Source organism: Mesorhizobium sp. B2-6-4 (assembly GCF_006441495.1).
GTDB lineage: Bacteria > Pseudomonadota > Alphaproteobacteria > Rhizobiales > Rhizobiaceae > Mesorhizobium.
The window spans coordinates 1-53,870 of the sequence record NZ_VFUE01000031.1 but is presented as its reverse complement, the minus strand read 5'-3'; the positions used below and the strand labels follow the sequence as shown (position 1 = coordinate 53,870).

Annotated in this window: 66 protein-coding genes (1 of these 66 running past the window's edge); 9 read left to right on the top strand and 57 right to left on the bottom strand. The window is 62.2% G+C overall.

Annotation, left to right across the window (positions count from 1 at the left end; genetic code table 11):
* The 4 genes from FJ426_RS29430 to eno form a co-directional block, all read right to left on the bottom strand.
* Positions 1–41, bottom strand: the start of a protein-coding gene (locus tag FJ426_RS29430) for a pyruvate dehydrogenase complex E1 component subunit beta (protein ID WP_140561160.1). Its footprint begins 1,351 nt before the window's first position; 41 of the gene's 1,392 nt are visible here — the first part of the coding sequence; it begins with the start codon at positions 39–41; its stop codon lies beyond the left edge, outside the window.
* A gap of 15 nt (positions 42–56) precedes the next feature.
* Complete coding sequence (gene pdhA, locus FJ426_RS29425) at positions 57–1,094, bottom strand: pyruvate dehydrogenase (acetyl-transferring) E1 component subunit alpha (RefSeq protein ID WP_140561158.1); 1,038 nt, start codon at positions 1,092–1,094, stop codon at positions 57–59.
* Positions 1,095–1,308: 214 nt separating this feature from the next.
* Positions 1,309–1,632: a septum formation initiator family protein gene (locus tag FJ426_RS29420; protein WP_140501344.1), complete on the bottom strand. Its 324-nt coding sequence runs from the start codon at positions 1,630–1,632 to the stop codon at positions 1,309–1,311.
* A 157-nt stretch (positions 1,633–1,789) separates the two neighbouring features.
* A complete protein-coding gene (gene eno, locus FJ426_RS29415) occupies positions 1,790–3,064 on the bottom strand; it encodes a phosphopyruvate hydratase (protein ID WP_140561157.1) in 1,275 nt (424 codons plus the stop codon).
* Positions 3,065–3,263: 199 nt separating this feature from the next.
* On the opposite strand from eno, the gene FJ426_RS32110 reads away from it, so the two are divergent.
* Positions 3,264–3,386, top strand: coding sequence for a hypothetical protein (locus FJ426_RS32110; RefSeq protein WP_263483006.1), 123 nt, complete (start codon positions 3,264–3,266; stop codon positions 3,384–3,386).
* Positions 3,387–3,454: 68 nt separating this feature from the next.
* Here FJ426_RS32110 and FJ426_RS29410 read toward each other — a convergent pair whose 3' ends face one another.
* The 7 genes from FJ426_RS29410 to FJ426_RS29385 form a co-directional block, all read right to left on the bottom strand.
* On the bottom strand, positions 3,455–3,820 hold the full coding sequence (locus tag FJ426_RS29410; protein WP_140501340.1) for a PRC-barrel domain-containing protein: 366 nt from the start codon (positions 3,818–3,820) through the stop codon (positions 3,455–3,457).
* 173 nt (positions 3,821–3,993) lie between these two features.
* Positions 3,994–4,839, bottom strand: a complete 846-nt coding sequence (gene kdsA / locus FJ426_RS29405) for a 3-deoxy-8-phosphooctulonate synthase (RefSeq protein WP_140501337.1) — start codon at positions 4,837–4,839, stop codon at positions 3,994–3,996.
* Entirely contained in the window at positions 4,836–5,726 is an 891-nt protein-coding gene (locus FJ426_RS29400; protein ID WP_140561262.1) for a VOC family protein, read from the bottom strand. The genes kdsA and FJ426_RS29400 overlap by 4 nt, the downstream gene beginning before the upstream one ends.
* A 48-nt stretch (positions 5,727–5,774) precedes the next feature.
* On the bottom strand, positions 5,775–6,065 hold the full coding sequence (locus FJ426_RS29395; protein ID WP_140501335.1) for a Dabb family protein: 291 nt from the start codon (positions 6,063–6,065) through the stop codon (positions 5,775–5,777).
* A 118-nt stretch (positions 6,066–6,183) separates the two neighbouring features.
* A complete protein-coding gene (locus tag FJ426_RS32105; protein ID WP_263486323.1) occupies positions 6,184–6,318 on the bottom strand; it encodes a hypothetical protein in 135 nt (44 codons plus the stop codon).
* Between the two features lie 201 nt (positions 6,319–6,519).
* Positions 6,520–8,496, bottom strand: coding sequence for a bifunctional 2',3'-cyclic-nucleotide 2'-phosphodiesterase/3'-nucleotidase (locus FJ426_RS29390; RefSeq protein WP_140561155.1), 1,977 nt, complete (start codon positions 8,494–8,496; stop codon positions 6,520–6,522).
* Positions 8,497–8,648: 152 nt separating this feature from the next.
* Positions 8,649–9,914: an NAD(P)/FAD-dependent oxidoreductase gene (locus FJ426_RS29385; RefSeq protein WP_140525508.1), complete on the bottom strand. Its 1,266-nt coding sequence runs from the start codon at positions 9,912–9,914 to the stop codon at positions 8,649–8,651.
* 165 nt (positions 9,915–10,079) lie between these two features.
* Here FJ426_RS29385 and FJ426_RS29380 point away from each other — a divergent pair, with 165 nt between their 5' ends.
* Complete coding sequence (locus tag FJ426_RS29380; RefSeq protein WP_140501329.1) at positions 10,080–10,739, top strand: 5-formyltetrahydrofolate cyclo-ligase; 660 nt, start codon at positions 10,080–10,082, stop codon at positions 10,737–10,739.
* A 30-nt stretch (positions 10,740–10,769) separates the two neighbouring features.
* Here FJ426_RS29380 and FJ426_RS29375 read toward each other — a convergent pair whose 3' ends face one another.
* Entirely contained in the window at positions 10,770–11,243 is a 474-nt protein-coding gene (locus FJ426_RS29375; protein ID WP_140501327.1) for an Lrp/AsnC family transcriptional regulator, read from the bottom strand.
* Positions 11,244–11,401: 158 nt separating this feature from the next.
* On the opposite strand from FJ426_RS29375, the gene ald reads away from it, so the two are divergent.
* Positions 11,402–12,517 (top strand): alanine dehydrogenase, encoded by a 1,116-nt coding sequence (gene ald / locus FJ426_RS29370; protein ID WP_140501325.1) that lies wholly within the window; start codon positions 11,402–11,404, stop codon positions 12,515–12,517.
* Between the two features lie 376 nt (positions 12,518–12,893).
* Here ald and FJ426_RS29365 read toward each other — a convergent pair whose 3' ends face one another.
* The 6 genes from FJ426_RS29365 to FJ426_RS29340 all read right to left on the bottom strand — a co-directional run bounded on the left by FJ426_RS29365 (position 12,894) and on the right by FJ426_RS29340 (position 17,435).
* A complete protein-coding gene (locus tag FJ426_RS29365; RefSeq protein WP_140525509.1) occupies positions 12,894–13,361 on the bottom strand; it encodes a DUF1203 domain-containing protein in 468 nt (155 codons plus the stop codon).
* Between the two features lie 143 nt (positions 13,362–13,504).
* On the bottom strand, positions 13,505–14,062 hold the full coding sequence (locus FJ426_RS29360) for an OmpA family protein (protein WP_140501321.1): 558 nt from the start codon (positions 14,060–14,062) through the stop codon (positions 13,505–13,507).
* A 96-nt stretch (positions 14,063–14,158) separates the two neighbouring features.
* On the bottom strand, positions 14,159–14,722 hold the full coding sequence (locus FJ426_RS29355; protein ID WP_140501320.1) for a GNAT family N-acetyltransferase: 564 nt from the start codon (positions 14,720–14,722) through the stop codon (positions 14,159–14,161).
* 2 nt (positions 14,723–14,724) lie between these two features.
* Positions 14,725–15,576 carry a 3-mercaptopyruvate sulfurtransferase gene (gene sseA / locus FJ426_RS29350; protein WP_140561153.1) on the bottom strand — a complete coding sequence of 284 codons (852 nt, stop codon included), beginning with the start codon at positions 15,574–15,576 and terminating at the stop codon, positions 14,725–14,727.
* A gap of 81 nt (positions 15,577–15,657) precedes the next feature.
* Positions 15,658–16,401, bottom strand: a complete 744-nt coding sequence (locus FJ426_RS29345) for an alanyl-tRNA editing protein (RefSeq protein ID WP_140515436.1) — start codon at positions 16,399–16,401, stop codon at positions 15,658–15,660.
* Positions 16,401–17,435: a cysteine synthase A gene (locus tag FJ426_RS29340; RefSeq protein ID WP_140501314.1), complete on the bottom strand. Its 1,035-nt coding sequence runs from the start codon at positions 17,433–17,435 to the stop codon at positions 16,401–16,403. Before FJ426_RS29340 ends, FJ426_RS29345 begins: the two co-directional genes overlap by 1 nt.
* A gap of 229 nt (positions 17,436–17,664) precedes the next feature.
* Between FJ426_RS29340 and FJ426_RS29335 the strand changes: the two genes are divergently transcribed.
* On the top strand, positions 17,665–18,486 hold the full coding sequence (locus FJ426_RS29335; protein ID WP_140501312.1) for an SDR family oxidoreductase: 822 nt from the start codon (positions 17,665–17,667) through the stop codon (positions 18,484–18,486).
* A 92-nt stretch (positions 18,487–18,578) separates the two neighbouring features.
* Positions 18,579–19,553, top strand: coding sequence for an alpha/beta fold hydrolase (locus tag FJ426_RS29330; RefSeq protein WP_140561152.1), 975 nt, complete (start codon positions 18,579–18,581; stop codon positions 19,551–19,553).
* Positions 19,554–19,659: 106 nt separating this feature from the next.
* Here the strand turns inward: FJ426_RS29330 and FJ426_RS29325 are convergent, their stop codons facing one another.
* Positions 19,660–21,075, bottom strand: a complete 1,416-nt coding sequence (locus tag FJ426_RS29325) for a DEAD/DEAH box helicase (RefSeq protein ID WP_140561150.1) — start codon at positions 21,073–21,075, stop codon at positions 19,660–19,662.
* Between the two features lie 398 nt (positions 21,076–21,473).
* Between FJ426_RS29325 and FJ426_RS29320 the strand changes: the two genes are divergently transcribed.
* Entirely contained in the window at positions 21,474–23,006 is a 1,533-nt protein-coding gene (locus FJ426_RS29320) for an acyl-CoA carboxylase subunit beta (protein WP_140561148.1), read from the top strand.
* 17 nt (positions 23,007–23,023) lie between these two features.
* Here the strand turns inward: FJ426_RS29320 and FJ426_RS29315 are convergent, their stop codons facing one another.
* Positions 23,024–24,553 (bottom strand): NAD(P)H-hydrate dehydratase, encoded by a 1,530-nt coding sequence (locus tag FJ426_RS29315; protein ID WP_140561146.1) that lies wholly within the window; start codon positions 24,551–24,553, stop codon positions 23,024–23,026.
* Between the two features lie 334 nt (positions 24,554–24,887).
* Between FJ426_RS29315 and FJ426_RS29310 the strand changes: the two genes are divergently transcribed.
* Positions 24,888–25,226, top strand: coding sequence for a P-II family nitrogen regulator (locus FJ426_RS29310; protein ID WP_006205430.1), 339 nt, complete (start codon positions 24,888–24,890; stop codon positions 25,224–25,226).
* A 58-nt stretch (positions 25,227–25,284) separates the two neighbouring features.
* Positions 25,285–26,694 (top strand): type I glutamate--ammonia ligase, encoded by a 1,410-nt coding sequence (gene glnA / locus FJ426_RS29305; RefSeq protein ID WP_140527990.1) that lies wholly within the window; start codon positions 25,285–25,287, stop codon positions 26,692–26,694.
* Positions 26,695–27,545: 851 nt separating this feature from the next.
* On the opposite strand, the gene FJ426_RS29300 is transcribed toward glnA, so the two are convergent.
* On the bottom strand, positions 27,546–28,586 hold the full coding sequence (locus tag FJ426_RS29300) for a glutamine synthetase beta-grasp domain-containing protein (protein ID WP_140501300.1): 1,041 nt from the start codon (positions 28,584–28,586) through the stop codon (positions 27,546–27,548).
* A 311-nt stretch (positions 28,587–28,897) separates the two neighbouring features.
* Here FJ426_RS29300 and FJ426_RS29295 point away from each other — a divergent pair, with 311 nt between their 5' ends.
* Positions 28,898–29,092, top strand: coding sequence for a DUF2735 domain-containing protein (locus FJ426_RS29295; RefSeq protein WP_140501298.1), 195 nt, complete (start codon positions 28,898–28,900; stop codon positions 29,090–29,092).
* A 77-nt stretch (positions 29,093–29,169) separates the two neighbouring features.
* On the opposite strand, the gene FJ426_RS29290 is transcribed toward FJ426_RS29295, so the two are convergent.
* From FJ426_RS29290 to FJ426_RS29115, 36 genes are all read right to left on the bottom strand, one after another.
* Complete coding sequence (locus FJ426_RS29290) at positions 29,170–31,059, bottom strand: MFS transporter (RefSeq protein WP_140525514.1); 1,890 nt, start codon at positions 31,057–31,059, stop codon at positions 29,170–29,172.
* Positions 31,060–31,231: 172 nt separating this feature from the next.
* Entirely contained in the window at positions 31,232–32,023 is a 792-nt protein-coding gene (locus FJ426_RS29285; RefSeq protein WP_140561145.1) for an ATP12 family chaperone protein, read from the bottom strand.
* 1 nt (position 32,024) lies between these two features.
* Complete coding sequence (locus FJ426_RS29280; RefSeq protein WP_140561143.1) at positions 32,025–32,948, bottom strand: DMT family transporter; 924 nt, start codon at positions 32,946–32,948, stop codon at positions 32,025–32,027.
* Positions 32,949–32,950: 2 nt separating this feature from the next.
* A complete protein-coding gene (locus FJ426_RS29275; protein ID WP_140515445.1) occupies positions 32,951–33,931 on the bottom strand; it encodes an RluA family pseudouridine synthase in 981 nt (326 codons plus the stop codon).
* Positions 33,932–33,991: 60 nt separating this feature from the next.
* Positions 33,992–34,366, bottom strand: coding sequence for a fluoride efflux transporter CrcB (gene crcB / locus FJ426_RS29270; RefSeq protein ID WP_140561136.1), 375 nt, complete (start codon positions 34,364–34,366; stop codon positions 33,992–33,994).
* A 67-nt stretch (positions 34,367–34,433) separates the two neighbouring features.
* A complete protein-coding gene (locus tag FJ426_RS29265; protein ID WP_140501286.1) occupies positions 34,434–35,264 on the bottom strand; it encodes an aspartyl/asparaginyl beta-hydroxylase domain-containing protein in 831 nt (276 codons plus the stop codon).
* Positions 35,265–35,597: 333 nt separating this feature from the next.
* Complete coding sequence (locus FJ426_RS29260; RefSeq protein ID WP_140525518.1) at positions 35,598–36,905, bottom strand: replication-associated recombination protein A; 1,308 nt, start codon at positions 36,903–36,905, stop codon at positions 35,598–35,600.
* Positions 36,906–36,950: 45 nt separating this feature from the next.
* Entirely contained in the window at positions 36,951–38,441 is a 1,491-nt protein-coding gene (locus FJ426_RS29255) for a DegQ family serine endoprotease (protein WP_140525519.1), read from the bottom strand.
* Positions 38,442–38,603: 162 nt separating this feature from the next.
* Positions 38,604–39,035 (bottom strand): 50S ribosomal protein L17, encoded by a 432-nt coding sequence (gene rplQ, locus FJ426_RS29250; protein ID WP_140501279.1) that lies wholly within the window; start codon positions 39,033–39,035, stop codon positions 38,604–38,606.
* Positions 39,036–39,078: 43 nt separating this feature from the next.
* Positions 39,079–40,089: a DNA-directed RNA polymerase subunit alpha gene (locus tag FJ426_RS29245; RefSeq protein ID WP_023682599.1), complete on the bottom strand. Its 1,011-nt coding sequence runs from the start codon at positions 40,087–40,089 to the stop codon at positions 39,079–39,081.
* A 101-nt stretch (positions 40,090–40,190) separates the two neighbouring features.
* A complete protein-coding gene (gene rpsK, locus FJ426_RS29240) occupies positions 40,191–40,580 on the bottom strand; it encodes a 30S ribosomal protein S11 (RefSeq protein ID WP_006205444.1) in 390 nt (129 codons plus the stop codon).
* A 156-nt stretch (positions 40,581–40,736) separates the two neighbouring features.
* Positions 40,737–41,105: a 30S ribosomal protein S13 gene (gene rpsM, locus FJ426_RS29235; RefSeq protein WP_006205445.1), complete on the bottom strand. Its 369-nt coding sequence runs from the start codon at positions 41,103–41,105 to the stop codon at positions 40,737–40,739.
* A gap of 208 nt (positions 41,106–41,313) precedes the next feature.
* Entirely contained in the window at positions 41,314–41,922 is a 609-nt protein-coding gene (locus FJ426_RS29230; protein ID WP_140561135.1) for an adenylate kinase, read from the bottom strand.
* Positions 41,919–43,259, bottom strand: a complete 1,341-nt coding sequence (gene secY, locus FJ426_RS29225) for a preprotein translocase subunit SecY (protein WP_140501275.1) — start codon at positions 43,257–43,259, stop codon at positions 41,919–41,921. The genes FJ426_RS29230 and secY overlap by 4 nt, the downstream gene beginning before the upstream one ends.
* Before the next feature lie 190 nt (positions 43,260–43,449).
* On the bottom strand, positions 43,450–43,923 hold the full coding sequence (gene rplO / locus FJ426_RS29220; RefSeq protein WP_140501273.1) for a 50S ribosomal protein L15: 474 nt from the start codon (positions 43,921–43,923) through the stop codon (positions 43,450–43,452).
* Between the two features lie 22 nt (positions 43,924–43,945).
* Positions 43,946–44,143: a 50S ribosomal protein L30 gene (gene rpmD / locus FJ426_RS29215; RefSeq protein ID WP_006205449.1), complete on the bottom strand. Its 198-nt coding sequence runs from the start codon at positions 44,141–44,143 to the stop codon at positions 43,946–43,948.
* A 24-nt stretch (positions 44,144–44,167) separates the two neighbouring features.
* On the bottom strand, positions 44,168–44,731 hold the full coding sequence (rpsE, locus tag FJ426_RS29210) for a 30S ribosomal protein S5 (protein ID WP_006333394.1): 564 nt from the start codon (positions 44,729–44,731) through the stop codon (positions 44,168–44,170).
* 147 nt (positions 44,732–44,878) lie between these two features.
* A complete protein-coding gene (rplR, locus tag FJ426_RS29205; protein WP_140501271.1) occupies positions 44,879–45,238 on the bottom strand; it encodes a 50S ribosomal protein L18 in 360 nt (119 codons plus the stop codon).
* 139 nt (positions 45,239–45,377) lie between these two features.
* Positions 45,378–45,911, bottom strand: coding sequence for a 50S ribosomal protein L6 (gene rplF, locus FJ426_RS29200; RefSeq protein WP_140501269.1), 534 nt, complete (start codon positions 45,909–45,911; stop codon positions 45,378–45,380).
* Between the two features lie 92 nt (positions 45,912–46,003).
* The gene (rpsH, locus tag FJ426_RS29195) at positions 46,004–46,402 is read right to left on the bottom strand and encodes a 30S ribosomal protein S8 (RefSeq protein WP_006205453.1); all 399 of its coding nucleotides are present in this window, start codon (positions 46,400–46,402) and stop codon (positions 46,004–46,006) included.
* Positions 46,403–46,414: 12 nt separating this feature from the next.
* A complete protein-coding gene (gene rpsN / locus FJ426_RS29190; protein WP_013895695.1) occupies positions 46,415–46,720 on the bottom strand; it encodes a 30S ribosomal protein S14 in 306 nt (101 codons plus the stop codon).
* A gap of 27 nt (positions 46,721–46,747) precedes the next feature.
* Complete coding sequence (rplE, locus tag FJ426_RS29185; protein ID WP_023717521.1) at positions 46,748–47,326, bottom strand: 50S ribosomal protein L5; 579 nt, start codon at positions 47,324–47,326, stop codon at positions 46,748–46,750.
* Complete coding sequence (rplX, locus tag FJ426_RS29180) at positions 47,319–47,633, bottom strand: 50S ribosomal protein L24 (RefSeq protein WP_006205456.1); 315 nt, start codon at positions 47,631–47,633, stop codon at positions 47,319–47,321. Before rplX ends, rplE begins: the two co-directional genes overlap by 8 nt.
* 12 nt (positions 47,634–47,645) lie before the next feature.
* On the bottom strand, positions 47,646–48,014 hold the full coding sequence (gene rplN, locus FJ426_RS29175) for a 50S ribosomal protein L14 (protein WP_006205457.1): 369 nt from the start codon (positions 48,012–48,014) through the stop codon (positions 47,646–47,648).
* An 85-nt stretch (positions 48,015–48,099) separates the two neighbouring features.
* On the bottom strand, positions 48,100–48,339 hold the full coding sequence (rpsQ, locus tag FJ426_RS29170) for a 30S ribosomal protein S17 (protein WP_010909280.1): 240 nt from the start codon (positions 48,337–48,339) through the stop codon (positions 48,100–48,102).
* 11 nt (positions 48,340–48,350) lie between these two features.
* The gene (gene rpmC / locus FJ426_RS29165; RefSeq protein WP_006205459.1) at positions 48,351–48,551 is read right to left on the bottom strand and encodes a 50S ribosomal protein L29; all 201 of its coding nucleotides are present in this window, start codon (positions 48,549–48,551) and stop codon (positions 48,351–48,353) included.
* Positions 48,552–48,564: 13 nt separating this feature from the next.
* Positions 48,565–48,978: a 50S ribosomal protein L16 gene (gene rplP / locus FJ426_RS29160; RefSeq protein ID WP_027026963.1), complete on the bottom strand. Its 414-nt coding sequence runs from the start codon at positions 48,976–48,978 to the stop codon at positions 48,565–48,567.
* A 27-nt stretch (positions 48,979–49,005) separates the two neighbouring features.
* Positions 49,006–49,734 carry a 30S ribosomal protein S3 gene (gene rpsC / locus FJ426_RS29155; protein WP_140501263.1) on the bottom strand — a complete coding sequence of 243 codons (729 nt, stop codon included), beginning with the start codon at positions 49,732–49,734 and terminating at the stop codon, positions 49,006–49,008.
* Complete coding sequence (rplV, locus tag FJ426_RS29150) at positions 49,734–50,123, bottom strand: 50S ribosomal protein L22 (RefSeq protein ID WP_006205462.1); 390 nt, start codon at positions 50,121–50,123, stop codon at positions 49,734–49,736. The genes rpsC and rplV overlap by 1 nt, the downstream gene beginning before the upstream one ends.
* A gap of 2 nt (positions 50,124–50,125) precedes the next feature.
* Positions 50,126–50,404, bottom strand: coding sequence for a 30S ribosomal protein S19 (gene rpsS / locus FJ426_RS29145; protein WP_006205463.1), 279 nt, complete (start codon positions 50,402–50,404; stop codon positions 50,126–50,128).
* Positions 50,405–50,420: 16 nt separating this feature from the next.
* The gene (gene rplB / locus FJ426_RS29140) at positions 50,421–51,254 is read right to left on the bottom strand and encodes a 50S ribosomal protein L2 (RefSeq protein ID WP_140501261.1); all 834 of its coding nucleotides are present in this window, start codon (positions 51,252–51,254) and stop codon (positions 50,421–50,423) included.
* 22 nt (positions 51,255–51,276) lie between these two features.
* Positions 51,277–51,570, bottom strand: a complete 294-nt coding sequence (locus FJ426_RS29135) for a 50S ribosomal protein L23 (protein WP_006205465.1) — start codon at positions 51,568–51,570, stop codon at positions 51,277–51,279.
* Positions 51,567–52,187 carry a 50S ribosomal protein L4 gene (gene rplD, locus FJ426_RS29130; RefSeq protein ID WP_140501259.1) on the bottom strand — a complete coding sequence of 207 codons (621 nt, stop codon included), beginning with the start codon at positions 52,185–52,187 and terminating at the stop codon, positions 51,567–51,569. The genes FJ426_RS29135 and rplD overlap by 4 nt, the downstream gene beginning before the upstream one ends.
* A complete protein-coding gene (gene rplC / locus FJ426_RS29125; protein ID WP_140501257.1) occupies positions 52,187–52,915 on the bottom strand; it encodes a 50S ribosomal protein L3 in 729 nt (242 codons plus the stop codon). Before rplC ends, rplD begins: the two co-directional genes overlap by 1 nt.
* Before the next feature lie 61 nt (positions 52,916–52,976).
* Complete coding sequence (gene rpsJ / locus FJ426_RS29120; protein WP_006205468.1) at positions 52,977–53,285, bottom strand: 30S ribosomal protein S10; 309 nt, start codon at positions 53,283–53,285, stop codon at positions 52,977–52,979.
* A gap of 66 nt (positions 53,286–53,351) precedes the next feature.
* Positions 53,352–53,870, bottom strand: a 519-nt coding sequence (locus FJ426_RS29115) for an EF-Tu/IF-2/RF-3 family GTPase (protein WP_246675628.1), incomplete at its 5' end; no start/stop codon positions are given.

Here is a 53,870-nt window from a genome sequence, read left to right as displayed (position 1 = left end):
ATGGTCGGCGAAAGGGCGGGCATGAGAATTTCGATCGGCATGTCCTTGCCCTCCCGTTACAATACGATGTCGGTCCAGAGCTCGGACGGATCCGGCTCGGCGTCGTGCTGGGCAAACTCGGCGGCATCGGCGACGACGTCGCGAACCTCCTTGTCGATGGTCTTCAATTCGTCCTCGCTTGCCCACTTCTTCTGGATCAGCCGCGCTTTGACCTGCTCGATCGGGTCATGCTCGGAGCGCATCTTCTGCACTTCTTCCTTGGAGCGGTATTTCGCCGGGTCAGACATCGAATGGCCCCGATAGCGGTAGGTCTGCATTTCGAGGATCAGCGGCCCATTGCCGGCACGGCACCATTCGGTGGCGAGATCGCCGGCGGCCTTGACAGCACGCACGTCCATGCCGTCGACCTGGATGCCGGGAATCTTGAACGAGGCGCCGCGATTCGAGAAGTCGGTCTCCGCCGAGGAGCGCGATACCGAGGTGCCCATGGCATAGCGGTTGTTCTCGATGATGTAGATCACCGGCAGCTTCCACAGCGAAGCCATGTTGAAGCTTTCGTAGACCTGGCCCTGGTTGGCGGCCCCGTCGCCGAAATAGGTCAGCGTGACATTGTTGTTGCCGCGATAGCGGTTGGCAAAGGCCAGGCCCGTGCCGAGCGACACCTGCGCGCCGACGATGCCGTGACCGCCGTAGAAATGCTTCTCCTTGGAGAACATGTGCATGGAGCCGCCCTTGCCCTTCGACAGGCCGCCTCGGCGGCCGGTCAGTTCGGCCATGACGCCACGCGGCGAGAGTTCCATCGCCAACATATGACCGTGGTCGCGGTAGGCCGTGATCATCTGGTCACCGTCGATCAGCGCCATCTTCATACCGGTGACGACCGCTTCCTGGCCGATGTAGAGATGGCAGAAGCCGCCGATGAAGCCCATCCCGTAAAGCTGGCCGGCCTTTTCCTCGAAGCGGCGAATAAGCAGCATGTGCCGGTAGGCGGCAAGCTCCTCGTCCCTGGTGAATTCCACTGGTTTGGGCGCGGAAAGGCCCGATTTGCCGTCGGATTTCGATTTGGCAGGCGCTTTCCTGGCTGCGGTTGCCATGCATCACTCCCTGTTGGCGTCTCTTCGCGGACATTTCGAGCAAGATGAAATCTGCTCGAGCGAGATGAAATCTGCTCAGGGAAGATCAGCTCTCCCCACTGATTTTGGGGAGGCTAACACGTGAGAACGTGTTCCGCCATGTCGAAATTGCATAGCTGGCATGCGACTAAGCAATTAGAATCATTGAAAATATTGGTGATTAACCTGATATCGGTTACTTTGCCGAGACCGGCAACATGATGGTGATTTCGTCGGCCTGGGACAAATTCAGCGCCTTACGCGCCTGCTCGTCGAGCATGTCCTTCTCCAGCGTGCCGTCGTGCATCAGCTTGACGCGCCGTTCCAGCTCCATCCTGCGCGCCTTGATCGCATCGAGTTGGGCCTGCAGGGCAACAGTCTCGGCCTCCAGCTGGTATTTCGAATTGATGCCGAACTCGCCGTGATAGGCATGAAAGCCGAAATAGGCCAGGAACACCGCGCAGAGCGAGGGGATGATCAGCCGGCCGGTGTTTCTCTGTTTGTGCTGACGCGTCCACATCGTCCGTTCCCTCGCAGTCGCGAACTCGGGCGACCACGGTCTTTTTCGCTCCATTGTGCTTAACGGACGGTTACGGATGGCGCGTCCACAGGCGCTCCAACGAAAAAGGGCGGGAATTCCCGCCCCTCACCGCCATCCCTGTGTCCGATGCTCCGGCTCAGCCCTTCAACATCGACTTGCCGGCGTAGCGCGCCTGCTTGCCGAGTTCTTCCTCGATGCGGATGAGCTGGTTGTATTTGGCCATGCGGTCGGAACGCGACAGCGATCCGGTCTTGATCTGCCCGCAATTGGTGGCGACGGCGAGATCGGCGATGGTCGAATCCTCGGTCTCGCCCGAGCGATGCGACATGACGGCGGTATAGCCGGCCTTGTGCGCGGTCTCTACGGCATCGAGCGTCTCGGTCAGCGAGCCGATCTGGTTGACCTTGACCAGGATCGAATTGGCGACCCCCATGCGGATGCCGTCGCGCAGGCGCGCCGTATTGGTGACGAAGAGATCATCGCCGACGAGCTGCGTCTCCTTGCCGATCAGGTCGGTCAGATATTTCCAGCCTTCCCAGTCATCCTCGGCAAGGCCGTCCTCGATCGAAATGATCGGATAATCGGCGGCGAGCTTGGCCAGGTATTTCGCCTGCGCCTTCGGATCGCGTGTCTTCTTCTCGCCTTCATAGACGTAGTTGCCGTCCTTGAAGAACTCCGTCGCGGCGCAATCGAGGCCGAGCGCAATCTCCTCGCCCGGCTTGAAGCCGGCCTGCTCGATCGACTCCACGATGAAATCGAGCGCCACCGGCGCGCTCTTCAGGTTCGGGGCAAAGCCGCCTTCATCGCCGACATTGGTGTTGTGGCCGGCGTCCTTCAGCTTCTTCCTCAGCGTGTGGAAGACCTCAGAACCCCAGCGCACGCCTTCGCGCAGCGTTGGCGCACCGACCGGCAGGATCATGAATTCCTGGAAATCGATCGGGTTGTCGGCATGGGCGCCGCCATTGATGATGTTCATCATGGGTACCGGCAGCAGATGCGCCTTGGTGCCGCCGACATAACGATAGAGCGGCAGGCCGGCGGCTTCGGCCGCGGCCTTGGCCACCGCCAGCGACACACCGAGAATAGCGTTGGCGCCGAGCCGGCTCTTGTTGGGCGTGCCGTCGAGTTCGATCATGGTCTGGTCGATGTGGATCTGGTTTTCGGCTTCCATGCCGCCGATTGCCTCGAACAGTTCGCCGTTGACCGCCTCGACGGCCCGCAGCACGCCCTTGCCGAGATAGCGGGCGCCGCCGTCGCGCAGTTCGACGGCTTCATGCGCGCCGGTGGAAGCTCCAGACGGCACGGCCGCGCGGCCCATCGAACCGTCTTCGAGCACGACATCGACCTCGACGGTCGGATTTCCACGGCTGTCCAGGATTTCACGCCCGACAATGTCGATGATGGCGGTCATTGCGATGTCCCCGATTGATCTGACGAAACGTCGCGCCCGTCTTAGCCAAAGCGGCGCAAAAGGCAATCGGGCCACCGGCAATTATTGCCGCCGGCGCGATTCACGAAGCGCAAATTCCTGTCATCATAAGTCATGCGCCATAGGATGGCCGCCGGTCTATGATGGCGGCTGCGCGGGGCGAAACAGGAGGAGTTTCGCCATGTCCGAGTTAAGCGGTATCGTGAGTTTGTTCCTGATCGCGGCGGCGTTCCTGACGTCCTGCGACAACCAGCAGCCTCCACAGGGCGCGGTGCAACTGTCGACCCTCCGCAGCGCGGAGTAAGCACGGCAGGCGATCATGTAAAAGGCCCCCGCTGGTTTGCGGGGGCCTTTTCACGTCAGGCTGGCCGGTCAATGCCAGTAAGGCTCGACCTTGTAGTAATTGTAGGAGGCGTCACGTGCGGCCTCGCCATCGGCGCCCGTCAGCTCGTTGATCGAATAGGCGGGAGCGGCTTTCAGCTGGTCCTTCGAGAATGGCACGACATAGCCGCCCCTATCCTCATCGTAATCCAAACTCGCCCACGGGATGGCGTGATATTTTTCACCCATGCCGAGAAAGCCGCCAAAACCGATCACAGCGAACATGATGCCGTTGGACAGCTTGTCGAGCATGACGTCCTCGATGCTGCCGATCTTCGTGCCTTCGGTGTTATAGACGGATGTGCCGATGACCCGCGAAGCAGCGATAGCCTCTGTGTGTCCTGCCTGGGTTGTCATGATGTGCTCCTCATTGTCGTTGCTCTGGACTTTCACAATGAGGGGCGAGATCGAAGGTTCCCGACTTTTCCGCCGGTCTGTTCGACTTTTTCCACCTGTATAAAGGTGACTTCTTACTGACGTGGCAGGCCGATATATGCCCTCCGCGGCGACGACCTTCAGCTGCGCCGGGGTCAGCGGGCCTTCGCTACCCGATCGAACGCCATCAACCTTTCCAGAAGTGCCGGCATGTCCTTCAGCGGCACCATGTTCGGTCCGTCGGACGAGGTCGAATTATCCGGATCCTGGTGGGTCTCGATGAAGACGCCGGCAACGCCGACGGCGACAGCCGCGCGGGCCAAGGTCTCGACAAAGCGGCGTTCGCCGCCGGACGAACCGCCCTGCCCGCCCGGCTGCTGGACCGAATGGGTGGCGTCGAAAATCACAGGCGCGCCGATGTCGGCCATAATGGGCAGGGCCCGCATGTCGGAGACGAGCGTGTTGTAGCCGAACGAGGCGCCGCGCTCGGTGGTCAAGACATTGGCGTTGCCGGAGCCAGTGACCTTGGCCACCACGTTCTTCATGTCCCAGGGCGCGAGGAACTGTCCCTTCTTGACGTTGATCACCTTGCCCGTCCTTGCGGCGGCAACCAGCATGTCGGTCTGGCGCGACAGGAAGGCCGGGATCTGCAGCACGTCCACATGCGGCGCAACGATGGCGCACTGTTCCTCGGTGTGGACGTCGGTCAGTACCGGCAAGGAGAATTCCTTGCGCAACTCGTCGAAGACCGGGAGCGCCGCCTCCATGCCGGCACCGCGCGTTGCCGACAGGGAGGTGCGGTTGGCTTTGTCGTAGCTGGTCTTATAGACGAGGCCGATGCCCAACCTGCCTGTCAATTCCTTCAGCGCGCCGGCCATGTCGAAGGCATGCTGGCGTGATTCGAACTGGCAAGGGCCGGCGATCAGCGACAGCGGCGCTGCGTTGTCGAAGACGACATTGCCGACGGTTACCGATGAATTGGGCGCCAAGGCGTTGCTCATTGTATCTCCCGAAAGATGAAGGCCGCGCCCTGCCCGGATGTCGGCTGCACGACGATATCACTGCCCGACATATCGTATCTGATGGAATTGGCTGCAAGCAGACCTGCCGCGACGGCGGCACGCCGAACCGAAAAGACGACTGCCGCGAAGCGGAGTTGCGTCGGCTTACCGGCGGGCACGCCAAAGCGTGCCGTGAAAGAGGCCGGGTCGAGTACAGTCAAGATAGCGTTAGGTAGACGAAAAATGGAGGCGCGCGCGTCAGCAGTTGGATCGTTTACTGCCACGGAAATCAGCCGGCGCTGCTCGGCGGGCTCGTCGCTGATCGCCACGATCTCGACAATTCCCGTGGCACCGTTGGCGTGAGCCTGCAGCGCCGTGCGGTCCACTTCCGGCACGTTGACACGCTGGCAGGCGAACAGGAACGCATCGGTTGAACCCCCGGCCGACGCGAAGGCCAGTTTGAATGACGCCATGTCGCTTTTACCGGCACCGTCGGTGAACGCCCGCGAAAAGCCTAGCATGTCCCCGCCCGACAGGCTCGCATCGACAAAGCGTGCATGGTCCGCATCGGCGTCGTCCGTGGTCAGGACCACGGCGGAAAAACCTTCATTGCCATTGCGGTCACGATAGAGCCGGTCGCGCGCGACGAAGACATTGCCCTGGCCGGCGGCCTTCATCGCGGCCTGATCATCGCCGACAGCCAGCGGTTCCAGATAGGTGCCGTCCGCGAGGAAGACGCAGCAATTTTCCGTGCCGAATGGATGGATGCCTGTCGGCGCGACGATGAAGCCGAGGGCCGTCAGCCGCGCCCGCGCCACATCCAGGCTCGAGGTCGGCAGCACGAGGTGATCGAGCGGATGAGTGCCTGTGGGTGGTGTTTGGATCATGCCAGCGCGGTGTGCATCATTGCGCAAAAGGGTTCAAGGGCGCCCGAATCAGCTTCCGGCCACCACATCGGCGGAATAACGCAGTTCGCGCAATGGCTTGACCCTGCTGGTGGTCTGCGCATAGAGCGGATGCGCCTTGTAGGCGGCCAATGCGGCGGCATCGGTAAACTCGGCGTAGACGACCACGTCGATCTCATCCGACAGCGGATCGACCTTGGTGTTCAGCGTCACCTCGAACAGGCTGGAATGGGGAATGCCGCCGAGCGCCAGCAGCCCAGAGCGCACTGCCTCCACATCCTCGCCACGCCGCGCGCTGAAGAAAACGATATGCCGGATCAACCCCGCCTCCTCGATCAAAAATCCGGGGTCTTTTGTGACGACGAAACCGTCAGGTCAACCGTTCAGGGTGCCGCGCGTCCTTGCGACGCGCCCGGGATGCACGAGACCTGAACGGGAACTAGGCCTTGCCGGTGACGTAACGCACCACGTGAGAGACATTCCTCACCGTCATATCGAGGTACCGGCCCTGGTTGTAGAGACCGTCCCAGATCAGGAAAAACGCAACGGCGGCGATGACGATGACATAACGCATGGCTAATCTATCGCATAAGCCCGGCTGTGCTCATAGACGTTTCCGCCAGGCAAAGACGGGATCCGTGTCGACCCTCGTCCGGTATATGAACTCTCGGCACCTGGAACTGCCAAATCAATGCCGGCGCGCCTTCGATCTCGTCGCCGGGCGACTGGCCGGGCATGATCCAGAAATGGCCCGCGGCCCAATTGCGAATGGCGGTCAGAGAAGGATGCGGTATTTCGCAAATCCTGCCTCGCCGGCGCCCGCCGGCTCGATCTTCAATGACTTCACTTCGGCGATGAGGTCCTTCGCCTTGGGCCCTGTCTCGAACACGACGCTGGTTCCGGGCAGCGGCGCGAACGACCAGTTGCCGTCCGCCGACGGGTTGATGGTGCCCTGCTTGACGATGTAGCGGACGATGACGTCGCGGTTGGTGTCTGGCGCTTCGTAGATAATTTTGGAAGCGTCGATGTCAGGAAAATTGCCGCCGCCGCCGGCCCGGTAGTTGTTCGTTGCAACGACAAATTTCTGATTGGGATCAATCGGTTTGCCGTCGAACATCAGGCCGACGATGCGATTGGCACTAGCATTGGCCAGCCCGCCCTTGGCATCGTATTTCGGCGGCTGCGACAGATCTATTCTGTAGGTGACGCCGTCGATAACGTCGAAATTGTAGGACGGAAAGTCGGTGTTGATGAGCGCCTGGTCGGCCTTGCCAGGTTCGATCCGGTTGAAGATGCCGGCCGACATTTCCAGCCATTCTTTGACCTGCGCTCCGGTGATCTCAACGGCCCGCACGGTGTTGGGATAAAGGTAGAGGTCGGCGACGTTCTTGATCGCGATGTCGCCTGCCGGCACATCGGTGTAGTAGTCGGCGCCATTGCGCCCGCCGGCCTTGAAGGGGGCTGCCGCCGACAGCAGCGGCACGTCCTTCCATTGTGTGTTTTTCAGGATGTCCTGGAGGTACCAGGTCTGCGCCTGGCTGACGACCTGAACCGACGGATCGTCGGCGACCAGCGCGAAATAGGAATAGAGCGGCGCTGCGGTCTTGCCGACGGGACGACGCACATAGGCGAGCGTTGCCTGGTGGTCCTGCTCAAGCGCGGCGATGATGCGGTTGTCGTCCGCGACAGTCGGCTTGTTCTTGTTGTCGACACGTTCGAAGATCGGCCGCGCTTCCGAGGTGGCGGAAACGATCTTCCATTTCGATCCGTCGCGCTCCAGCATCAGGTCGATCAGGCCCATATGCGAGCCCCAGAAGCCGCCCATGACGGCCGGCTTGCCCTGCAGCGTACCCTTTTGCGCATCGACGCCTTCGAGCGCCTGAAAATCCTTCTTGCCAGGGAACACCAGATGCTGGTGACCCGTGAACACCGCGTCGATGCCTTCAACGCCGGCGACAAAGAACGATGCGTTCTCCATCATATCGCCCTGCTTGATGTCGATGCCAGAATGCGAGAGCGCGATGATAATGTCGGCGCCCTCTTCCTTCATCTGCGGCACCCAGGCCTTGGCAGCCTCGACAATGTCGCGCGTTCTGACATTACCTTCGAGGTTCTTGAGATCCCAGACCATGATCTGCGGCGGCACGAAGCCGATGATGCCAATCCTGATCGGTTGCTCGGTGCCTGAACCGTCCCTGATCTTCTTGTCGAGGATGACGTAGGGCTTGAGGTAGAGCTTGTCGTCGCGCGGGTTCGCGGCAAGCTCGGTGCCGCGGATCAGGTTGGCGCAGACGAAGGGGAAATTGGCGCCGGCCAGAACCTTGTCCATGAAGGACAGGCCGTAGTTGAATTCGTGGTTGCCCAACGTCGAGCACTCGTAGCCGAGCAGGTTCATGCCTTTCATGATCGGATGCAGGTCACCGTCCTTCATGCCCTTTTCATAGGCGATGTAGTCGCCCATCGGATTGCCCTGCAGCAGGTCGCCATTGTCGATCAGCATCGAATTAACGGCTTGCTTGCGCACCGCGTCGATCAGGGAGGCCGTGCGCGACAGTCCCATCGTGTCATTCGCTTTGTCGGCGTAATAGTCATAGGGCAGCACATTCACATGGATGTCGGTGGTCTCCATGATCCGGAGATGCGCCTGGTTGGCCTGGGCGCGGGCGGAGAAAGGGTGAAGCGCAATCAGCGCGCCTGTGGCGGCGGCGCCCGCGAGGAGACCGCGGCGGGAGACGGAATGGACCGGCGACATGTTTTCTCCTTTTCGACGACACGAAAGACCCTGGCCGAAAGCGAACTTCGCGCTGAAACCTATTCGAGTCCATTCAAGAAGTTGCGCGCATCGGAGTTGTCAGTCGATCAGCAACAGATGACGCGCGGATGAACGGGCGCAAGCGCGGAAGATCAGCCCTTGTCGTCGTCGCCCTGCGTGATCAGGCGGGCGCTGCGTTGGCCCGTGACGTAGATCCATAGCCAGCTCAGCGACACCGCGAGCCGGTTGCGGAAGCCGATCAGGAAATAGATGTGCGCCAGTCCCCACAGCCACCAGGCCGGCCAGCCGGTCAGCCTGATCCAGCCGAAATCGATCGCCGCGGCGCGCTTGCCGATCGTGGCCAGGTCCCCGGCATGCTTGTAGTGGAACGGCCTTACGCTCGTATCGCCGGCAAGCCTGGCCTTGATGGTCGCGGCAACATGGCGGCCCTCCTGCTTGGCGGAAGGCGCCACGCCGGGAACGGGCCGTCCATCGGGCCGCAGCACGAGAGCGGCGTCGCCGATGACGAAAATCTCGGGGCTGCCCGGCACGGTGAGATCGGGTTCAACCAGCACCCTTCCCGCCCGGTCGGCGGCGGCGCCCAGCCATTCGGCTGCCGGCGAAGCGGCAACGCCCGCCGCCCACAATATGGTCCTCGCCGGCAGATGCGTGTCGCCGAAGACGACGCCCTCGGCGTCGCAGCGCGTGACCGCCCGGCCGAGTTCGATCGTCACGCCGAGCCGCTTCAACGCCTTTCCGGCATAATCGGACAGTTTCGGTGCGAAATTGGCCAGTATGCGGTCGCCAGCCTCGATCAGCACCACACGCGTCTCGCGCGTGTCGATGTTGCGGAACTCGCCGCGCAGTGTGTCGTGCGCCAGTTCGGCAATGGTGCCGGCAAGTTCGACACCGGTCGGACCGCCGCCGACGATCGCGATCGTCAGCAGCGCCTGGCGCCTGGCAGGATCGGTTTCCCGTTCGGCCTGCTCGAAGGCGAGCAGAATGCGCCGTCGGATGGTGGTGGCGTCCTCCAGCGTCTTCAACCCTGGCGCGAACGGCTCCCATTCGTCGTGGCCGAAATAGGCATGTCGGGCGCCGGTGGCGAGCACCAGCGTGTCGTAGGCGACGGTGCTGCCGTCATCGAGCAGCACGCGCTTTCCGGCTCGGTCGATGCCGGTGACATTGGCGAGCAGCGTCGTCACGTCCTTGCGCTTGCGCAGCAGGTGGCGGATCGGCCAGGCGACCTCCGAGGTCGCCAGCGCCGTCGTTGCGACCTGGTAGAGCAGCGGCTGGAAAAGATGGTGATTGCGTTTGTCGATCATGGTGATGCGCACGGGCGCACCGGCGAGAGCGCGGGTGAATTCGAGGCCGCCGAACCCCGCCCCTACGACGACGACATGGTGATTGGCTTGATCCATCGCATTCACCCTGACCAGCAATATCGCATGCCTTTGATGTAGGAGCTTTTGTGCAATGCAACAACACGAAGGCCGTGCCCGAGACTCGTCGTTCCATGTCGTGAATGCACATGTCGCATCCCGCCGCCGGGTATAGCGTTATGGAAAACAGCGATGAGGTGAAGCATGGCCAACGATCACGACGACCAGGGTCCGGCGCAATATTCCTCGCCGCCATGCTTCATGCACGAACTCGATCCCGCGTTTCACGCGCCGATATCCGATTGGACCGACGTCAGACGATGGCGCAAGGCCGAACGGGAACGCCTGATCGCGGCGCGTCTCGCGGTTTCCGCCGATGCGCGAACGGCGATGTCGCAGAGCATCGCCGGAGCCCTTGACGCGGCGATCGGCGATATCGCCGGCCGCATGGTCAGCCTCTATTGGCCGTTTCGCGGCGAGCCGGACCTGCGGCCATGGATGGCCGCCATCAATGAACGAGGCGGGCGCACCGCGCTGCCCGTCGTCATCGAAAAGGCACAGCCGCTGATCTTCCGGGCCTATGTTCCGGGCGACCGGCTGGAGAAGGGCGTGTGGAACATTCCGATTCCGGCCGAGGGCGAACCGGTCTTGCCCGACATCGTCATCTCGCCGATCGTCGGCATCGATTCCGGCAATTATCGCCTGGGCTATGGCGGCGGGTTCTACGACCGAACGCTGGCGGCGATGCCGTTCAAGCCCCTGGTCATCGGCGTCGGCTACGAATTGCAGCGCATCGCCACCATCTACCCGCAGCCGCACGATATCCCGATGGACCGGATCGTGACGGAGGCTGCCAAGGCGTAGACGGCTGAAGGCATGGAAGGCTGAGAATGCTCAGGCCATTTCGGGCTTCAGGCCCATCGCCGTCCGGTCGACGATTTCGCGCAGGGCAAAAGACGAATTGATCTTCGTCACATGCGGCATCGCCGACAGCCATTCCTTGTGGATGCGTTCGTAGTCGGCAAGGTCCTTGGCAGCGATTCTGAGAATGTAGTCGTACTCGCCCGACATCAGGTGGCAGGACAGCACGTTCGGGCAGCGCTTGATCGCAGCTTCGAAATCCGACAGCGTCTTCTCGAACTGGCCCGACAGCGATATGTGCACGATCGCCGTCATCTGGTGACCAAGTGCTGCATTGGAAAGCCGGGCATGATAGCCGCGGATGGTTCCGGATTTCTCCAGATTGTCGAGCCGGCGCGAACAGGCCGACTGCGACAGGCCGACCCTTTCGGCAAGGGCGGCGTTCGGCATCCTGCCATCCTTCTGCAAGGTCTCCAGAATGGCGATATCAATCCTGTCGAGTGGCATTCTTCGTGATTCCTGCGAATTTTTGCGCATTCTACGCAACAATTATCGAATAGCGAACCCTCCTGCAAGTGCATTCGCAAACACTTACGCAACGATTCGTGGTTGACTGCGTCAATACAGGGAACGAGCCCCGAAGGGCCGTGTCAGGAGAAAAGAAAATGCGCGTCGGCTGCCCCCGGGAAATCAAGAATCATGAATATCGCGTCGGACTTACGCCCGGCTCGGTCCGCGAATATGTCGCCCACGGACATGAGGTGCTGGTCGAGACCGGCGCCGGGGCCGGCATCGGAGCCGACGACAACGCCTATCGCGCTGCCGGCGCCACCATCGCCAAGACGGCGGCCGATGTGTTCGCCAAGTCGGATATGATCGTCAAGGTCAAGGAGCCGCAGCCTAACGAATGGGCCCAACTGCGCGATGGCCAGATCCTCTACACCTATCTTCACCTTGCTCCGGATCCGGAACAGACCAAGGGCCTGCTCGCTTCGGGCGTTACCGCCATCGCCTATGAAACGGTGACCGACGACCGGGGCGGCCTGCCGTTGCTGGCGCCGATGTCGGAAGTCGCCGGCCGCCTGTCGATCCAGGCCGGCGCCACGGCGCTGCAGAAGGCCAATGGCGGCCGCGGCGTGCTGCTCGGCGGCGTGCCCGGCGTGCTGCCCGGCAAGGTCACCGTGCTCGGCGGCGGCGTCGTCGGCCTGCACGCGGCCAGGATGGCGGCTGGCCTGGGCGCCGACGTCACCATCATCGACCGCTCGATCCCGCGCCTGCGCCAGCTCGACGACCTCTTTGCCGGCCGCGTCCACACCCGCTATTCGACCGTGGAGGCTCTGGAAGAAGAGTGCTTTTCCGCCGACATCGTCGTGGGCGCCGTGCTGATCCCGGGTGCTGCGGCGCCGAAGCTGGTCTCGCGCGAAATGCTTTCGGGCATGAAGAAGGGGTCGGTGCTGGTCGACGTCGCCATCGACCAGGGCGGCTGCTTCGAGACCTCGCACGCGACCACGCATGCCGAGCCGACCTACGAGGTCGACGGCGTCATCCACTACTGCGTCGCCAACATGCCGGGCGCCGTGCCGGTCACCTCAGCACATGCACTCAACAACGCGACGCTGCACTATGGCCTTCAGCTCGCCGACAAGGGCCTGAAGGCGCTGGTCGACGACCATCATCTGCGTAATGGACTCAACGTCCACAGAGGCAAGATCACCAACCGTGCGGTCGCCGAAGCGCTCGGCTACGAACTGGTCGAGCCGAAGGCGGTTCTCGCGGCCTGATTCTCCTGAGAGGATACCTGCCTCCCGTCAGCCCGCCGGTCATTCCCGGCGGGTTTTTTCTTTCCAGATTGGCGGCTGTCAGGCCTGCACCAGGCTCGGGCCTGAAACATGCGCTGCAACCTGCGTCTCGGCGCCAATTGCAAGTTTAACTGAGCCCTCCAGGCAAATAGTCGAAGCCCATATGCTTCTTTGCGCAGAAAATTTCTGTGGAAGGTTCAGGCAAACAAAAAAGCGGAGCCAAGGCCCCGCTTCCTCGATGTCGAGATTTGCCGCCGGTTCATCCGCGGTCGACAAATCGATCGACGGCTACCCGTGTACCGCAATGGTATGACAGGAGTACGACAGCGCTCCGCTATCGCACCGCCACATGCGCCCGTCAGACACGTTCGATCCGGCACTGGAAGCAATTGTTGCGCGCCGAGCGGACATGCACGTAGGCAATCTCGTCGCGTTCCAAGAGAGCCTCGGCGCGCGCGGCGATCGCATCGGTCGCAATGACGCCACCGCTGCCATAGACGATGCGGTCATCCCTGCCGTAGCCGCGCACTATATAGTCCGGGCCTTCGAGAATTTCGGGAAGTGCCTGAGATTCCGCGGCGCGCTCGCATTCCTGCGCGTGAAGGAAGATCGGTCCGGTCTCGGCATAGGGCTGAAGTTTGGGGAATGGCCGGTAGGCCAGGATGAGATAGTCGTCTCCGTCGGCGATGTTCTTCAGGCAATGCCGGCATGGCATGCCGTCGCCGTCGGAGACCTTACGCTCGGGCGTGTTTCCATAGGCATCGGGCCCGCCGCGCTGAAGCGCTCGTACATCTTGTGTCGGCAAGGCTTTGAACTGGATGGTCATGGCGAAAATCTCCGATGTCGTTGATCGGAAATTATGCGCATCAGCCCCCGCCTCCCACCCGATTCCTGACAATCATTGGCCCTTGGTCGGCTTGTTCCAGCCGACCAAGGCAAGGCGAACTTCACCGGATTGTCGGAACTCCCTCAGCGAATGAAGTCGTCAAAGCGACGGAGGGTGACCCGCCGGTTCCGCCAGTTTTCGTTCTGCGTCTGCACCAGCAGGAATTCCTCGCCATAACCGACCGTCTCCAAAGCATAGGCCGGCACGCCGAACTCGCGCACCAGCGTGCGCTTCAGCGAGGCGGCGCGCTGTTCCGACAGGATCCGGTTCGATTGGAAGGAGCCGACGGCGTCGGTATGGCCCTCGATGAGGACGCGCGCCCCGGGGTTGCGGCGCAGGATACGCTGCAACGCATCGGCGATAGTGTCGATCTTGTCGTATTGCGAGCTGGAGATCGCGGCCGAGCCGAAAGCGAAATTGATCGACTGGATATCGATCGACCGGGCCATGCGGCGCAGGTCCGGCCGGCGCTTGAACTCACGGATGGTGACGCGCTCGTTCGGGCGCAGCTTCACGCGGGGTGCCGCCTCGAGCTTTCGTTCGATGGTTGCGGCCGAAGGCGTTGTCGCCTGCGCGGCGGCGAGACCGGGCATTGCGATTGCCGCGATCAGCGCGGCGGCAAGGGTACGGCGGGTCAGCATGTCTTTTCTCCTTCGGCCCGTATTATGTGCGGGCAAGATGGCAGAGACAGGCTGAAGCGCGGATGAACGAGAGGTTCAGCTTTTGTGAGGGCGTCGCTATGGCCGCATGACGCTGGCCGAGCGCTCGGCGAAGGGCAGAGGGTGAACGGTCTCCTTCTTCTGCGCCACCGGCGCGAAGCCGAGCTTCTGGTAGAGCGGCAAGGCAGCAGGATGGTCGAGCGTGCAGGTCTGCACCGTCACCCGCTTCGGTCCATACGACCAAGCCGCGGCGATCGCCGATCCCAGGAACCAGCGGCCGATGCCTTGCCCGGTGGCGTGTTCCATCATGCCGAAATAGGCAAGCTCGACTTCTTCCGGCAGATGCGGCTTGAGGTCGAAAAAACCGGCGGGCGCGCCATCGAGATAGAGCACCCTGATGTCGCGATCCTCGCGGTGGATGCCGGCCGAAAGCTCGTCGTCATCCAGCCTCAGCACATTGACCCAGTGCCATTTACGCCCCACCCGATCCATCAGGTACCGGTAGAAATGCAGCGGAATGTCCTTAGTTTTCAGGAGTGCGACCTGGCGGTTGTAGGGCATGGGCGGCGACACGGCCGGTGGCGCATGCATCTCGAGGAACGTCACCGTGACTTCGATGTCCTTCAGCTCGCCGTTTTCCATCGTCATTCCTTGCCTGTCACGACTGGTGTGTCGGAGAGACCGCCCCATTCGGTCCATGAGCCGTCGTAAAGCCTGTTGTCGGTATCGCCAAGCGTTTCCAACGCAAGCGTGATCACCGCCGCCGTAACGCCGGAGCCGCAGGAAGTGACGATAGGCTTCGACAGATCGAGGCCGGCGTCCTCGACCACCTTGCGCAACCGCTCCTTCGGCAGAAGCACGCCGTTTTCCGACAGCGCCGAATAAGGCAAGTTGCGCGCGCCCGGCATATGGCCGGAACGGACGCCCGCGCGCGGCTCCGGCTCCGCGCCGGTGAAGCGCCCTGCCCCGCGCGCATCGGCAATCTGGCTTTCCCGGGTTCCGACGATGCGGCGCATATCGGCAAGGCTGGCGACCCGGCCGGCGTCGAAATCGGCGTGGAACACGCTGGGCGCGATTTTGGTCGGTTCGGCCGTCACCGGCCGGCCGGCCGCTTTCCAGCCATCGAAACCACCGTCAAGGATATACGTCTGGTAGACGCCCATCACCCGGAACATCCACCATGCCCGAGGTGCCGAGAAAAAGCCCGGGCCGTCATAGACGATGATCGTGTCATCTGCCGAAACGCCCATCGCGCCGACATACTGCGCGAAATGCTGCGGCGACGGCAGCGTATGCGGCAGCGCGGCGTCCGGATCGGAGACCGCGTCCTGATCCAGGAAGCGGGCGCCCGGAATGTGCCCAGCGTCATACTCGGCGCGCGCGTCGCGGTTTTGCGCCGGAAGATACCAGGATGCATCGACAATCGTCAGGCCAGGCTGGCCCAAACGCTCCTGCAACCAGTCAGCGTCGACGGTGAAAGGACTGTCTTCAGCCATTGTGGTTCTCCTGCCGCCATTGACCAGACGTTGTCTTGCCTTGCCGCATGATCTTGTCCGAAAACATCGTAGCTTTCGAGATCATGTTTGGGGCATCGGTCCAAACCGGATGCGGAAGCGCCGGTTTTCACGCCCCTTCTTCTCGATCTTGCCGATATGGATTTCGCCGATCTCGCCGGTGCTTTTGACATGGGTGCCACCACAGGGCTGACTGTCCACCGAAGCATTCTCGCCGATGCAGACCAGCCGGATTTTGCCGGTACCTAGCGGCGGACGGACATTCTTGGACTTCACCAGACCCGGATTGGCGGCCAGTTCCTCGTCGCTGATCAGCCTGGTAAAGATCGGATGATCGGCCCGCACCAGGCCCATCAGGCCAGCCGTCACGTCTTCCTTGCTGAAGCTGGCGTCGGGAATGTCGAAATCGACACGGCTGTCGTCTTCCGAAACCGCCGCGCCGGTGATCGGAAACGGGCAGACGACGGTGAGCAAATGGCAAGCGGCATGCATGCGCATCAAGAGATGACGTCGCTCCCAGTCGATTGCGAGCTTCAGGCGCTCGCCGACCGCAGGCGCGGCTTGTTCCGGCGCCGGCACGTGGATGATCTCGTCCTTTGTTTCCCCGGTGATGGTAGCGGCCAGGACGATGCGGCTGCCATCGGCGCGCTGGAGATGGCCGCTATCGCCCGGCTGCCCGCCCGAGGTGGCATAGAAGATGGTGCGGTCCAGAACGATGCCGCCGCGCTCGTTGACGGCGACCACCACGGCATCGGCCGTCCTGAGATAGGCGTCGTCGCGAAACAGCGCTTCGGTCTTGTGCGCCATCACACGACCTTTTCAAACGGCACGGAAATATCTGATTTCTCTTCCATCCAGCCGGGCACCGGCAGCTTCTTTTCGCGCAGGAATTCGGGATTGAACAGTTTCGATTGGTAGCGTGTGCCGTAGTCGCAAAGAATGGTCACGATGGTATGGCCGGGGCCGAGTTCACGCGCCAGTCGGATCGCGCCCGCTATGTTGATGCCGGTCGAACCGCCGACGCAAAGGCCTTCCTCCTGGACCAGGTCGAAGACGATCGGCAACGCATCCTCATCACGAATTTGGAACGAGAAGTCGGGCGTGAACCCATCGAGGTTGGCGGTGATGCGTCCCTGCCCGATGCCTTCGGTGATCGAACTGCCCTCGGATTTCAGCTCACCGCTGGTATAGAAACTGTAGAGCGCAGCGCCCAGCGGATCGGCGAGAGCGATCTTTACGTCCTTGCTTTTCGCCTTCAGTCCGAAAGCGACGCCGGCCAGCGTTCCGCCCGAGCCGACCGCCGAGACGAAGCCGTCGACCTTGCCGCCGGTCTGGCTCCAGATCTCCTGCGCCGTGGTGCGGATGTGCCCGTCGCGGTTGGCGACATTGTCGAACTGGTTGGCCCAGATAGCGCCGTTCGGCTCCGAACGCGCCATTTGCTCAGCCAGCCGCCCCGACAATTTCACGTAATTGTTGGGGTTCTTGTACGGCACGGCCGGAACCTCGATCAGCTCGGCGCCGAGCAGCTTGATCGTGTCCTTCTTCTCCTGGCTCTGCGTTTCGGGAATGACGATGACGGTGCGGTAGCCGAGCGCCTTGGCGACCAGCGTCAGCCCGATGCCCGTATTGCCGGCCGTGCCCTCGACAATGACGCCGCCCGGCCTGAGCAGCCCACGCTCTTCGGCATCGCGGATGATGAACAGGCCGGCGCGGTCCTTGACCGACTGTCCTGGATTCATGAATTCGGCCTTGCCCAGGATCTCGCAGCCGGTTTCTTCCGAAGCCCTGTTGAGGCGGATCAATGGCGTGTTGCCGATAGCGTCGATCACGGAGCGGGGCATTCGGGAGTCCTTGTGTAGCTGCGCGAAACCCTAGAAACCCGAAGCTTCGGTTTCAAGGCAAGAATTTGCCTGGTCCAGTCGCATTTTCCGTACTGCATTTGCGCCGGCGTCACCTTGGTGCCGGGCCTATCCGCGTTGTTCATTTGCGGCCGGCGTCGAAAACCGCTCTTTTCATTCGATTTCTTCGCGGTTAGAGCAAAAGCCAAGAACAATTCGACGGGGGCGCAGCATGACACTCTATCGGGCCGACCCGAAGCATGGCGTCGCCTGGGTCACGGGAGGCAGCAGCGGCATCGGCCGTTCGCTGGCCAGGGACCTTGCGTCCCAGGGCTATGCGGTGGCCGTAACGGCACCCGATGGCGATCCCATCGACACGCTGATTGTCGAGACCGCGCAGATGCCAGGCAAGGTCAAGGCTTTTCCCTGCGACGTGACCGACGAGCCGCGCATGGCAAGAACCGTCGCTGCAATCGAGAACGAGCTTGGCCCCATCGTGCTCGCCGTCTTAAACGCGGGCAACTACATTTCCACGCCTGGCGAGGCTCTCGTCGTCAGCGATTTTCGCCGGTCTTTCGAGGTCAACTATTTCGGCATCATCAACGGGCTTGTGCCGGTCGTCGAACGCATGCGCGTGCGGGCGCGCGGTCATATTGTGCTGGTCGGCTCGGTCACCGCTTATTTCGGCTGGCCGACGACCGCCGCTTATGGCGGCACCAAAGCGGCGATCAACATCCTGGCCGAATCGCTGAAATACGATTTCGACAAGATGAACGTGCGCGTCCAGGTCATGAATCCGGGCTTCATAGACACACCGCTGACCGAGAAGAACATGCTGCCCATGCCGGGGCTGATGCCGGTCAGCCGAGCGACGCGGCGCATGGTGCGGGGTATCAAATCCGGCGGCTTCGAGGTCACATTCCCGCGCCGGACGAGCTGGCCCCTGAAGCTGCTCAGCCTGTTGCCGAGACCGGTGTACCGAGGCGTGATCAGCCTCATGACGAGCTGGAAGGCACGGCCGCTGAATTACGACCGCAAGCCGCCGAGCGAATAGAAGCCAGCGGATCGGCGGCTTCATCGCCGGCCGGTCGTTGCCTGTTCCCCGCCACCGCCGTAGGTTTGTTGTTGTTGCGTTTGGAGTCTGCGATGGGGCGACGAATCGTGCTTGCTGTGCTGGGGTTAGTCGCCATCCTCGCACTGGCCTTCGTGCTCGGCCCGCGGGTTCCCGTCGACACCACGATCCGCTTCGATCCATCCGCAATCGGCGACGATCCGCAGGCCTACGTGGCCAGGACGGAAGCGGCGATATCCGGCATCCGTGACGGGCTGGAGAAAGAGATCATCTGGGCCAATCCGATGGTGCATGCCAGGACACGGCTGTCCATCGTCTATATCCACGGCTTTTCGGCGTCGAAGGGCGAGCTCCGCCCGCTGCCCGACGAGGTTGCCGACCAACTCGACGCCAATCTGTTCTTCACCCGCCTCACCGGCCACGGGCAGGATGGCGCGGCCATGACGCAAGGCAGCCTCAATGCCTGGATCAACGACTATGAGGAGGCGCTCGCGATCGGCCGGGCCATCGGCGACAAGGTGATCGTCATCTCTACCTCGACCGGCGGCTCGCTGGCGGCCTGGGCGGCAACACAGCCGGGCGCTTCGGACGGCGTGGCGGCGATCGCGTTCATCTCGCCGAATTTCGGCGTCAAGGCGTCGGGCGCCGGGATCCTGACCATGCGATGGGGCAAACAAATAGCCGAACTCGTCGCCGGCAAGGAGCGCAGCTTCATGCCGCGCAACGCACTGCACGAGAAATTCTGGACCACCAGCTATCCCCTTGCCGCGACGCTGCCAATGCAGGCGCTGACGGAACTTGCCTATGGCGCGCCGGTGGAGAAAGCGAAGGTCCCTGCCCTCTTCATCCTTTCGGATTCGGACAGCGTGGTGCGGCCTGACCGCACGCGTGAAATCGCCGGGCGTTGGGGCGCGCCGCACGAGATGGTTCCGGTCGACGATACCGGCGATCCCGACAACCACGTCATCGCCGGCGACGCCCTGTCGCCATCGACCACGACCTTCCTTGCACAAAGAATTGCCGTTTGGATCGAGGCGGTGGTGAAATAGCCAGATTTTCCAGACAGAAAGGGCGACCGCAGGATCGTCGCGGTCGCCCTTTCTTGTCGCTGGTTGGTCCAGCCGGGCACTGCCCGGCCAATGCGAAGCGGCCTGCCTACGCGGCCCGCGCCGCGGGCCGCTTGCCGCCGAAGCGGCGTTTATTGTTGCCCTTGAAGGGCTTGGCGCCTTCCGGTTTGCGGTCGCCAGCGAAGGCCGGCTTGTCACCGAAGCGCTTCTTGCCGGAGCCGTTGTTCTGGCCGCCTGGCCGCCTGCCGTCGCGACGGCCATTGCGGTCGTTTCGGTCATTGGCAGGCTCGTAGCGCTCGTTCTTCTCAGCCGGGTTGCGCTGCGGATCGGGGCTGCCGAGATGGTCGGCGACAACAGGCAGCTTGGCGCGGATGATGCGTTCGACCTGGCGCAGCTTGCTGTTCTCGGACGGATCGCAGAGCGTAATCGCAATGCCGTCCCGGCCGTTGCGGCCGGTGCGGCCGATGCGGTGGACATAGCTCTCCGCCTCATCAGGCAGGTCGAAATTCACGACATGACTGATGCCGGGCACGTCGATGCCGCGCGCGGCGATGTCGGTGGCCACCAGAATGCGCACCGAACCCTCGCGGAAATCGTTCAGTGCCTTCTGCCGCGCATTCTGCGACTTGTTGCCGTGGATGACAGCGGCCTTGAAGCCGTCTCGCTCGAGGTCCTTGGTTACCCGGTCGGCGCCGTGCTTGGTGCGCGAAAAGATGATGACGGACTTCATCGCCTCGTCGGCGAGCATCGTCGACAGCACTTGGCGCTTCTGCTTGGTGCGGGCAAGGACGACGCTCTGCACGATCTCGGCCGCCGCCGTGCTTTGCGGCGCGACTTCGACACGGATCGGGTTCTTCAGCAGGCCTTTCGCCAGTTCGGCGATTTCATTGGGCATAGTCGCGGAGAACAGCACCGTCTGACGGTCCGGCGCGGTCGCCTTGGCGATGCGCTTGACGTCATTGATGAAGCCCATGTCGAGCATGCGGTCGCCCTCGTCGAGCACCAGCCATTTGGTGTCGGCAAGCATGAGGTCGCCTTCGCGCACCAGATCGGTCAACCGGCCGGGCGTGGCGATCAGGATGTCGACACCGGGCGCAACCTTCTTCACCTGGCTGAAGCGCGAGACGCCGCCCAGCACGAGCGCGGTCGAGACATGCGCGCCCTTGGCGAGGATCTTGATGGTGTCCTCGATCTGCACGGCGAGCTCACGAGTCGGCGCCAGGATCAGCGCGCGTGCCGTCTTCGGCCGGCGCTTGGTGCCGAGCGCAATGATCTTCGACAGGATCGGCAGCGCGAAGGCCGCGGTTTTGCCGGAGCCAGTCTGGGCGATGCCGAAAATGTCACGGCCTTCCATCTGCGGCGGGATCGCCTGAGCCTGGATCGGCTTCGGATCGGTGAAGCCGGCGGCATGGGTGGCCTTGAGCAGCGCACCCGTTATTCCCAGTGCTGCGAAACCGGAGAGTTCTCCAGTGTCGTTGCCGGGCAAAGTGTTTTCGTTGGTCAAAATATTCTTCTTTCACGCGGCCTCTGGCCGCAAACATCAATGGCGGCAGGGCGCAACCTGCCGTCGAATCAATTGTCATGGAACGACAAGGCGGCGGACGTGTTCGTCCGCGCGGCTGCGCTGTCGTGCCCGCAGGCATCATGCCACGGGGCTTTTTCGCCACCTTGCTAACCAATCGGGGCCGATCAGCAGGAAAGAGGGAAAACAGACGCAACCAGTCTCATTCGAGGAGAAGGCCGGATCGGTCCGGCCCAAGCGCCTATGCCGTGCATATGGCTGAGTTCGCTCTGAAATGCAAGGGCATCATGTTGCAGCGCAACAAAACGCCTCGAAAAAGCGACGCTTGCGCTCACCTGCGGGCATCATTACCACAAAGCAGCCCGCGCAGGAGATCGAGAATGAAGGACGTGCTGAAGGAACTCGAGCGTCGTCGCGAGATCGCCCGCATGGGCGGCGGTCAGGCTCGCATCGACGCGCAGCACAAGAAGGGCAAGCTCACCGCCCGCGAACGCATCGAGGTGTTTCTCGACGAGGGTTCGTTCGAGGAGTTCGACATGTATGTCGAGCACCGTTCGACCGACTTCGGCATGGAAAAGACCAAGATCGCCGGCGATGGCGTTGTCACCGGCTGGGGCACCGTCAACGGCCGTCCCGTCTACCTTTTCGCCAAGGATTTTACCGTGTTCGGCGGCTCGCTGTCGGAAGCGCATGCCGAAAAGGTCATCAAGGTGCAGGAGATGGCGCTGCGCAACCGCGCGCCGATCATCGGCCTCTACGATGCCGGCGGTGCCCGCATCCAGGAAGGCGTGGCTGCACTCGGCGGCTACGCCGAGATCTTTCAGCGCAATGTGCTGGCGTCGGGCGTCATTCCGCAGATTTCCGTGATCATGGGGCCTTGCGCTGGCGGCGACGTCTATTCGCCGGCCATGACCGACTTCATCTTCATGGTGCGCGACACCTCCTACATGTTCGTCACTGGACCGGACGTGGTGAAGACCGTCACCAACGAGGCGGTGACCGCCGAGAGCCTCGGCGGCGCTTCCGTTCACACGACGAAATCCTCGATCGCCGACGGCGCCTATGACAACGACGTCGAAGCACTGCTGCAGATGCGCCGGCTGGTCGATTTGCTGCCGGCCTCGAACACATCGGAGATTCCCGAGATCGAATGCTACCAGTCGGTCACCGATCACGATCTGTCGCTCGACCGGCTGATCCCCGACAACGCCAACAAGCCTTACGATATCAAGGAGCTGATCCTGAAAGTCGCCGACGAGGGTGATTTCTTCGAGATCCAGCAAAGTTTCGCCAAGAACATCGTCACCGGCTTCGGACGCATCGAAGGCCGCACGGTCGGCTTCGTCGCCAACCAGCCCATGGTGCTGGCCGGCGTGCTCGATTCCGACGCCAGCCGCAAGGCAGCGCGCTTCGTGCGCTTCTGCGATTGCTTTTCAATCCCGATCGTCACCTTCGTCGACGTTCCGGGCTTCCTGCCGGGAACGGCGCAGGAATATGGCGGGCTGATCAAGCACGGCGCCAAACTGCTCTTCGCCTATGCCGAGGCGACCGTGCCGAAGATCACCGTCATCACCAGGAAGGCCTATGGCGGCGCCTATGACGTGATGGCTTCGAAACACCTGCGTGGCGATATGAACTATGCCTGGCCGACGGCGCAGATCGCCGTGATGGGCGCCAGGGGCGCGGTCGAGATCATCTATCGCAAGGACATCGGAGACGCCGAAAAGATCGCTGCCCATACAAAGACTTACGAAGACCGCTTCCTGTCACCCTTTGTCGCCGCCGAGCGCGGCTATGTCGATGAGGTGATCATGCCGCATTCGACGCGCCGCCGCATTGCCCGCGCTCTGCGAATGCTGCGCAACAAGGACATGCAGAACCCCTGGAAGAAGCACGACAACATTCCGCTGTGAGCTGAATGTCGAGCCGGTCAGCGCGCGCCGCGAGCCGCCACCAGTTCGTGCAACGCCGGCACCAGCGCCTGCGGCAAGTCCTCGGCGATCAGCCCCGGCCCGAACCGGCTGCCGGCCTCGGCATGGATCCACACCGCCGCGCACGCCGCCTCGAAGGCCGGCATGCCTTGCGCCAAGAAGCCGGCCACGAGCCCCGATAACACATCGCCCGAGCCGGCGGTTGCCAACCACGGCGCACCATTGGAGTTTATCGCAGCCCTGCCATCGGGAGCAGCGATTACGGTGTCGGCGCCCTTATAGACGATCACGGCATTGGCACGGGTGGCGGCCATACGAGCCCTGCCCAACTTGGACGAAACGGCGCCATCCGCGATGTCAGCAAACAGCCTGGCGAACTCGCCTTCATGCGGCGTCATCACCAGCGACGGCGCGCTCGGCTGGCGCGAGGCTTCGAACAGGACATCCGGCTTCTCGCGAAACGAGGTGATCGCGTCGGCGTCGAACACCAGACCATCGACCGAGGCGGAAACGTTCCGCTGCTGGCCAGCGGCAAGCAGCGTGAGAGCAAAATTCCGCGTTCTTTCACCGACACCGAAGCCAGGGCCCAGCACAAAAGCGGAGGGCCGGCGTTCGCCGATGAAGGCGTCGATGTCGGCGCTGTCATTTGCTTTGCGCAGCATGATCGAGGTCAGATACGCGGCATTCACCTGCATGGCGTTCGCCGGGGATAGGACCGTCACCGCTCCTGCCCCGATACGGGCCGCGGCAAGCGCCGCAAGCCGCGCCGCGCCGGTGGCATTCGGGCCACCGGAAAAGACGCCGACATGGCCGCGCTTGTACTTGTGCGTATCGACACCCGGAATCGGAAAAACGTCGAGCCAAAGCGCCGGCGTGTTCTCGAACGCCTGAGGTCGAATCCGCGCAATGACACCGTCGGTGATGCCGATATCGGCCAGCACGACCTCCCCGCACAGCTTGCGCCCGGGGAGCAGAAGATGGCCAGGCTTTTTGCGTGCGAAGGTGACGGTGACCCCAGCGCGAAAAGCCTGGCCGAGCACTTGGCCGCTGCCTCCGGAAACGCCTGATGGCAGATCGACCGCGACGACCGGCAAGGCCAGGCTTGCCACAATGCCAACCGTTCTCGCCGCTTCACCGGACAGCGGTTTGGACAGCCCTGCTCCGTAAAGAGCGTCGACGACGACAGCGCCGGCTTCGGCCGCGAAATTCGCCAGCGGCCGAGGTTTGACCGGGCATTCGCCGGCGGCAAGCGCGGCATCGCTGCCCGGCTTCGGCGTGCCCGTCGCCCAGACCACCGTGTCGACGCCAGCGGTTGCCAGGCAGCGGGCCACGACATAGCCATCGCCGCCATTGTTGCCGGGACCGCAAAGCACATGGACCCGCTTCGCCGCCGGATGGCGGCTGAAAATTTCAGCCGCGACGGCTTCGCCTGCACGGCGCATCAGGCCGATGCCGTCGATTGCGCTGGCGGCAATCGTCAACCGATCCGCCTCGCTCATCTCCTCGGGAGAAAGAAGTTCGTTGCTCATGGATTGCCGATCCGCATTCGATAAAGCATTGTCCAGTTTTCGGCTCGACGCAAACGCAGAGGAGTTGGCGCGGTCCCAGCCAAGCTGAGCAATGCCCACCAAATAAGCAATACGCCTAAATATCGGGCAGACATAAACACCGACGCCGCGTAGGCTGCAGCCATCCGTCGCGCGCTGGATGCAGCGAACGATGCGAATTTGCATCTTCGTGCGGCATGGTTCTGGAATCGAATGACACCGCTTGAAATCCCGCCAATTGGCACAGTTCGTGCTTGATGGAGGCGCAAGCGGGGGCTCACAACCCGTTTTTTTGGCAGTGGAGGCCACTTTTTACATGAAAAAGATTGAAGCGATCATCAAGCCATTCAAGCTGGACGAAGTGAAGGAAGCGCTTCAGGAGGCCGGACTGCAAGGCATCACCGTGACGGAGGCCAAGGGTTTTGGACGCCAGAAGGGCCACACCGAGCTTTATCGCGGCGCCGAATATGTCGTCGACTTCCTGCCCAAGGTGAAGATCGAAGTCGTGCTCGGCGACGATGCGGTCGAAGGCGCCATCGAAGCCATCCGCAAGGCGGCCCAGACCGGGCGCATCGGCGACGGCAAGATCTTCGTCTCCAACATCGAGGAAGTCGTGCGCATCCGCACCGGCGAAACCGGCATGGATGCCGTCTGACACCTCGCCCATCTTCCGAAACGTCATTATTAAAAAACGTCACACAGGGATACATGACATGACGACAGCCAAAGACATCATGAAGCAGATCAAGGACAACGATGTGAAGTTCGTTGACCTGCGCTTCACCGACCCGAAGGGCAAGCTGCAGCACGTGACGATGGATGTCATCGAGGTCGAGGAAGACATGTTCGCCGATGGCGTGATGTTCGATGGTTCTTCGATCGCCGGCTGGAAGGCGATCAACGAGTCCGACATGGTGCTGATGCCCGATCCTGAAACGGTCCATATGGATCCGTTTTTCGCTCAGTCGACCATGGTCATCCTGTGCGACATCCTCGATCCGGTTTCGGGCGAATCCTATAACCGCGACCCGCGCGGCACTGCCAAGAAGGCCGAGGCCTACATGAAGTCGGAAGGCATCGGCGACACCATCTATGTCGGCCCGGAAGCCGAGTTCTTCGTCTTCGATGACGTCAAGTACAAAGCCGATCCCTACAACACCGGCTTCAGGCTCGATTCCACCGAACTGCCGTCCAATGACGACACCGACTACGAAACCGGCAATCTCGGCCACCGTCCGCGCGTCAAGGGCGGTTATTTCCCGGTGCCGCCGATCGATTCGGCGCAAGACATGCGCTCCGAGATGCTGACCGTGCTCGCCGAGATGGGCGTGCGGGTCGAGAAGCATCACCACGAAGTGGCCGCGGCCCAGCACGAACTCGGCATCAAGTTCGACACGCTGGTCCGCAACGCCGACAAGATGCTGATCTACAAATATGTCGTGCATCAGGTCGCCAATGCCTACGGCAAGACCGCCACCTTCATGCCGAAGCCGATCTTCGGCGACAACGGCTCGGGTATGCATGTCCACCAGTCGATCTGGAAAGGCGGCAAGCCGACCTTCGCCGGCAACGAGTATGCCGGTCTCTCGGAAAGCTGCCTGTTCTATATCGGCGGCATCATCAAGCACGCCAAGGCTATCAACGCCTTCACCAACCCCCTGACCAACTCCTACAAGCGTCTGGTGCCGGGCTACGAGGCGCCGGTGCTGCTCGCCTATTCGGCGCGCAACCGCTCGGCGTCCTGCCGTATCCCGTTCGGCTCGTCGCCAAAGTCGAAGCGCGTCGAGGTCCGCTTCCCCGATCCGGGTGCGAACCCCTATCTCGCCTTTGCCGCCATGCTGATGGCCGGCCTCGACGGGATCAAGAACAAGATTCATCCCGGCCAGCCGATGGACAAGGATCTCTACGATTTGCCGCCGAAGGAGCTGAAGAAGATCCCGACCGTCTGCGGCTCGCTGCGTGAAGCGCTCCAGAGCCTCGACAAGGACCGCGGCTTCCTGAAGGCCGGCGGCGTCTTCGACGACGACCAGATCGACAGCTACATCGAGTTGAAGATGGCCGAGGTGATGCGCTTCGAAATGACACCGCATCCCGTCGAATACGACATGTACTATTCGGTCTGATTTTTGATCTCCCTGGACCCGGCATAACCCGGATCCAGCGGCTTCAATTCAGCCTGCAAATGCGAGGCCGGAAGATGAACCTCTTCCGGCCTCTTTGTTTGCTCATATCGAGGCTTCCATTCAGCCAAATCCGCGGACACTGACGCGTTCGATCGGATGCTGCCCCGATCCAGCGACTGGAAAGGCGCACCGGCTGCTGAGGTTCCGTCGGCTGGTCACGTCACACGTGCCGATTGCGCTGAGGCACAGGCCGGCTTGAGCCAGCCAAGCTGGGCTGCCAGGCGATCCGGCATGCGCTTTTTGCGAGTAAAGGGATAAGCCAGGAGCGAGCGGCACACTGCCTCAGGCTGCAATGCCCGCTCGTCCGGCGCCCCCGCCAATGCTGTCGTTCAAGAAACCCCGCCCCTTCGAACAGCACCGCTTGGCGTATCCCCCAATGCCTGCGAATACGCATGTTGCGCCGCAGCCTGTCAATGTCGCCTGCCGGGCGTCGAGACGGTCGATTTTGGTGTATGAACAGGGGCTTATGAAAGGATCGGTCGACAGGCATTCTTGCCGGAATGGCCGGATTTCCGGGCTTTTTCGAGGATTTCGAAGCCTGCGGCCCGGCGCCAAGGTATGCTTTCGTCAGCCCAAAGCCGCCTTGTCGGGATGGGTTTGAGCCGCCCTTTTTAACCTGACTTTTTTTGGGGGAATTTGCTTTGCCAGGCCAGGAGCCAGGAAGACGAGGAGCGGCGAACGGAAACAGCGGCATGCGATAGTGCCCGCCATCGTCACACGAAAAAGCCCCGGCAACTCCCGCCGGGGCTCGCGTCATGGTTGTCGGGGATCTTGAGGCCCGACGTGAAATATCAAGCAGCGGCCGAAACCGATGCGCCGGTCGAAACCTGCGAGATCGTCTTCAGGACCTGGGAAGCGATCTGGTAGGGGTCGCCCTGCGAGTTCGGGCGGCGGTCTTCCAGATAACCCTTGTAGTCATTCTTGACGAACGAATGCGGCACGCGGATCGAGGCGCCGCGGTCGGCGATACCATAGCTGAACTTGTTCCAGGGGGCCGTCTCGTGCTTGCCGGTCAGACGCTTGTCGTTGTCCGGGCCGTACACGGCGATATGGTCCATCAGGTTCTTTTCGAACTGCGCCATCAGGGCCTCGAAATAACCCTTGCCGCCGACTTCGCGCATATATTTGGTCGAGAAGTTGCAATGCATGCCCGAGCCGTTCCAATCGGTGTCGCCGAGCGGCTTGCAGTGGAACTCGATATCTATGCCGTACTTTTCGGTGAGGCGCTGGAGCAGGTAGCGGGCCATCCACATCTGATCGGCGGCCTTCTTGGAGCCCTTGCCGAAAATCTGGAATTCCCACTGGCCTTTGGCCACTTCGGCGTTGATGCCTTCATGGTTGATACCCGCGGCAAGGCAGAGGTCGAGATGCTCTTCGACGATCTGGCGCGCGATGCTGCCGACGTTCGAATAGCCGACGCCGGTGTAGTACGGGCCCTGCGGGGCGGGATAACCGCTCTCGGGGAAACCGAGCGGACGGCCATCCTTGTAGAAGAAGTACTCCTGCTCGAAACCGAACCAGGCATCCTCGTCGTCGAGAATGGTCGCGCGGCTGTTGGACACGTGCGGCGTGACGCCATCGGGCATCATGACTTCGCACATGACGAGAACGCCGTTGGTGCGGGCCGGATCGGGATAAAGCGCGACCGGCTTCAACACGCAATCGGAGCTTCGGCCCTCGGCCTGCATGGTGGACGAGCCGTCGAAGCCCCACAGCGGCAGCTGATCGAGCTTCGGGAACTCGGCATAATCCTTGATCTGGGTCTTGCCGCGAAGATTGGGGGCCGGGGTGTATCCGTCGAGCCAGATATACTCGAGCTTGTATTTGGTCATTCTAGAGCCTCTCGTTGTGCTTGACCACCGCACGCGGTGTCGACGCATGGCCGGAGCAAGCCGACCTGCCGACTGGTAAAAAGCAATTCATATGCCACTCTGGCGTCGACCGGTGCGACAAAATGGTCGTAAGATTCCCGTGAATTCACTGCACCGCCCCAGCAATGCGCCGGGATCGATCAGACGCAGAGATTGCGCAAATAATAGGCAATAACTGATCTTTTCATAAGCATATTGCCTAAATGAATCGCAGAACCTATTTTGAGGAAAAGCTGAATCAACTGACCCTCGGAGAAGAAAGGAGACCGCCAATGGAAGTCACCCTCGCCCGTCCGTCGGCAAAGATCCTGATGTTCCCGCTTGCAGGCCGCGTATCTGCCTCAAATTTAGGCGCGAAGGCCAAGTTCGCGGCAGAGCTTGCCTCGCTGCGTAACACGCATGCCGATTTCGATGGCTGGTATCACGAGGCCGCTGTCGAGGAAGAAAACCAGCAGCCGAAGAGCTGAACGCATCTTCAGCCTCGATATGAAAACCCGGCGCGATCGCTCGCGCCGGGTTTTCTCATGCATGTGGATCCGACCCATTACTGCTTGGTCTCCAGGTTCGTGCCCAGCGTGTCCTTGACGAAGATCATGCCGATGACGAGCGACATCGCCGCGATTATCACGGGATACCAGAGGCCATAATAGATGTCGCCCCTGTAGGCACTGAGCGCGAACACCGTCGCCGGCAGCAACCCGCCGAACCAGCCATTGCCGATATGGTAGGGCAGCGACATGCCGGTGTAGCGGATGCGGGTCGGGAACATCTCGACCAGGATGGCCGCGATCGGACCGTAGACCATGGTCACGAACAGGACGAGGACGAACAGGATGGCGATCGTCATAGGCCAGTTCACGGCCGCAGGGTCGGCGAACATGGCGAAGGCACCGCCGCCGGGTATGTTGTAGACGGTGACCTCAGGCGCACCGGCAGCCTCGTCGGCGGTCAAAAGCTTGTCCTTGATAGCCTGATCGGTAGGAACCGTCGCCTTCTCGCCGGCGCGGATGGCGGCGGCGTCGAGCTTCAGTTCGGGATTGGCAGCGACAAACGCGTCGAGCTTCTGGTCCGGTATCTTGATCGCAGCACGCTTCAGCGGATATCCGCCGTCCTGCAGCGACATGTTGACGGCCTTGACGAAGGCGGCCTCCTTGGCCTTGGCCTGGTCGCCCGCGGCGACAGCATCGTAGGATGCCACCGTTTCATTGCCGATCTTGACCGAAGCAGCCGTACCGGGTGCCGCTGTGGAAACGACGTCATAGGGCACCGAGTTCTTGGTCAGGAACGAGGTCGCGATGTCGCAAGACGTCGTGAACTTGGCGGTGCCCACCGGATTGAACTGGAACCTGCAGTCGCCGGGTGCCGCGGTCACCGTCGCGCGGGTGCTCTGCTGTGCCTCGGCAAGAGCCGGATTGGCGGCCCAGGTCAATGCCTTGAACAGCGGGAAGGTGCAGACGATCGCCAGTGCGAGCCCGGCCATGATGATCGGTTTGCGGCCGATCTTGTCGGAGAGCCAGCCGAACACGACGAAGAAGATGGAGCCCAGCGCAAGCGCGATGGCGATCATGATGTTGACCGACTGTGCGTCCAGCTTCAACACGTTCTGGAGGAAGAACAGGGCGTAGAACTGGCCGTTATACCAGACCACGGCCTGGCCAGCCGTAAGGCCGAGCAGTGCCAGCAGCGCGATCTTGGCGTTCTTCCACTGGCCGAAGGCTTCCGAGAGCGGTGCCTTGGAACCCTTGCCCTCTTCCTTCATGCGCTGGAAGGTGGGGGATTCGGAAAGCGACAGCCGGATCCAGATGGAAATGCCGAGCAACAGGAACGACACGATGAAAGGAACGCGCCAGCCCCAGGCGGCATAGGTTTCCTTGCTCATGGAGCCCTGGACGATCAGGATGACGATCAGCGACAGGAACAGGCCGAGTGTGGCGGTCGTCTGGATCCACGACGTATAGTAGCCGCGCCGGTCGTCCGGCGCATGCTCGGCGACATAGGTGGCCGCGCCGCCATATTCGCCGCCCAGTGCCAAGCCCTGGAGCATGCGCAGGATGATCAGGATCACCGGAGCCGCGATGCCGAGGCTCGCATAACCAGGCAGCAAGCCCACCAGGAAGGTCGACAGGCCCATGATCGTCATGGTGACGAGGAAGGTATATTTGCGGCCGACAAGGTCGCCGATGCGGCCGAACAGCAAAGCGCCGAACGGACGGACGAGGAAGCCGGCGGCGAAAGCCAGCAGCGCGAAAATATTGCGCGTCGCTTCCGGAATGGTCGGGCTGAAAAAGGTCGAACCAATAAAGGCCGCCAGCGACCCGTAGAGATAAAAATCGTACCATTCGAAAACAGTGCCGAGCGAAGAAGCGAAGATGACTTTCTTCTCCTCTCGCGTCATGCCGCGGCTCTTTCCGCTGGCGGTCGATGCGATAGCCATTGAGATGCTCCTCCCGTGAGACCCTTGTGCTCGATGCAGCGCCCTTGCGTTCGCATTCTCTTCCGAACGCAGACTCGCGGCAGCAATCACGGGAAAAATGACAGAAAGCGCCTGCCAACGGCAGATGACTTTGGGATTATGACTTTGGTATTAGGTGCGGTGCGGTGGCCGGTCAGCCTTCGAGCGCCTCGATCAGACCGACGGCAGCCATCATGTCGCGCTTGCGGGCGGACCGGCGCGCGACAGCTTCCGCATCCTGTCCCCAATGCTCGATCTGCCAATCCTCGTCGACATGGCCGGCAGTCCAGGCCGCCTCACCGCCGAGTTCGCCGAACTCCACGGCCAACGCCAGCAGCGCCGAACCGGTCAGCGAGGTCATGACGTGGATCGCTGCCAGGCGCAGCGGCTCGGCGCGCTGGGCAAGATGCGCACCCAGCACAGCAATGGTTTCGCGCGGTTGCTCGACGTGGATGATGCCCTCGGCAAGGTTGAAGCGAGCGCCGAGTGCTGCCTGCGCCCAATCGAGGACAGGATCCCACAGCTCGTTCTGCCGCTCGACCAAGCCTTGTGGTGCGTCGGCGCGATAACAGAGCAGATCCGATGAGGCAAAGCGCAGTATGTCCTCCAGCACCGCCTGCGGATCGCTGGCGACGCCGTCGAGCGCGGTGTTGACGAGACGCATCACCGGCATCGACACCGGATCGATGGTCTCGCCCTGGGCGGCGAATTCATCGGCAACCAGCGATGCCGCCTTCTCGGTCGGCAGCGTCAGCAGCGTCTTGCCCGGCGTGCGCACCGGCTTTCCGTCGAGATGGACGGCAAAGCCACCATCGGCGGGCGCGACCGAAACGGTCTTGTAAAAACGTTTCGGCAGCGGCTTCTTCATCTGGATTTGGGCGCGGCGCACCGGATCGGGGTCGGAGAGCAGTTTCCCCGCCTCGAGATCGCTGAGGATATCGCGCATGTCAGCCTCCTTCGGCCGTCTGCTGGCGCGGCGGCCTGTTGACGATGACCAGACCGGCGGCAATGAGACCAAGTGCCAGAAAAATGCGTATGGTCAGCGGCTCGTTCAAGAACAGGGCGCCGCACAGCACGCCGAAGACCGGCGACAGGAACGTGAAACTCGACAGGCTGGAGGCGGGATAGCGCCGCAGCAGCCAGAACCACAACACATAGGTGAAGGCGACGATATAGAGCGCCTGGAAAAGCAGGGCCAAAGTTGGCAACAGCGTGGGATCGCGCACGGAGGGGCCGGCCAGAGGCAACACCAGGACGCCGACGATCGCAGCGCCGGAGAGTTGATAGAGCAGCAGCTTTTCGGCGCTCGTCTCGACCAGCTTCGAGCGCTTGATGAGAATATTGGTCAAGGCCCAGACGAATCCGGAGCCAAGGCTCAGCAGATCGCCGAACAGCATGTCCCCGCTGCCGCCGAGCTTGTCGGAAAAGACCGCGGCGAGGCCGGCAAAGGCAAGCAGAAGGCCAAGGGATTTGCGCAGGCTGATCGGCTCGCCGAGCAGGAAATGCCCTCCCAGCAGCATCCAGAACGGCATGGTGTTGACCAGCAGCGTGTTGCGGGCGACCGTGGTGTGCTCCAGCCCGACATAAAGGCAGAGGAACTCGATGCCGAAGAGCACGCCGACTGCAATGCCCGCGAGCAATGTCCCGTCCCTCTTGAAAAGCGAAATGCCGCGCCAGCGGCACCAGAGGAAGACGCAGAGCCCGCCGATAACCGAGCGCGCGATCGACAGGAAAACCGGATCATAGCCGGCATAGGAGATCTTGGCGGCGACATAATTCAGGCCCCAGGAGAACGTCAGGCCGACCATTATGGCGGCGGCCGCCATGTCGACCGCATCGCGACGGTCGAGCGCATCGGCAGCGCCGCTCATGGTCAATCCTCCGCACTGGCGTCGTCGAAGCCGATCAGGTTCCAGCTCTGGCGCATATGCGGCGGCATAGGCGCGGTGACGTCGATGAAACCTTGGTCCGGATGCGGGATGACGATGCGGCGCGCGTGCAGATGCAGGCGATTCTGCATCCCGCCCGGAAAATCCCAGTTGGTGTCGGCCTCGAAATATTTGGGATCGCCGATGATGGGACAACCGATATGGGCGGCATGAACGCGCAACTGATGGGTGCGGCCGGTATAGGGCTCCATCTCCAGCCAGGTCAGCGCCTGCGCCGCCTGCTCGATGATGCGATAGTAGGATACGGCATGGTCGGCGCCCTTTTCGCCGTGCTTGGCAATGCGCACCCGATCGCCATCCGGCGTGGCTTCCTTGATCAGCCAGGTCGATATCTTATCCTCGCGCTTGGGCGGCACGCCCTTGACCAGGGCCCAGTAGGTCTTCTTGGTCTCGCGGGCGCGAAACGCCTCGGAGAGCTTCATCGCCGCCAGCCTGGTGCGGGCGACGACCAGCACGCCAGACGTGTCGCGATCGAGCCGGTGCACCAGCCGCGGCTTCTCGCCCTTCTGGTTGCGCCAGGCTTCCAACATGTCGTCGACGTTACGGGTGACGCCCGAGCCGCCCTGCACCGCAAGGCCAGCCGGCTTGTTGAAGACGAAGACCTTCGGATCCTCATGGATCAGCATCTTTGCCAGGACTTCGGCATCGCCCTGGTTGCGGATCGAATGGCCGGTCAGCGGGCTGTCGCCCTTCTTGTCCACTTCCAGCGGTGGAATGCGCACCGTCTGGCCAGGCTCGACACGGGTGTCGGCCTTGACGCGGCCGCCGTCGACGCGGATCTGCCCGGACCGAAGCAGCTTCTGCAGATGACCAAAGCCAAGGCCCGGGAAATGGGTCTTGAACCAGCGGTCGAGCCGCATGCCCGCCTCGCCGGCCTCCACCGTGATCTGTTCAACGCCTGCCATATTGTTTTCGCTTACCCGTTTCCTGGCAGGCCCAGGCCTGCTCTCGGCGCGGCAATAGCATTAAGGCAGGCTTCTTGCGAGCCAAAGACCCAAAAACAGGGCAATGATGGCGCCAATCACGCTGGCCAGCGCATATCCAAACGCCGGCAAGGTGGCTCCCCGCTCCCACAAGGTCGCGAAGTCGAGCGAAAAGGCGGAAAACGTCGTGAAGCCGCCTAAGATGCCGGTGGCAACAAACAGCCTGACTTCGTTAGACCCGCCGCGGCGCGCCAGGGCGGCGATGAACAGGCCCATCGCGAACGAACCGACGATGTTGATCGCCATCGTGCCCCAGGGATAGTTGGGGCCGACAAGGCGCAGCGAGCCCATATTGGTCAGATGGCGAACGCCGGCGCCAATGCCGCCGCCGGCGGCCACGAGAAGCAGATTGAACATCGCCGTATACTGTCCCCGACTATTCATACCTATCCGGCGCGCCGGCTACGTTCGAAAACTTGCCAGCTCAGGTGGTTTCGGCCTTCTTCGGCTTGGTCGAGCCGATCATCTTCCAGTTCTTGTAGAACATCGAATTGATCCTCTCGACGCTCACCGAGACGATGGCGAGAAGGCCGGCGATGAGCCTGGGGACCGGGGACGGCCTGATAATGTCCATGAATACGCAGTAGCGACGACCGTCATACTCGTTGACCGAGCGATGCAGCAGCGTGTCGTCGAAAATGAACAGCGGATTGTCGTACCAGTAGTTCTTGACGTTGCCGCACTCGACGAAGATCTCTGACTTCATCGGAATGAGGTTGTAGAGGATGCGGAGGCTGAGCCGCAACGGTCCGAAGTGCCAGGAGGTCGATTCGCGCTTGCTGAAGACCGAGACGGCAATCGTCTTGATGTATTTGAAATCCTTGTTGAACTCGGCGACGTTGTCTATCCTGTGCTTGCCATACCATTGGTAGACATACATGCCGCGCCGGCCGGCGCCGAAATTGGCGTCGATGTCGGCGATGATTTCGGCCTTGCGCGCCTTGAAGACATCCAAGACCTCGTTGACTTCGCGCTGATAATCCTGAGGGAACTGCTCCAGCTTCCACACGCCCGGATTTCTGTAGCACAGGAGGTCGACCAGCAGGTTGAATGGCGAAAGCAGCCAGGTGAAGAGGCCATTGCCCAGGAAATAGCCGCTGAACAGGGACAGATTCTTGCGGTCGTTGCGCAGCACGTCGATCAGGCCGCAAACGACGAAAATCGTCGTTAGGATCGGAATGAAATAGAAGCCAAGGGCAAGGAGCGGGATGGCAATGGCGAATTTGCGAAGGGTCTTGCGAAGGGTTTTTGTCATTTTTCCACGCGCCGAGCGCGATCCTGTTGCGAATGAATAGTGCCAAAATCACGACAACGACCACCGCCCGGCCGTGCGCCTTGATAAGGTCTTTTGGGTTGCCGCACAACGGCCACGGCATCGTGGCCGGCTGACTGCCTTGCCGAGACCTCGAACTGTCGCGGGGTCAGGATGTCGACCGTTACCTGCTCTTCCTCCGGCCGGCTCGGAAGCTGCGGCATTGGCATCGATATAATCGTGGCCGCGAGCAGCGCGTGCAGAAGAACCGACGTGGAAATACCCCAGGTGAAACCTCGTTTCGGACCGCAACCGCCACCGGCCGTCGCAAGCCTGCTATTCCCGCTCTTTGCGCAGCTTCGCCCAGTAGTCGAGCCGTTTCCTGATATCGCGCTCGAAACCGCGTTCGGGTGGGTCGTAGAAGGTCTGGCGACCCATCTTTTCCGGAAAATAGTCCTGGCCGGAAAACGCGTCCGGTTCGTCATGATCATAGCGGTAGCCAGCCCCGTAATCTTCGTCCTTCATCAACTTTGTCGGCGCGTTGAGGATGTGCTTGGGCGGCAGCAGCGAACCGTGCTCCTTGGCAGCGCGCGTGGCGGCTTTGAAGGCGGTGTAGACCGCGTTGGATTTGGGCGCCGTGGCGAGATAGACGGTGGCCTCGGCGAAGGCGAGTTCGCCCTCGGGCGACCCCAGATAATCGTAGGCGTCCTTGGCCGCATTGGCGACGACCAGCGCCTGCGGATCGGCCAGCCCGATGTCCTCCATCGCCATGCGCACCAGCCGGCGGCCGAGATAGAGCGGATCCTCGCCGGCGTCGAACATGCGCGCGAGGTAGTAGAGCGCGGCATCGGGATCGGAGCCGCGCACGGATTTGTGCAGCGCCGAGATCAAATTGTAGTGACCGTCCTGGCCCTTGTCGTAGATCGGCGCCCGACGCTGAATGATGCGCTGCAAGCCTTCGGGGCCGAACACTTCGCCTGGTTTGGCGGCGCGCCACACTTCTTCCGCCAGCGTTAGCGAGGCCCGGCCATCGCCGTCGCTCATGCGGATGAGCATCGCTCGCGCCTCATCATCGAGCGGCAGCGCCCTGCCCTCCGTCTCTTCGGCCCTGGCCAGAAGCTTTGCGATGCTTTCCTCGCCAAGCGAATGGAAAACCAGCACGCGCGCACGCGACAGCAGAGCTGCATTGAGCTCGAAGGACGGATTTTCGGTGGTAGCGCCGACGAGCACGACGGTGCCGTCTTCCATGACTGGAAGGAAGCCGTCCTGCTGGGCGCGGTTGAAGCGGTGGATCTCGTCGACGAACAGCAGGGTCTGGCGGCCATTGGCGCGGCGCAGCTTGGCCGCCTCGAACACTTTCTTCAGCTCGGCTACGCCGGAGAAAACCGCCGAAATCTGCTCGAAGGCGAGGCTGGTTTCACCGGCAAGCAGGCGCGCCACCGTGGTCTTGCCGGTGCCGGGCGGCCCCCAGAAAATCATGGAGCCGAGCGAACCGGAATTAATCAGCCGGGTCAGTGCGCCATCGGGGCCGGTCAGATGCTCCTGGCCGACGACCTCGCCAAGGTTTTTCGGGCGCAGCCTGTCTGCCAGCGGCCGGCCTGGCGGCGCCTTTTCCGGTTCATCGACACTGAACAGATCGGCCATGCACTTCTTTTTGGGTTTGGAGCGCGATCTCTTCAGCGATCGAGCTCAGTAACGCAACACCTGGCGCAGTATCTGCCCGCCGCGCTCGACGGTAAAGCGCCACCAGCGCGTATCCTGCTGGGAAGCCTGCGCCAGCGTCGCCGCCGTATCGATTGTCGTGCCGTTGACCTCGCGCACGATGTCGCCCGGCTGGAAGCCGAAATCGGCGGCCGGCGAATCGCGATTGATGTCGACCACGGTGACGCCCTTGATGTCGGTGCGCAGGCCGAGCTTCTGAGCCAGCCGCGGCGATAATTCCGCAACCTTGGCGCCCGAGAAGGGGCTGCGGCCATGCAGCGTCACCTCCGAGGGTTTTGCACCCTCGGGCGCGCGTTCCAGGGCGATGTCCATCGCCGCCTGCTGGCCTTTGGTCAGCACCGCGAAATTGGCCTTTGTACCGATCGACAGCGTCGCCATGCGATAGTCCAGTGCCTCGATGCTCTCGACCGGCTTGCCGTTGATCTGCAGGACGACATCGCCAGGCTTCAATCCGGCCTTGCCGGCCGGTCCGGACGCGTCAACGGACGAGACCAGCGCGCCGGCAGGCTTTTCCATGCCGAGCGATTCAGCGATCTGCGGCGTCACCGCTTCGAACTCGGCCCCGATGTAAGGCCGCTCGAAGAAATCGAGACCGGCCTTGGCGGCATCGGCGAAAGCGCGCACCATATTGGCAGGAATGGCAAAGCCGATGCCGATCGAGCCGCCGCTGCGGCTGAAGATGGCGGTGTTGATGCCGACCAGCTGGCCGCCCATGTTGATCAGCGCGCCGCCGGAATTGCCGGGATTGATGGCAGCGTCCGTCTGGATGAAATAACCCGAATCCGAAACGCCTATATGGCTGCGGGCAAGTGCGGAAACGATGCCGCTCGTGGTGGTCTGCCCGACGCCGAAAGGATTGCCGATGGCCAGCACCAGGTCACCGACTTCGAGCGCATCGGAATCGCCGATGGCGATGACCGGGAATGGCTTGTCGGATTCGATCTTGAGCACGGCAAGATCGAGCGTCTCGTCCTTGAGCATCACCTTGCTGGTGAATTCGCGCCCGTCGGCGGTCGCGACCTTCACCTCGTCGGCATTCTTGATGACGTGGAAATTGGTGACGATGACGCCACTCGGATCGACAAGCACGCCCGAGCCCAGCGAGGACTGCGCGCGCGGCTGCGCGCGACCGAAGAATTCTTCGAAGAACGGATCGCCTTCGAAGGGCGAAACGACCTTGGCCGTTTGCGAGGCATAGACATTGACCACGGCCGGCGCCGTCTGCTTGACCAATGGCGCGAACGACAACTGCACTTCCTCACGGCCGAACGGCACGCGCTTGTCGGGGCCCGAGGTGGCGTTTTCGCCCTCGACGCCGTGCAGCAGGTCGGTGAGCACGTCGGAGAGGCCCGGATCGGCTTTGGGGGCATCCTCGGCCAATGCCTGCCGGACTGTCGGCGTGGTTGCGAACGCCATAAAGGCGCAGAGCAGAACCAGGGACAGTCTTTTAGCGCGCATTGCGAATCCTCCGTGCGAGTTGGGGCGCATTGTCCCGACGAATGTGCAAAATGAAAGGCTAAGGCGATTAAATCGAATTATTTTGACGCAGGAGCAGCCGAGGCGGCCAGAATATGAAAAAGGGGCCCGCAGGCCCCTTTAAATCATTTGAAAAGCGAAGCCTTAAGCGGCTGCGGCTTCCGCATCGGTGCCTTCGGCTTCGAGGCGGGCGCGGTCGCCGGCGCCCTTGGCCTCCGTGTCGCGGTCTACGAATTCGATGACCGCCATCGCGGCATTGTCACCGTGGCGGAAGCCCGCCTTCATGATGCGCAGATAGCCGCCGTTGCGGGTGGCGTAGCGCGGCGCGATGGTGTCGAACAGGCGCTTGACGACGCCTTCATTGCCGATCTGCGCGATCACCTGGCGGCGGGCGTGCAGGTCGCCGCGCTTGCCGAGCGTCACCAGCTTCTCGACGATCGGACGCAGGTCCTTCGCCTTGGGCAAGGTGGTGACGATCTGCTCGTGTTCGAGCAGCGACACGGCAAGGTTGGCAAACATCGACTTGCGATGGCTTATGCTGCGGGCGAACCGGCGGCCTTTAAATCCATGGCGCATGGCTCTTCTCCTTCATTCCGGGTTCGAGAAGCTCCTCGGAGCCTCAATATTGATCTTCGTAACGCTTGGCGAGGTCTTCGATGTTTTCCGGCGGCCAGTCCGGCACTTCCATACCGAGGTGCAGGCCCATCGCCGCCAGGACTTCCTTGATCTCGTTCAGCGACTTGCGGCCGAAGTTCGGGGTACGCAGCATCTCGGCTTCGGTCTTCTGGATGAGATCGCCGATGTAGACGATGTTGTCGTTCTTCAGGCAGTTGGCCGAACGCACCGAAAGCTCGAGTTCGTCGACCTTCTTGAGCAGCGCCGGGTTGAAGGCAAGCTCGGTGACGGCTTCGGTGGCGACTTCCTTCTGCGGCTCGTCGAAATTGACGAACAGGCCAAGCTGGTCCTGCAGGATGCGGGCGGCGAAAGCCACCGCGTCCTCGCCCGAGATCGAACCGTCGGTCTCGATGGTCATGGTCAGCTTGTCGTAGTCGAGAACCTGGCCCTCACGGGTGTTCTCGACCTTGTAGGAGACCTTCTTGACCGGCGAATAGAGGCTGTCGACCGGGATCAGGCCGATCGGCGCATCCTCGGCGCGGTTGCGGTCGGCCGGCACGTAACCCTTGCCGGTATCGACAGTGAATTCCATACGGATTTCAGCGCCCTCGTCCAGCGTGCAGATGACGTGATCCGGATTGAGGATCTCGACGTCGCCCACCGTCTGGATGTCGCCGGCGAGAACCGCACCCGGGCCCTGCTTGCGCACAACCATGCGCTTGGGGCCGTCGCCTTCCATGCGGATGGCGATTTCCTTGATGTTGAGGACGATGTCGGTCACGTCCTCGCGCACGCCGGCGATGGACGAGAATTCATGCAGGACGCCGTCGATCTGTACGGCGGTGACGGCCGCCCCGCGCAGCGAAGACAGAAGCACGCGGCGCAACGCATTGCCGAGGGTGAGGCCGAAGCCGCGTTCGAGCGGCTCGGCCACCAGCGTGGTCAGCGTCTTCTTCTTCGACGAGAACTCGATCTTGTTCGGCTTGATCAGTTCCTGCCAATTTTTCTGGATCATGATGCTTTCCTTCCGTTGACCCGCCACCATCCAATCGTGGCGGGCGACCTGGAAAACCGCGGAGGAACGCTTCTGGCGTTCACGCGGCGTTCGGTAATTCCTTAGACGCGACGCTTCTTGCGCGGACGGCAGCCATTGTGCGGGATCGGGGTCACATCACGGATCGAGGTGATGGTGAAACCAGCCGCCTGCAGGGCGCGCAGCGCCGATTCACGGCCAGAGCCGGGTCCGCAGACCTCGACCTCGAGCATGCGCATGCCGTGTTCCTGGGCCTTCTTGGCAACATCCTCGGCAGCCATCTGGGCGGCGAAGGGGGTCGACTTGCGCGAACCCTTGAAGCCCTGGGCTCCGGCCGACGACCAGGCGATCGAATTGCCCTGCGCGTCGGTAATGGTGATCATGGTGTTGTTGAAGGTCGAATTGACGTGGGCAACGCCCGACGAGATGTTCTTGCGTTCGCGACGGCGAACACGAGCGGCTTCCTTGGCCATGGTATTCCTTTCAGTTGATCTCTACACCGCCGTAATGCCAGCGGCTCCACCTTGGTAAGGGAGTGGGGAATAGGGCAGTAAGGGAGTAGGGATAGTGCGACCCGATTGCCGGGCATTCCCTACTGCCTTACTCCCCTACTCCCTTACTGCCCTAAATTACTTCTTCTTGCCGGCGATCGACTTGGCCGGGCCCTTGCGGGTGCGTGCATTGGTGTGCGTGCGCTGGCCGCGAACCGGCAGCGAGCGACGGTGACGCAGGCCGCGGTAGCAGCCGAGGTCCATGAGCCGCTTGATGTTCATCGACACTTCGCGGCGCAGGTCGCCCTCGACCTGATAGTCGCGGTCGATCGTCTCGCGGATCTGCAGCACTTCCGCGTCGGTCAGTTGGTTGACGCGGCGCTCGGCCGGGATGCCGACCTTGTCGACGATTTCCTGGGCGAACTTCTTGCCGATGCCGTGAATGTACTGAAGCGCGATGACAACGCGCTTGTTGGTCGGAATGTTGACGCCGGCTATACGAGCCATGTTCTTCTCATCTCCATATGGGCCGGCCACCTTCAAAACAAGGTAGGCCCGGCGCTGTCTGCGTTGCCCCGCGTCCGGTGGAGGCCGGCCCTTGCGGGAGTTTCCTGGTCAAAAACGGCTGCCCCGCCCTTGCGGGCAAGCAAACTCCATGCCTGACAGGAAGACGGGCCGCCATACCCCAGCGGACCGCTTCAGTCAAGCACAATCGCTATTTGGCCGCGGCGGCCTGTTTCACCGTCGCCGCGAGCACGGCTTCGATCTCCGACGTCACGGCATCGATACCAGCCATGCCGTCCACGCTCTTCAGCCGGCGCTTGGCATAATAATAGCCGATCAGCGGAGCGGTCTTCTTGTAATATTCCCGCAGGCGCTCCTCGAACACCGCCGGATTGTCGTCCTTGCGCACCGGCTGACCGGCTGCCTTGGCCTCATCGGCGCGCTTGACGATGCGGCCGACCAGCGCCTTGTCATCGACGACAAGCTCGATGACGGTGTCGAGCGCGATGCCACGTTCGTCAAGCATCGATTCAACCGCATCAGCCTGCACCAGCGTACGCGGGTAGCCGTCGAGGATGAAACCATTGGCGCAATCGGGCTGGTCAATGCGCTCGGCCACGATGGCGTTGACGATGGCATCCGAGACCAACTCGCCGGCATCCATGACCGCCTTGGCGCGCTTGCCGACTTCGGTACCGGCCTGGACCGCGGCGCGCAGCATGTCGCCCGTGGAAAGCTGGGGGATGCCGTGTCTCTCTACCAGTCTTTGTGCTTGTGTCCCCTTGCCCGCTCCTGGCGGCCCAAGCAAAATCAACCTCATCTGGCTTTCTTCCCCCCGCGCAGCTTCGACTTCTTGATCAGGCCTTCATATTGGTGCGCGATCAGGTGGCCCTGAATCTGCGCAACCGTGTCGAGCGTGACACTGACCACGATCAGAAGCGATGTGCCACCAAGGTAGAATGGTACGCCAGTCGCCGAGATCAGGAACTCCGGCAGCAGACAGACCAGCACCAGATAGATGGCACCGACGACAGTGATGCGGGTAAGAACGTAGTCGATATAGTCGGCGGTGCGCTCGCCCGGACGGTAGCCGGGGATGAAGCCGGAGTGCTTCTTGAGCTGGTCGGCGGTGTCCTTCGGGTTAAAGACGATCGCGGTGTAGAAGAAGGCGAAGAACACGATCATCGCCGCGTAGAACAACATATAGAGCGGCTGGCCATGGCCGAGCGAGGCCAGGATGGTGCTGGCCCAGGCCGGCATGTTCGTCGTCTGCGAGAAGCCGGCGACGGTGGCCGGCAGCAAGAGCAGCGACGAGGCGAAGATCGGCGGGATGACGCCCGACGTGTTGAGCTTGAGCGGCAGGTGAGAAGTGTCGCCCTGGAACATGCGATTGCCGACCTGACGCTTCGGATACTGGATCAGCAGACGCCGCTGGGCGCGCTCGAAGAAGACGATGAGCGCGATGACGACGATGGCCAGCACGATGATCGCCAGGATCAGGCCGGTCGACAGCGCTCCGGTGCGGCCGAGTTCCAGCGTGCCGGAAATGGCATGCGGCAGGCCGGCGACGATGCCGGAGAAGATGATCAGCGAAATGCCGTTGCCGATGCCGCGCGCGGTGATCTGCTCGCCGAGCCACATCAGGAACATGGTGCCGCCGACCAGCGTGACGACGGTCGAGATGCGGAAGAACATGCCGGGATCGCTGACGATGCCGTTGCCGCCTTCAAGCCCGACCGAAATACCATAGGCCTGCACCAGCGCCAGGAGCACCGTGCCGTAGCGCGTGTACTGATTGATGACCTTGCGGCCCTGCTCGCCTTCCTTCTTCAGCGCTTCCAGCGACGGGATGACCGAGGTCATCAGCTGCATGATGATGGAAGCGGAAATGTAAGGCATGATGCCGAGCGCGAAGATCGCCATGCGTTGCACGGCGCCGCCGGCGAACATGTTGAACATGCCCAGCACGCCCTTGCTCTGCGAAGAGAAGGCCTGCGCGAAGGCATCGGGATTGATGCCGGGAAGCGGGATGTAGGTGCCGAGGCGGTAGACGAGCAGCGCGCCGACGGTGAACCAGATTCGTTTCTTCAGGTCCTCCGCTTTGGCGAAGGCTGAGAAATTCAGATTCGAGGCTAGTTGTTCAGCAGCCGAAGCCATGCCCGATTCTCCGCTTGGTCACGCTTGATGACCCTAAGGTCAGGCGGCGCGTGTCACCGAAGCTCACGAGATAAGCTCCGGACTGTAAACATGCAAGCGGCCGCGTTGACGCGGCCGCCATATTGAACAGGTCGAAGCGTGATCGAAAGCAAAACCGGATCGGCCTTGCCGAGCGCGCTTCAAATTGCTGTTACTCGGCGGCCGCCTCTTGCGGCAGCTTGACCGAACCGCCGGCCTTTTCGATCTTCTCGATCGCGGCCTTGGAGGCCCCGGCGACGTCAAAGGCGAGCTTCGCCTTGAGATCGCCGTCCGACAGCACGCGCACGCCGTCCTTCACGCGACGGATGACGCCGGCGGCTACCAGCGCCTCGGCCGTCACGGTCGCCTTCGCATCGAGCTTCTTGGCGTCTACAGCGGCCTGGATACGGGCCAGCGAGACGACGGTGAAGCTCTTGGCGAAGATGTTGTTGAAGCCACGCTTCGGCAGGCGCCGATAGAGCGGCATCTGGCCACCCTCGAAGCCGTTGACGGCGACGCCGGAGCGCGCCTTCTGGCCCTTGACGCCGCGACCGGCAGTCTTGCCGGAACCGGAGCCGATGCCGCGGCCGAGACGCTTCTTCGAATGCGTCGCGCCGTCCTTGTCACGCAGATCGTTGAGTTTCATCTTGCTTCTCCTGCGCCTGTGCTCAGCCCTCGTCCACGACGCGGACGAGATGCTGGACGGCAGCGATCATGCCGCGCACGGAAGGCGTATCTTCCAGCGTGCGCTGCTTGTGCATCTTGTTGAGGCCGAGGCCGACCAGCGTCGCGCGCTGTTCCTTCGGGCGGCGGATCGGCGAACCGATCTGCTCAACGGTGATGGTCTTGGTTGCTTTCTTGGCCATGGTCAAAATCCCTGGTCAGATCGACTATTCTTCAGCCGCGACGGCGGTGCCGCGGCGGGCCTGAAGGGTCGAATACTTGATGCCGCGCGCGGCAGCCACATCCTTGGGATGCATCTGGCTCTTCAGCGCGTCGAAAGTGGCGCGAACCATGTTGTAAGGGTTCGACGAACCCATCGACTTGGCGACCACGTCATGCATGCCGAGCGTCTCGAAGACGGCACGCATCGGGCCGCCGGCGATGATGCCGGTACCTTGCTTGGCGGCGCGCAGGAGAACACGGCCGGCGCCCCAGCGTCCCTCGACATCGTGGTGCAGCGTGCGGCCCGAGCGCAGCGGCACGAAGATCATGTCGCGCTTGGCCGATTCGGTTGCCTTGCGGATGGCTTCCGGCACTTCGCGCGCCTTGCCGTGACCGAAGCCGACGCGGCCCTTCTGGTCGCCGACGACGACGAGTGCTGCAAAACCGAAGCGGCGGCCGCCCTTGACGACCTTGGCGACACGGTTGATGTGGACGAGCTTGTCGACCATGCCGTCATCGCGTTCTTCACGATCGCGGCCGCGGCCGCCATCCCTACGTTCCTGTGCCATATCCTGTTCCTTGTTCTTTTCCGGAAGCACGGGTTGCTGAATGCCGACGCCTCATTGCGGGTCGCCGACGGTGAAAATCATCACTCCCTTGCATGATCCGTTTCGAAAAGTCTGCAACTTTCTGCCGGCTTTCGGTCCGGATCAGGCTTAGAAGCTCAAGCCGCCTTCACGAGCCGCCTCGGCCAGCGCCTTGACGCGGCCGTGATAGATGTACGGGCCGCGGTCGAAGACGACTTCCTTGACTCCCGCCTTGGCGGCACGCTCGGCGATCAGCTTGCCAATCGCGGCAGCGGCAGCGGTATCTGCACCGGTCTTGAGCGAACCCTTGAGGTCCTTCTCGAGGGTCGAGGCGGCAGCGATGGTGTGGCCCTTGGCGTCGTCGATGACCTGGACGTAGATGTTCTTCGACGTGCGGTGAACCGACAGGCGCGGACGCTCGCCGGCGACCTTCTTGATCTGGCGGCGGACGCGCTGCGCGCGGCGCTGAGTGGCTTCCTTGGTACCCATGATGGTCTTCCTTGCCTTCAGAAAACGGGGGCCGCCCTGTGCGGTAGGCGAAAGCGCCTCCCGCGACCGCTCCCCGCGGCGTTACACTTCCTGGCTTGGCCCCTTCCGAAAAGTCTGCACCTTCCCGGGGCCAAACCCACTACTTCTTCTTGCCTTCCTTGCGGACGATCTTCTCGCCTGCGTAGCGGACGCCCTTGCCCTTGTAGGGCTCGGGACCACGGTATTCGCGGATTTCCGCGGCCACCTGGCCGACCTGCTGCTTGTCGATACCGGCAACGGTGATTTCGGTCGGCTTCGGCACGGTGATGGTGATGCCTTGCGGCGTCTCGTAGACGACGTCGTGGCTGAAGCCGAGCGCCAGCTGCAGGTTCTTGCCCTGCAAGGCGGCGCGATAGCCGACGCCGGTGATCTCGAGCTTCTTCTCGAAGCCGTCCTTGACGCCCTGCAGGATGTTGACGATCTGCGTGCGCGACATGCCCCACTTGGAGCGGGCGGTCTTGGACTGGTCGCGCGGCTCGACAGCTATCTCGCTGCCTTCCATCTTGACCAGCACTTCGTCGTTGACCACGAACTTCAGCTCGCCCTTGGGGCCCTTCGCCGTCACGGTCTGGCCGTTGACGGTCGCGGTCACGCCCTGCGGCAGCGAAACGGGTTTCTTTCCAATACGAGACATTTTGTTGTCCTCGTCACTTCTCTTGTTTCAGGTCTCTGTCTTCGGAACGATCCGAAGACCGGATTCCATTTTTTCGGGATCACGCTGCCGGATCAGAAGATCTGGCAGAGGATCTCGCCACCGACATTCTGTTCGCGCGCTTCGTGGTCGGCCATCACGCCCTTCGGCGTCGAAAGGATGGCGATACCGAGGCCGTTGGCGACATGCGGGATCGACTTGGCCGAAACGTAAACGCGGCGGCCCGGCTTCGAGACGCGGGCGATTTCGCGCACCACCGGCGCTCCGTCGAAATACTTCAGCTCGATCTCGATTTCGGACTTGCCGTTGTCGAAATCGGTCTGGCTGTAGTCGCGGATATAGCCTTCAGCCTTCAGCACGTCGAGGACGCGGGTGCGCAGACGCGAGGCCGGCGTCGACACGCTCGACTTCTTGCGGCCATAGGCGTTGCGGATGCGGGTCAGCATATCGCCGAGAGGATCGCTCAATGACATGTTATGTCCTCCTTACCAGCTCGACTTGACCAGGCCCGGGATCTGGCCGTTATTGCCGAGATCACGAAGCGCGATGCGCGATACTTTGAGCTTGCGATAGTAGGCACGCGGACGGCCGGTGACTTCGCAGCGGTTGCGGATGCGGATCTTGGCCGAGTTGCGCGGCATGGCGGCAAGCTTGAGCTGAGCGCGGAAGCGCTCCTCCATCGGCTTGGACTGGTCCATGATGATCGCCTTCAGGGCAGCGCGCTTAGGACCGTACTGGTCGGCAAGCTTGCGGCGCCTGTTGTTCTTCTCGACTGAGCTGGTCTTTGCCATTTCAGATTTTTCCTTTTCTCGCTGCCGTTACTGGCGGAAGGGGAAGTTGAAGGCCTTGAGCAGTGCCCTGGCTTCGTCGTCCGTCTTCGCAGTCGTACAAACGATGACGTCCATGCCCCAGATCTGATCAACCTTGTCGTAGTTGATCTCCGGGAACACGATGTGTTCCTTGATGCCCATGGCGTAGTTGCCACGGCCATCGAAGCTCTTCGGATTCAGTCCGCGGAAGTCGCGGACGCGCGGCAGCGCGATGTTCACGAGGCGGTCGAGGAACTCGTACATGCGTTCCTTGCGCAGCGTGACCTTGGCGCCGATCGGCATCTTCTCGCGGACCTTGAAGCCTGCGATCGAATTGCGGGCGCGGGTGACGACGGCCTTCTGGCCGGCGATCATCGCCAGATCCTCGGCCGCGATCGAAGGCTTCTTCGAATCGCCGGTCGCTTCGCCAACGCCCATGTTCAGCACGATCTTGTCGATGCGCGGAACCTGCATCTCGTTGTCGTAGCCGAACTGCTCCTGCAAGGCCTTGCGGATGGTCTCGTTGTAGACCTGCTTGAGGCGCGGCGTGTTCTGGGCAGTCGCCTGCTTGGTTTGAGCCTTAGCCATTGATGACTTCTCCCGAGCGCTTGGCGACGCGCACCTTCTTGCCGTCCTTCTGGAAGATGAAGCCGACGCGGGTCGGCTTGCCATCCTTGGGGTCGGCCAGCGCGATGTTCGACAGCTGGATCGGCGCTTCCTTGGTGATGATCCCGCCCTCTTGGGACTGGGACTGCTTCTGGTGACGACGGATCATGTTGACGCCGCGCACCAGCGCGGTGTCGTCCTTCGGCTGAACCGACAGGACTTCGCCCGAACGGCCCTTGTCCTTGCCAGCCAGCACGACGACCTTGTCGCCTTTTCTAATCTTCTGCATTGGTCCGGCTCCTTACAGCACTTCAGGCGCGAGCGAGATGATCTTCATGTGGTTCTTGGCGCGGAGTTCGCGCGGAACCGGTCCGAAGATACGCGTGCCGATCGGCTCTTTCTTGTTGTCGACGAGAACGGCCGCGTTCTTGTCGAAACGGATCACGCTGCCGTCCGGGCGGCGGATGTCCTTGGCCGTGCGAACCACGACCGCTTTCATCACATCGCCCTTCTTCACGCGGCCGCGCGGGATGGCTTCCTTGATCGACACCACGATGATGTCGCCTACGGAAGCGTATTTCCGCTTCGAGCCGCCCAGCACCTTGATGCACATGACACGACGGGCGCCGGAATTATCCGCGACGTCGAGGTTTGTTTGCATCTGAATCATGACTGGCCGCCTTCTTCTTTTCTAACGGGACGGGTTCTTCACCCCTCCCCGGTCTGTCCAAAATTCGTTTGTTTACGCCCAGAGATCAGGCTTGGTCCGAAGACACGACGATCCAGCGCTTGTCCTTGGAAATCGGCTTCGATTCCTGGATGAACACCTGATCGCCGACCTTGTGGGCGTTGTTCTCGTCGTGCGCCTTGTACTTCTTGGTCATGCGCACGGTCTTCTTCATCACGGGATGCGTGAAGCGCCGTTCGACCTTGACGACAACCGTCTTCTCGTTCTTGTCGCTGACGACGGTGCCCTGCAGAATGCGCTTTGGCATGGTTTTCGTCCTTAAGCCTTCTTAGCCGCGGACTTTTCCGCAGCGATGGTCTTGATACGCGCAATGTCCTTGCGGACCTGCCTCACGCGCGCGGTCTTTTCGAGCTGGCCGGTCGCCTTCTGGAAGCGCAGGTTGAACTGCTCTTTCTTCAGGCTGGCCAGGTCGTCGGTCAGCTGGTCCTGGGTCTTGGTCCGGATGTCTTCGGCTTTCATGATCAGCCCGTCCTTATTCTGCGATGCGCTGTACGAAGCGCGTCCTGACCGAGAGCTTGGCCGCGCCGAGACGCAGTGCCTCACGGGCGGTTTCTTCGTTGACGCCGTCGATCTCGAACATGATCCGGCCCGGCTTGACGCGCGCCGCCCAGTAATCGACCGCGCCCTTGCCCTTGCCCATGCGGACTTCGGTCGGCTTCGAGGTGACCGGCAGATCCGGGAAAATACGGATCCAGACACGGCCGGCGCGCTTCATCTCGCGGGTGATCGCGCGGCGAGCCGCCTCGATCTCGCGCGCGGTGACGCGGTTCGGCTCAAGCGCCTTCAGCCCGAAACCACCGAAATCCAGATTGGTGCCGCCCTTGGCGGTACCGTGGATGCGGCCCTTGAACTGCTTGCGGAACTTTGTGCGCTTTGGCTGCAGCATCGTTCTAACTCCAAATTCCTAAATGTCTCAGGCGTTTTCGCGACGACGACCGCGTTCGCGATCACCACCACCACCGCCATGCGCATGATCGCCCTCGGTCGCGCGGCGCTCCGAAGCCATCGGGTCGTGCTCGAGGATCTCGCCCTTGAACACCCACACCTTGACGCCGCAGATGCCGTACGCCGTATTCGCCTCGGCCGTGCCGTAGTCGACATCGGCGCGCAGCGTGTGCAGCGGCACGCGGCCTTCGCGGTACCATTCCATGCGCGCGATTTCGGCGCCGCCGAGACGGCCCGAGCAGTTGATGCGGATGCCTTCGGCACCGAGGCGCATCGCCGACTGCACGGCACGCTTCATGGCGCGGCGGAACGCGATGCGGCGCTCGAGCTGCTGGGCGATCGACTGCGCGACCAGGGTCGCGTCGATCTCCGGCTTGCGCACTTCGACGATGTTGAGGTGCGTCTCGGACTTGGTCATCTCCATCAGCTTCTTGCGAAGCTTCTCGATGTCGGCGCCCTTCTTGCCGATGATCAGACCCGGGCGCGCGGCATGGATGGTGACGCGGCACTTCTTGTGCGGACGCTCGATCACAACCTTCGAAATGGCAGCCTGCTTGAGCTCCTTCTCGAGGTACTTGCGGATCTTGATGTCCTCATGCAGCAGCTTGCCGTACTCGCCGGTGTTCGCGAACCAGCGCGAATCCCAGGTGCGGTTGATGCCGAGGCGAAGACCGATCGGATTGACTTTCTGGCCCATTATGCGGCCTCCCCTTTTTCTTCGACTTCACGAACGACGATCGTGAGGTGCGAGAACGGCTTCTCGATACGGCTGGCGCGACCACGGCCCCGGGCATGAAACCGCTTCATGACGATCGACTTGCCGACATAGGCTTCCGCCACGATCAGCGCATCGACGTCGAGGTCGTGGTTGTTTTCCGCGTTGGCGATTGCCGATTCCAGCGTCTTCTTGACCGTGCCGGAAATCCGCTTGGCCGAGAATTCCAGGTCGGAAAGCGCTGTCGCGACCTTCTTGCCGCGGATCAGCGCGGCAACCAGGTTCAGCTTCTGCGGGCTGATACGGATCGTGCGCAGTACGGCGCGCGCTTCGTTGTCAGCAAGCCTGCGCGGAGCTTTGGCCTTGCCCATGATTATTTCCTCTTCGCCTTCTTATCCGCGCCGTGACCGTAATAGGTCCGCGTCGGAGCGAATTCACCGAACTTGTGACCGACCATGTCCTCGTTCACCGAGACGGGAACATGCTTCTGGCCGTTGTAGACACCGAAGGTGAAGCCGACGAACTGCGGCAGGATGGTGGAGCGACGGCTCCACATCTTGATCACCTCATTGCGACCACCTTCACGAACCTTGTCCACCTTCTTGAGAAGGTAGCCGTCGATGAAGGGGCCTTTCCAAATAGAACGAGTCACTTGGCGTTACCTCTTCTTAGCTCTTGCGCTGATGGCGCGAGCGCAGGATGAACTTGTCGGTCGCCTTGTTGGACCGCGTCTTCTTGCCCTTGGTCGGCTTGCCCCACGGCGAGACCGGATGGCGGCCACCGGAGGTGCGGCCTTCACCACCGCCATGCGGGTGGTCGACCGGGTTCATGGTCACGCCGCGATTGTGCGGGCGCTTGCCACGCCAAACCGTGCGGCCGGCCTTGCCGTCGTTGATGTTGCCGTGGTCCGGGTTGGACACGGCACCGACGGTAGCCATGCAGGAGCCGTGAACGACACGCTGCTCGCCCGAGTTGAGGCGCAGGATCGCCATGCCCTGGTCGCGGCCGACGAGCTGGGCGTAACCGCCAGCCGAACGGGCGACCTGGGCGCCCTTGCCCGGCTTCAGCTCGATGTTGTGGACGATCGTGCCGACCGGCATCGAGGCCAGCGGCATCGCATTGCCCGGCTTCACGTCGACCGCTTCGCCAGCCACGATCTTGTCGCCTGCGGCAAGGCGCTGCGGAGCGATGATGTAGGACAGCTCGCCATCGTCATACTTGATCAGCGCGATGAAGGCGGTGCGGTTCGGATCGTATTCAATGCGCTCGACCGTGCCGACGACGTCGAACTTGCGGCGCTTGAAATCGATGATGCGGTACGAACGCTTGTGACCGCCGCCGATGAAGCGTGCAGTGATGCGGCCGTAATTGTTACGGCCGCCCGACTTGGTCAGGCCCTCGGTCAGACCCTTGACGGGCTTGCCCTTGTAGAGGCCCGAGCGGTCGACGATGACCAGCTGACGGGTGCTCGGCGTTATCGGGTTGAATTTTTTAAGTGCCATTGTCCTGTCCTCGCGGCCTTGCTCAGAGACCCGTCGCGACGTCGATCGACTGGCCGTCGGCCAGCGTCACTACCGCCTTCTTGACGTCGCTCTGGCGGCCGATCGTGCCGCGGAAGCGCTTGATCTTGCCCTTGCGGACAAGCGTGTTCACGGCCATCACCTTGACGCCGAACAGCGCTTCGACGGCGGCCTTGATTTCCGGCTTCGACGCCTTCTTGGCGACGTTGAAGACGACTTGGTTCTGCTCGGAAGCCATGGTCGACTTTTCGGTGATCGCCGGGCTGACGATTACGTCGTAGTGACGAAGGTCGGTCATTTAAAGCGCTCCTCGAGAGCCTCGACGGCGGCCTTCGAAAGGACCAGCGTGCCGCGGCGCAGAATGTCGTAGACGTTGATGCCCTGAATGGGCAGCACGTCGATGTTCGGGATGTTGGTCGCGGCCAGCTTGAAGTTCCGGTCGAGCTCGGCGCCACCAATCACCAGGGCGTTCGTCAGGCCCAGCGTCGCGAAATTCGCGATCAGCGCCTTGGTCTTTGCCTCGGTCAGCTTCAGCTCGTCGATGACGATGATCGACGCGCTCTTGGCCTTGGCCGAGAGAGCATGCTTGAGGCCGAGCGCGCGGACCTTCTTCGGCAGCTCGTGCTCGTGGCTGCGAACGACCGGGCCGTGAGCCTTGCCGCCGCCGCGGAACTGCGGAGCGCGTGCCGAATGGTGACGGGCGCGGCCCGTACCCTTCTGTTTGTACATCTTGGCGCCGGTGCGCGCGATCTCGGCGCGGCCCTTGGCCTTGTGCGTGCCCTGCTGCTTCTTGGCGAGCTGCCAGCGCACGACGCGCTGCAAAATGTCCTCGCGCGGATCAAGGCCGAAAATCTCCTCGGATAGTTTCACCTTGCCGGCGTCCTTGCCGCCCAGCGTTGTGATCTTGAGATCCATTATTCCGCTCCCTCTGTGGCCGGAGCCTCATTCTTCGTGCCCATACCGGCAGCAACTGGGCGGATCGCGGCGGGCTTCGGCGCATTGGCCGGAAGCGCCACCTTGGCGGCGTCGCGAACCAGGATCCACGCACCCTTCGACCCGGGAACCGCGCCGCGGATCAGGATCAGGCCGCGGTCGGCATCGGTCGAGACGATCTCGACGTTCTGCGTGGTGACGCGCGTGTCGCCCATGTGGCCGGCCATCTTCTTGCCCTTGAACACCTTGCCGGGGTCCTGGCGCTGGCCGGTCGAGCCGTGCGTGCGGTGCGAGACCGAGTTACCGTGGGTCGCGCGGCCACCACCCATGTGGTGGCGCTTGATGACGCCCTGGAAACCCTTGCCGATCGTCGTGCCGGTGACGTCGACCTTCTGGCCGGCGACGAAATGCTCGACGGTGATCTCGGCGCCGACATCGATCATGTTGTCGGCGGAGACGCGGAACTCGGCAAGTTTGGCCTTCGGCTCGACGGAAGCGGTCGCGAAATGGCCGCGCATCGCCTTCGACGTGTTCTTCACCTTGGCAAGGCCAACGCCGAGCTGAACGGCGGTGTAGCCATTCTTCTCCTGCGTGCGCTGCGCCACGACCTGGCAGTTCTCCATCTGGAGAACGGTGACGGGAACATGTTCCCCGGCATCGTTGTAGATGCGGGTCATTCCCACCTTCTTTGCAATCACACCTGAACGCATCGGTTCAATTCCTTTAGAGTTCCGGGCCAGGGGCACCGCCCCTTACCGCGCTCTCATTCCCTTAGAGCTTGATCTCGACGTCGACACCGGCGGCCAGATCGAGCTTCATCAAAGCATCGACGGTCTGCGGGGTCGGATCGACGATATCGAGCAGACGCTTGTGCGTGCGCATCTCGAACTGCTCGCGGCTCTTCTTGTCGACGTGAGGCGACCGGTTGACCGTGAACTTTTCGATCCGCGTCGGCAGCGGAATGGGGCCGCGGACGTTGGCACCGGTGCGCTTGGCCGTCGACACGATTTCGCGCGTCGAGGCGTCGAGCACCCGGTGATCAAACGCCTTCAGGCGGATGCGGATATTCTGTCCGTTCATGCGTCACTTCCTTGTTCTGGCGCGGCGCGGGCACCCGCGCCCGCGACAGATCGGTTTAAGTCCAAATTACTCTTTGATGGTGACGACGATGCCGGCACCGACGGTGCGGCCGCCTTCACGGATGGCGAAGCGCAGCTTCTCTTCCATCGCGATCGGCACGATCAGCTCGACGTCGACCGTGATGTTGTCGCCAGGCATCACCATCTCGGTGCCGGCCGGCAGCGACACGATGCCGGTCACGTCGGTGGTGCGGAAGTAGAACTGCGGACGGTAGTTTGTGAAGAACGGCGTGTGACGGCCACCCTCGTCCTTGGTCAGGATGTAGGCTTCGGCCACGAACTTCTTGTGCGGCTTCACCGAACCGGGCTTGGCCAGAACCTGGCCGCGCTCGACACCTTCACGGTCGACGCCGCGCAGCAGCGCGCCGATGTTGTCGCCGGCCTGGCCCTGGTCGAGCAGCTTGCGGAACATCTCGACGCCCGTGCAGGTCGTCTTGGTGGTCGGACGGATGCCGATGATCTCCAGCTCCTCGCCGACCTTGACCACGCCGCGCTCGACGCGACCGGTCACGACCGTGCCGCGGCC

Bases quoted from the DNA above. Each gene is read 5' to 3' on its own strand.
- pdhA (WP_140561158.1), bottom strand. From the start codon at position 1,094: ATGGCAACCGCAGCCAGGAAAGCGCCTGCCAAATCGAAATCCGACGGC.
- FJ426_RS29420 (WP_140501344.1), bottom strand. From the start codon at position 1,632: ATGTGGACGCGTCAGCACAAACAGAGAAACACCGGCCGGCTGATCATC.
- eno (WP_140561157.1), bottom strand. From the start codon at position 3,064: ATGACCGCCATCATCGACATTGTCGGGCGTGAAATCCTGGACAGCCGT.
- FJ426_RS32110 (WP_263483006.1), top strand. From the start codon at position 3,264: ATGTCCGAGTTAAGCGGTATCGTGAGTTTGTTCCTGATCGCGGCGGCG.
- FJ426_RS29410 (WP_140501340.1), bottom strand. From the start codon at position 3,820: ATGACAACCCAGGCAGGACACACAGAGGCTATCGCTGCTTCGCGGGTC.
- kdsA (WP_140501337.1), bottom strand. From the start codon at position 4,839: ATGAGCAACGCCTTGGCGCCCAATTCATCGGTAACCGTCGGCAATGTC.
- FJ426_RS29400 (WP_140561262.1), bottom strand. From the start codon at position 5,726: ATGATCCAAACACCACCCACAGGCACTCATCCGCTCGATCACCTCGTG.
- FJ426_RS32105 (WP_263486323.1), bottom strand. From the start codon at position 6,318: ATGCGTTATGTCATCGTCATCGCCGCCGTTGCGTTTTTCCTGATCTGG.
- FJ426_RS29390 (WP_140561155.1), bottom strand. From the start codon at position 8,496: ATGTCGCCGGTCCATTCCGTCTCCCGCCGCGGTCTCCTCGCGGGCGCC.
- FJ426_RS29385 (WP_140525508.1), bottom strand. From the start codon at position 9,914: ATGGATCAAGCCAATCACCATGTCGTCGTCGTAGGGGCGGGGTTCGGC.
- FJ426_RS29380 (WP_140501329.1), top strand. From the start codon at position 10,080: ATGGCCAACGATCACGACGACCAGGGTCCGGCGCAATATTCCTCGCCG.
- FJ426_RS29375 (WP_140501327.1), bottom strand. From the start codon at position 11,243: ATGCCACTCGACAGGATTGATATCGCCATTCTGGAGACCTTGCAGAAG.
- ald (WP_140501325.1), top strand. From the start codon at position 11,402: ATGCGCGTCGGCTGCCCCCGGGAAATCAAGAATCATGAATATCGCGTC.
- FJ426_RS29365 (WP_140525509.1), bottom strand. From the start codon at position 13,361: ATGACCATCCAGTTCAAAGCCTTGCCGACACAAGATGTACGAGCGCTT.
- FJ426_RS29360 (WP_140501321.1), bottom strand. From the start codon at position 14,062: ATGCTGACCCGCCGTACCCTTGCCGCCGCGCTGATCGCGGCAATCGCA.
- FJ426_RS29355 (WP_140501320.1), bottom strand. From the start codon at position 14,722: ATGGAAAACGGCGAGCTGAAGGACATCGAAGTCACGGTGACGTTCCTC.
- sseA (WP_140561153.1), bottom strand. From the start codon at position 15,576: ATGGCTGAAGACAGTCCTTTCACCGTCGACGCTGACTGGTTGCAGGAG.
- FJ426_RS29345 (WP_140515436.1), bottom strand. From the start codon at position 16,401: ATGGCGCACAAGACCGAAGCGCTGTTTCGCGACGACGCCTATCTCAGG.
- FJ426_RS29340 (WP_140501314.1), bottom strand. From the start codon at position 17,435: ATGCCCCGCTCCGTGATCGACGCTATCGGCAACACGCCATTGATCCGC.
- FJ426_RS29335 (WP_140501312.1), top strand. From the start codon at position 17,665: ATGACACTCTATCGGGCCGACCCGAAGCATGGCGTCGCCTGGGTCACG.
- FJ426_RS29330 (WP_140561152.1), top strand. From the start codon at position 18,579: ATGGGGCGACGAATCGTGCTTGCTGTGCTGGGGTTAGTCGCCATCCTC.
- FJ426_RS29320 (WP_140561148.1), top strand. From the start codon at position 21,474: ATGAAGGACGTGCTGAAGGAACTCGAGCGTCGTCGCGAGATCGCCCGC.
- FJ426_RS29315 (WP_140561146.1), bottom strand. From the start codon at position 24,553: ATGAGCAACGAACTTCTTTCTCCCGAGGAGATGAGCGAGGCGGATCGG.
- FJ426_RS29310 (WP_006205430.1), top strand. From the start codon at position 24,888: ATGAAAAAGATTGAAGCGATCATCAAGCCATTCAAGCTGGACGAAGTG.
- glnA (WP_140527990.1), top strand. From the start codon at position 25,285: ATGACGACAGCCAAAGACATCATGAAGCAGATCAAGGACAACGATGTG.
- FJ426_RS29300 (WP_140501300.1), bottom strand. From the start codon at position 28,586: ATGACCAAATACAAGCTCGAGTATATCTGGCTCGACGGATACACCCCG.
- FJ426_RS29295 (WP_140501298.1), top strand. From the start codon at position 28,898: ATGGAAGTCACCCTCGCCCGTCCGTCGGCAAAGATCCTGATGTTCCCG.
- FJ426_RS29290 (WP_140525514.1), bottom strand. From the start codon at position 31,059: ATGGCTATCGCATCGACCGCCAGCGGAAAGAGCCGCGGCATGACGCGA.
- FJ426_RS29285 (WP_140561145.1), bottom strand. From the start codon at position 32,023: ATGCGCGATATCCTCAGCGATCTCGAGGCGGGGAAACTGCTCTCCGAC.
- FJ426_RS29280 (WP_140561143.1), bottom strand. From the start codon at position 32,948: ATGAGCGGCGCTGCCGATGCGCTCGACCGTCGCGATGCGGTCGACATG.
- FJ426_RS29275 (WP_140515445.1), bottom strand. From the start codon at position 33,931: ATGGCAGGCGTTGAACAGATCACGGTGGAGGCCGGCGAGGCGGGCATG.
- crcB (WP_140561136.1), bottom strand. From the start codon at position 34,366: ATGTTCAATCTGCTTCTCGTGGCCGCCGGCGGCGGCATTGGCGCCGGC.
- FJ426_RS29265 (WP_140501286.1), bottom strand. From the start codon at position 35,264: ATGACAAAAACCCTTCGCAAGACCCTTCGCAAATTCGCCATTGCCATC.
- FJ426_RS29260 (WP_140525518.1), bottom strand. From the start codon at position 36,905: ATGGCCGATCTGTTCAGTGTCGATGAACCGGAAAAGGCGCCGCCAGGC.
- FJ426_RS29255 (WP_140525519.1), bottom strand. From the start codon at position 38,441: ATGCGCGCTAAAAGACTGTCCCTGGTTCTGCTCTGCGCCTTTATGGCG.
- rplQ (WP_140501279.1), bottom strand. From the start codon at position 39,035: ATGCGCCATGGATTTAAAGGCCGCCGGTTCGCCCGCAGCATAAGCCAT.
- FJ426_RS29245 (WP_023682599.1), bottom strand. From the start codon at position 40,089: ATGATCCAGAAAAATTGGCAGGAACTGATCAAGCCGAACAAGATCGAG.
- rpsK (WP_006205444.1), bottom strand. From the start codon at position 40,580: ATGGCCAAGGAAGCCGCTCGTGTTCGCCGTCGCGAACGCAAGAACATC.
- rpsM (WP_006205445.1), bottom strand. From the start codon at position 41,105: ATGGCTCGTATAGCCGGCGTCAACATTCCGACCAACAAGCGCGTTGTC.
- FJ426_RS29230 (WP_140561135.1), bottom strand. From the start codon at position 41,922: ATGAGGTTGATTTTGCTTGGGCCGCCAGGAGCGGGCAAGGGGACACAA.
- secY (WP_140501275.1), bottom strand. From the start codon at position 43,259: ATGGCTTCGGCTGCTGAACAACTAGCCTCGAATCTGAATTTCTCAGCC.
- rplO (WP_140501273.1), bottom strand. From the start codon at position 43,923: ATGAAACTCAACGATCTGCGTGACAAGGACGGCGCGACGCATTCGAAG.
- rpmD (WP_006205449.1), bottom strand. From the start codon at position 44,143: ATGGCCAAGAAAGCAACCAAGACCATCACCGTTGAGCAGATCGGTTCG.
- rpsE (WP_006333394.1), bottom strand. From the start codon at position 44,731: ATGGCACAGGAACGTAGGGATGGCGGCCGCGGCCGCGATCGTGAAGAA.
- rplR (WP_140501271.1), bottom strand. From the start codon at position 45,238: ATGGGTACCAAGGAAGCCACTCAGCGCCGCGCGCAGCGCGTCCGCCGC.
- rplF (WP_140501269.1), bottom strand. From the start codon at position 45,911: ATGTCTCGTATTGGAAAGAAACCCGTTTCGCTGCCGCAGGGCGTGACC.
- rpsH (WP_006205453.1), bottom strand. From the start codon at position 46,402: ATGTCATTGAGCGATCCTCTCGGCGATATGCTGACCCGCATCCGCAAC.
- rpsN (WP_013895695.1), bottom strand. From the start codon at position 46,720: ATGGCAAAGACCAGCTCAGTCGAGAAGAACAACAGGCGCCGCAAGCTT.
- rplE (WP_023717521.1), bottom strand. From the start codon at position 47,326: ATGGCTAAGGCTCAAACCAAGCAGGCGACTGCCCAGAACACGCCGCGC.
- rplX (WP_006205456.1), bottom strand. From the start codon at position 47,633: ATGCAGAAGATTAGAAAAGGCGACAAGGTCGTCGTGCTGGCTGGCAAG.
- rplN (WP_006205457.1), bottom strand. From the start codon at position 48,014: ATGATTCAGATGCAAACAAACCTCGACGTCGCGGATAATTCCGGCGCC.
- rpsQ (WP_010909280.1), bottom strand. From the start codon at position 48,339: ATGCCAAAGCGCATTCTGCAGGGCACCGTCGTCAGCGACAAGAACGAG.
- rpmC (WP_006205459.1), bottom strand. From the start codon at position 48,551: ATGAAAGCCGAAGACATCCGGACCAAGACCCAGGACCAGCTGACCGAC.
- rplP (WP_027026963.1), bottom strand. From the start codon at position 48,978: ATGCTGCAGCCAAAGCGCACAAAGTTCCGCAAGCAGTTCAAGGGCCGC.
- rpsC (WP_140501263.1), bottom strand. From the start codon at position 49,734: ATGGGCCAGAAAGTCAATCCGATCGGTCTTCGCCTCGGCATCAACCGC.
- rplV (WP_006205462.1), bottom strand. From the start codon at position 50,123: ATGGGCAAGGCCAAAGCTCCGCGCAGGCTTGCTGACAACGAAGCGCGC.
- rplB (WP_140501261.1), bottom strand. From the start codon at position 51,254: ATGGCACTTAAAAAATTCAACCCGATAACGCCGAGCACCCGTCAGCTG.
- FJ426_RS29135 (WP_006205465.1), bottom strand. From the start codon at position 51,570: ATGACCGACCTTCGTCACTACGACGTAATCGTCAGCCCGGCGATCACC.
- rplD (WP_140501259.1), bottom strand. From the start codon at position 52,187: ATGGATCTCAAGATCACAACGCTGGGCGGCAAGGACGCCGGCAAGGTG.
- rplC (WP_140501257.1), bottom strand. From the start codon at position 52,915: ATGCGTTCAGGTGTGATTGCAAAGAAGGTGGGAATGACCCGCATCTAC.
- rpsJ (WP_006205468.1), bottom strand. From the start codon at position 53,285: ATGAACGGACAGAATATCCGCATCCGCCTGAAGGCGTTTGATCACCGG.